Source organism: Streptomyces sp. NPDC102360 (genome assembly GCF_044766085.1).
In the GTDB taxonomy this organism is placed as follows: Bacteria; Actinomycetota; Actinomycetes; order Streptomycetales; family Streptomycetaceae; genus Streptomyces.
Window position 1 is genome coordinate 400,333 of the sequence record NZ_JBIWLG010000007.1, and the last position, 55,795, is coordinate 456,127.

53 protein-coding genes and 1 pseudogene (2 of these 54 running past the window's edge) are annotated in these 55,795 nt (G+C 70.3%); 28 read left to right on the forward strand and 26 right to left on the reverse strand.

What is annotated here, in order from left to right; genetic code table 11:
• From atpD to ACIRHA_RS27350, 3 genes are all read left to right on the forward strand, one after another.
• On the forward strand, window positions 1–601 hold the final stretch of the coding sequence (atpD, locus tag ACIRHA_RS27340; protein ID WP_403850988.1) for a F0F1 ATP synthase subunit beta. 836 nt of this gene lie to the left of the window's left edge; 601 of the gene's 1,437 nt are visible here — the last part of the coding sequence; its start codon lies off the left edge, out of view; the stop codon is at window positions 599–601.
• Between the two features lie 121 nt (window positions 602–722).
• Window positions 723–1,097: a F0F1 ATP synthase subunit epsilon gene (locus ACIRHA_RS27345; RefSeq protein ID WP_351344571.1), complete on the forward strand. Its 375-nt coding sequence runs from the start codon at window positions 723–725 to the stop codon at window positions 1,095–1,097.
• Window positions 1,098–1,230: 133 nt separating this feature from the next.
• Complete coding sequence (locus ACIRHA_RS27350) at window positions 1,231–1,686, forward strand: DUF2550 domain-containing protein (protein WP_403850990.1); 456 nt, start codon at window positions 1,231–1,233, stop codon at window positions 1,684–1,686.
• 201 nt (window positions 1,687–1,887) lie between these two features.
• Here ACIRHA_RS27350 and ACIRHA_RS27355 read toward each other — a convergent pair whose 3' ends face one another.
• The 3 genes from ACIRHA_RS27355 to ACIRHA_RS27365 form a co-directional block, all read right to left on the reverse strand.
• A complete protein-coding gene (locus tag ACIRHA_RS27355; protein ID WP_403850993.1) occupies window positions 1,888–3,747 on the reverse strand; it encodes a glycosyl hydrolase family 18 protein in 1,860 nt (619 codons plus the stop codon).
• 136 nt (window positions 3,748–3,883) lie between these two features.
• A complete protein-coding gene (locus tag ACIRHA_RS27360; protein WP_403851170.1) occupies window positions 3,884–4,531 on the reverse strand; it encodes a response regulator in 648 nt (215 codons plus the stop codon).
• Between the two features lie 14 nt (window positions 4,532–4,545).
• Entirely contained in the window at window positions 4,546–5,742 is a 1,197-nt protein-coding gene (locus ACIRHA_RS27365; protein WP_403850996.1) for a sensor histidine kinase, read from the reverse strand.
• 170 nt (window positions 5,743–5,912) lie between these two features.
• Here ACIRHA_RS27365 and ACIRHA_RS27370 point away from each other — a divergent pair, with 170 nt between their 5' ends.
• Window positions 5,913–6,464, forward strand: coding sequence for a hypothetical protein (locus ACIRHA_RS27370; RefSeq protein ID WP_403850999.1), 552 nt, complete (start codon window positions 5,913–5,915; stop codon window positions 6,462–6,464).
• Here ACIRHA_RS27370 and ACIRHA_RS27375 read toward each other — a convergent pair.
• From ACIRHA_RS27375 to ACIRHA_RS27385, 3 genes are read right to left on the reverse strand one after another with little or no spacing between them, the layout of a single operon-like run.
• Entirely contained in the window at window positions 6,461–7,033 is a 573-nt protein-coding gene (locus ACIRHA_RS27375; protein ID WP_403851002.1) for a cob(I)yrinic acid a,c-diamide adenosyltransferase, read from the reverse strand. The genes ACIRHA_RS27370 and ACIRHA_RS27375 overlap by 4 nt on opposite strands.
• Window positions 7,034–7,046: 13 nt before the next feature.
• Window positions 7,047–7,802: an ABC transporter permease gene (locus ACIRHA_RS27380; RefSeq protein ID WP_403851172.1), complete on the reverse strand. Its 756-nt coding sequence runs from the start codon at window positions 7,800–7,802 to the stop codon at window positions 7,047–7,049.
• Between the two features lie 5 nt (window positions 7,803–7,807).
• Entirely contained in the window at window positions 7,808–8,590 is a 783-nt protein-coding gene (locus tag ACIRHA_RS27385; RefSeq protein ID WP_403851005.1) for an ABC transporter ATP-binding protein, read from the reverse strand.
• Between the two features lie 82 nt (window positions 8,591–8,672).
• Between ACIRHA_RS27385 and ACIRHA_RS27390 the strand changes: the two genes are divergently transcribed.
• The 4 genes from ACIRHA_RS27390 to ACIRHA_RS27405 all read left to right on the forward strand — a co-directional run bounded on the left by ACIRHA_RS27390 (window position 8,673) and on the right by ACIRHA_RS27405 (window position 13,557).
• A complete protein-coding gene (locus ACIRHA_RS27390) occupies window positions 8,673–9,311 on the forward strand; it encodes a TetR/AcrR family transcriptional regulator (protein ID WP_403851008.1) in 639 nt (212 codons plus the stop codon).
• A 168-nt stretch (window positions 9,312–9,479) separates the two neighbouring features.
• A complete protein-coding gene (locus ACIRHA_RS27395) occupies window positions 9,480–10,331 on the forward strand; it encodes a 3-hydroxyacyl-CoA dehydrogenase family protein (protein ID WP_403851010.1) in 852 nt (283 codons plus the stop codon).
• Window positions 10,332–10,534: 203 nt separating this feature from the next.
• Window positions 10,535–10,858: an STAS domain-containing protein gene (locus ACIRHA_RS27400; protein ID WP_266714147.1), complete on the forward strand. Its 324-nt coding sequence runs from the start codon at window positions 10,535–10,537 to the stop codon at window positions 10,856–10,858.
• A 230-nt stretch (window positions 10,859–11,088) separates the two neighbouring features.
• Complete coding sequence (locus ACIRHA_RS27405) at window positions 11,089–13,557, forward strand: ATP-binding protein (protein WP_403851014.1); 2,469 nt, start codon at window positions 11,089–11,091, stop codon at window positions 13,555–13,557.
• A 125-nt stretch (window positions 13,558–13,682) separates the two neighbouring features.
• Here the strand turns inward: ACIRHA_RS27405 and nucS are convergent, their stop codons facing one another.
• Window positions 13,683–14,354 carry an endonuclease NucS gene (nucS, locus tag ACIRHA_RS27410; protein WP_403851017.1) on the reverse strand — a complete coding sequence of 224 codons (672 nt, stop codon included), beginning with the start codon at window positions 14,352–14,354 and terminating at the stop codon, window positions 13,683–13,685.
• Window positions 14,355–14,661: 307 nt separating this feature from the next.
• Between nucS and ACIRHA_RS27415 the strand changes: the two genes are divergently transcribed.
• The gene (locus ACIRHA_RS27415; protein WP_403851019.1) at window positions 14,662–15,054 is read left to right on the forward strand and encodes an SCO5389 family protein; all 393 of its coding nucleotides are present in this window, start codon (window positions 14,662–14,664) and stop codon (window positions 15,052–15,054) included.
• A gap of 93 nt (window positions 15,055–15,147) precedes the next feature.
• Here ACIRHA_RS27415 and ACIRHA_RS27420 read toward each other — a convergent pair whose 3' ends face one another.
• Window positions 15,148–16,182 (reverse strand): LLM class flavin-dependent oxidoreductase, encoded by a 1,035-nt coding sequence (locus ACIRHA_RS27420; protein WP_403851022.1) that lies wholly within the window; start codon window positions 16,180–16,182, stop codon window positions 15,148–15,150.
• A 211-nt stretch (window positions 16,183–16,393) separates the two neighbouring features.
• Between ACIRHA_RS27420 and ACIRHA_RS27425 the strand changes: the two genes are divergently transcribed.
• Window positions 16,394–16,735 carry an ATP/GTP-binding protein gene (locus tag ACIRHA_RS27425; protein ID WP_403851025.1) on the forward strand — a complete coding sequence of 114 codons (342 nt, stop codon included), beginning with the start codon at window positions 16,394–16,396 and terminating at the stop codon, window positions 16,733–16,735.
• A gap of 22 nt (window positions 16,736–16,757) precedes the next feature.
• On the opposite strand, the gene ACIRHA_RS27430 is transcribed toward ACIRHA_RS27425, so the two are convergent.
• The 8 genes from ACIRHA_RS27430 to mce all read right to left on the reverse strand — a co-directional run bounded on the left by ACIRHA_RS27430 (window position 16,758) and on the right by mce (window position 27,522).
• On the reverse strand, window positions 16,758–17,609 hold the full coding sequence (locus tag ACIRHA_RS27430) for an ABC transporter permease subunit (RefSeq protein WP_403851027.1): 852 nt from the start codon (window positions 17,607–17,609) through the stop codon (window positions 16,758–16,760).
• Window positions 17,606–18,769: an ATP-binding cassette domain-containing protein gene (locus tag ACIRHA_RS27435; RefSeq protein WP_403851030.1), complete on the reverse strand. Its 1,164-nt coding sequence runs from the start codon at window positions 18,767–18,769 to the stop codon at window positions 17,606–17,608. The genes ACIRHA_RS27430 and ACIRHA_RS27435 overlap by 4 nt, the downstream gene beginning before the upstream one ends.
• A 114-nt stretch (window positions 18,770–18,883) precedes the next feature.
• Window positions 18,884–19,597, reverse strand: coding sequence for a hypothetical protein (locus ACIRHA_RS27440; RefSeq protein ID WP_403851033.1), 714 nt, complete (start codon window positions 19,595–19,597; stop codon window positions 18,884–18,886).
• Between the two features lie 30 nt (window positions 19,598–19,627).
• Window positions 19,628–20,398 carry an ABC transporter permease subunit gene (locus ACIRHA_RS27445; RefSeq protein ID WP_403851036.1) on the reverse strand — a complete coding sequence of 257 codons (771 nt, stop codon included), beginning with the start codon at window positions 20,396–20,398 and terminating at the stop codon, window positions 19,628–19,630.
• A gap of 1 nt (window position 20,399) precedes the next feature.
• Entirely contained in the window at window positions 20,400–21,443 is a 1,044-nt protein-coding gene (locus ACIRHA_RS27450) for an ABC transporter ATP-binding protein (protein ID WP_403851038.1), read from the reverse strand.
• A gap of 281 nt (window positions 21,444–21,724) precedes the next feature.
• A complete protein-coding gene (locus tag ACIRHA_RS27455; RefSeq protein ID WP_403851040.1) occupies window positions 21,725–22,660 on the reverse strand; it encodes a cellulose-binding protein in 936 nt (311 codons plus the stop codon).
• A gap of 192 nt (window positions 22,661–22,852) precedes the next feature.
• Entirely contained in the window at window positions 22,853–26,839 is a 3,987-nt protein-coding gene (gene scy, locus ACIRHA_RS27460; RefSeq protein ID WP_403851043.1) for a polarized growth protein Scy, read from the reverse strand.
• Window positions 26,840–27,081: 242 nt separating this feature from the next.
• Window positions 27,082–27,522: a methylmalonyl-CoA epimerase gene (mce, locus tag ACIRHA_RS27465; protein ID WP_266714173.1), complete on the reverse strand. Its 441-nt coding sequence runs from the start codon at window positions 27,520–27,522 to the stop codon at window positions 27,082–27,084.
• Between the two features lie 137 nt (window positions 27,523–27,659).
• On the opposite strand from mce, the gene ACIRHA_RS27470 reads away from it, so the two are divergent.
• Both ACIRHA_RS27470 and meaB read left to right on the forward strand, forming a co-directional pair.
• The gene (locus ACIRHA_RS27470) at window positions 27,660–28,862 is read left to right on the forward strand and encodes an acetyl-CoA C-acetyltransferase (RefSeq protein WP_403851045.1); all 1,203 of its coding nucleotides are present in this window, start codon (window positions 27,660–27,662) and stop codon (window positions 28,860–28,862) included.
• 48 nt (window positions 28,863–28,910) lie between these two features.
• Window positions 28,911–29,867 (forward strand): methylmalonyl Co-A mutase-associated GTPase MeaB, encoded by a 957-nt coding sequence (meaB, locus tag ACIRHA_RS27475; protein WP_403851047.1) that lies wholly within the window; start codon window positions 28,911–28,913, stop codon window positions 29,865–29,867.
• A gap of 349 nt (window positions 29,868–30,216) precedes the next feature.
• Here meaB and ACIRHA_RS27480 read toward each other — a convergent pair whose 3' ends face one another.
• Entirely contained in the window at window positions 30,217–30,855 is a 639-nt protein-coding gene (locus tag ACIRHA_RS27480) for a PepSY domain-containing protein (RefSeq protein ID WP_403851049.1), read from the reverse strand.
• Window positions 30,856–30,991: 136 nt separating this feature from the next.
• Here ACIRHA_RS27480 and ACIRHA_RS27485 point away from each other — a divergent pair, with 136 nt between their 5' ends.
• Together ACIRHA_RS27485 and ACIRHA_RS27490 are read left to right on the forward strand one after the other, a co-directional pair.
• On the forward strand, window positions 30,992–31,660 hold the full coding sequence (locus ACIRHA_RS27485; RefSeq protein ID WP_403851051.1) for a response regulator transcription factor: 669 nt from the start codon (window positions 30,992–30,994) through the stop codon (window positions 31,658–31,660).
• Window positions 31,657–33,090, forward strand: a complete 1,434-nt coding sequence (locus tag ACIRHA_RS27490; protein WP_403851055.1) for a sensor histidine kinase — start codon at window positions 31,657–31,659, stop codon at window positions 33,088–33,090. Before ACIRHA_RS27485 ends, ACIRHA_RS27490 begins: the two co-directional genes overlap by 4 nt.
• Window positions 33,091–33,103: 13 nt before the next feature.
• Here the strand turns inward: ACIRHA_RS27490 and ACIRHA_RS27495 are convergent, their stop codons facing one another.
• From ACIRHA_RS27495 to ACIRHA_RS27510, 4 genes are all read right to left on the reverse strand, one after another.
• Window positions 33,104–33,580, reverse strand: a complete 477-nt coding sequence (locus ACIRHA_RS27495) for a MarR family winged helix-turn-helix transcriptional regulator (RefSeq protein WP_403851058.1) — start codon at window positions 33,578–33,580, stop codon at window positions 33,104–33,106.
• 133 nt (window positions 33,581–33,713) lie between these two features.
• Window positions 33,714–34,460: an AIM24 family protein gene (locus ACIRHA_RS27500; protein WP_403851175.1), complete on the reverse strand. Its 747-nt coding sequence runs from the start codon at window positions 34,458–34,460 to the stop codon at window positions 33,714–33,716.
• A 38-nt stretch (window positions 34,461–34,498) separates the two neighbouring features.
• The gene (locus ACIRHA_RS27505; RefSeq protein WP_403851178.1) at window positions 34,499–35,152 is read right to left on the reverse strand and encodes an AIM24 family protein; all 654 of its coding nucleotides are present in this window, start codon (window positions 35,150–35,152) and stop codon (window positions 34,499–34,501) included.
• A 5-nt stretch (window positions 35,153–35,157) separates the two neighbouring features.
• Entirely contained in the window at window positions 35,158–35,796 is a 639-nt protein-coding gene (locus ACIRHA_RS27510) for an AIM24 family protein (protein WP_403851061.1), read from the reverse strand.
• Between the two features lie 131 nt (window positions 35,797–35,927).
• On the opposite strand from ACIRHA_RS27510, the gene ACIRHA_RS27515 reads away from it, so the two are divergent.
• From ACIRHA_RS27515 to ACIRHA_RS27530, 4 genes are all read left to right on the forward strand, one after another.
• Window positions 35,928–36,272, forward strand: coding sequence for a DUF3817 domain-containing protein (locus ACIRHA_RS27515; protein ID WP_403851064.1), 345 nt, complete (start codon window positions 35,928–35,930; stop codon window positions 36,270–36,272).
• Window positions 36,269–36,565 (forward strand): MTH1187 family thiamine-binding protein, encoded by a 297-nt coding sequence (locus tag ACIRHA_RS27520; RefSeq protein ID WP_267069210.1) that lies wholly within the window; start codon window positions 36,269–36,271, stop codon window positions 36,563–36,565. The genes ACIRHA_RS27515 and ACIRHA_RS27520 overlap by 4 nt, the downstream gene beginning before the upstream one ends.
• Before the next feature lie 141 nt (window positions 36,566–36,706).
• Complete coding sequence (locus ACIRHA_RS27525) at window positions 36,707–38,479, forward strand: glycosyltransferase family 2 protein (protein ID WP_403851067.1); 1,773 nt, start codon at window positions 36,707–36,709, stop codon at window positions 38,477–38,479.
• A gap of 3 nt (window positions 38,480–38,482) precedes the next feature.
• Window positions 38,483–40,438: a galactose oxidase-like domain-containing protein gene (locus ACIRHA_RS27530; RefSeq protein WP_403851069.1), complete on the forward strand. Its 1,956-nt coding sequence runs from the start codon at window positions 38,483–38,485 to the stop codon at window positions 40,436–40,438.
• Between the two features lie 128 nt (window positions 40,439–40,566).
• Here the strand turns inward: ACIRHA_RS27530 and ACIRHA_RS27535 are convergent, their stop codons facing one another.
• Window positions 40,567–41,628 (reverse strand): glycoside hydrolase family 6 protein, encoded by a 1,062-nt coding sequence (locus ACIRHA_RS27535; protein WP_403851072.1) that lies wholly within the window; start codon window positions 41,626–41,628, stop codon window positions 40,567–40,569.
• A gap of 177 nt (window positions 41,629–41,805) precedes the next feature.
• Between ACIRHA_RS27535 and ACIRHA_RS27540 the strand changes: the two genes are divergently transcribed.
• The 6 genes and pseudogenes from ACIRHA_RS27540 to ACIRHA_RS27565 all read left to right on the forward strand — a co-directional run bounded on the left by ACIRHA_RS27540 (window position 41,806) and on the right by ACIRHA_RS27565 (window position 47,480).
• Entirely contained in the window at window positions 41,806–42,315 is a 510-nt protein-coding gene (locus ACIRHA_RS27540; RefSeq protein WP_403851075.1) for a MarR family winged helix-turn-helix transcriptional regulator, read from the forward strand.
• A gap of 72 nt (window positions 42,316–42,387) precedes the next feature.
• On the forward strand, window positions 42,388–42,726 hold the full coding sequence (locus ACIRHA_RS27545) for a DUF3817 domain-containing protein (protein WP_403851078.1): 339 nt from the start codon (window positions 42,388–42,390) through the stop codon (window positions 42,724–42,726).
• 201 nt (window positions 42,727–42,927) lie between these two features.
• A pseudogene (locus tag ACIRHA_RS27550) lies at window positions 42,928–43,299 on the forward strand (TetR/AcrR family transcriptional regulator); the annotation flags it as partial.
• A 51-nt stretch (window positions 43,300–43,350) separates the two neighbouring features.
• Window positions 43,351–44,421 (forward strand): acyl-CoA dehydrogenase family protein, encoded by a 1,071-nt coding sequence (locus ACIRHA_RS27555; protein WP_403851081.1) that lies wholly within the window; start codon window positions 43,351–43,353, stop codon window positions 44,419–44,421.
• Window positions 44,422–44,495: 74 nt separating this feature from the next.
• Entirely contained in the window at window positions 44,496–46,196 is a 1,701-nt protein-coding gene (locus ACIRHA_RS27560) for a methylmalonyl-CoA mutase (RefSeq protein ID WP_403851083.1), read from the forward strand.
• Between the two features lie 195 nt (window positions 46,197–46,391).
• Window positions 46,392–47,480 (forward strand): alpha/beta fold hydrolase, encoded by a 1,089-nt coding sequence (locus ACIRHA_RS27565; RefSeq protein WP_403851086.1) that lies wholly within the window; start codon window positions 46,392–46,394, stop codon window positions 47,478–47,480.
• A 17-nt stretch (window positions 47,481–47,497) separates the two neighbouring features.
• Here the strand turns inward: ACIRHA_RS27565 and ACIRHA_RS27570 are convergent, their stop codons facing one another.
• Window positions 47,498–48,136 (reverse strand): TetR/AcrR family transcriptional regulator, encoded by a 639-nt coding sequence (locus ACIRHA_RS27570; RefSeq protein ID WP_403851089.1) that lies wholly within the window; start codon window positions 48,134–48,136, stop codon window positions 47,498–47,500.
• 410 nt (window positions 48,137–48,546) lie between these two features.
• Here ACIRHA_RS27570 and ACIRHA_RS27575 point away from each other — a divergent pair, with 410 nt between their 5' ends.
• The 4 genes from ACIRHA_RS27575 to ACIRHA_RS27590 all read left to right on the forward strand — a co-directional run bounded on the left by ACIRHA_RS27575 (window position 48,547) and on the right by ACIRHA_RS27590 (window position 52,779).
• Window positions 48,547–49,521 (forward strand): tetratricopeptide repeat protein, encoded by a 975-nt coding sequence (locus ACIRHA_RS27575; protein ID WP_403851092.1) that lies wholly within the window; start codon window positions 48,547–48,549, stop codon window positions 49,519–49,521.
• A gap of 652 nt (window positions 49,522–50,173) precedes the next feature.
• A complete protein-coding gene (locus tag ACIRHA_RS27580) occupies window positions 50,174–50,791 on the forward strand; it encodes a DUF6230 family protein (protein WP_403851095.1) in 618 nt (205 codons plus the stop codon).
• A 157-nt stretch (window positions 50,792–50,948) separates the two neighbouring features.
• On the forward strand, window positions 50,949–51,512 hold the full coding sequence (locus ACIRHA_RS27585) for a DUF6114 domain-containing protein (protein WP_403851097.1): 564 nt from the start codon (window positions 50,949–50,951) through the stop codon (window positions 51,510–51,512).
• A gap of 106 nt (window positions 51,513–51,618) precedes the next feature.
• Entirely contained in the window at window positions 51,619–52,779 is a 1,161-nt protein-coding gene (locus ACIRHA_RS27590) for a hypothetical protein (RefSeq protein ID WP_403851100.1), read from the forward strand.
• A 109-nt stretch (window positions 52,780–52,888) separates the two neighbouring features.
• Here the strand turns inward: ACIRHA_RS27590 and pyk are convergent, their stop codons facing one another.
• The 3 genes from pyk to pta form a co-directional block, all read right to left on the reverse strand.
• Window positions 52,889–54,319: a pyruvate kinase gene (gene pyk, locus ACIRHA_RS27595; RefSeq protein WP_403851103.1), complete on the reverse strand. Its 1,431-nt coding sequence runs from the start codon at window positions 54,317–54,319 to the stop codon at window positions 52,889–52,891.
• 74 nt (window positions 54,320–54,393) lie between these two features.
• Window positions 54,394–55,608 (reverse strand): acetate kinase, encoded by a 1,215-nt coding sequence (locus ACIRHA_RS27600; protein ID WP_403851106.1) that lies wholly within the window; start codon window positions 55,606–55,608, stop codon window positions 54,394–54,396.
• A gap of 32 nt (window positions 55,609–55,640) precedes the next feature.
• Window positions 55,641–55,795 carry the 3' portion of a phosphate acetyltransferase gene (pta, locus tag ACIRHA_RS27605; RefSeq protein ID WP_403851108.1) on the reverse strand. The gene runs 1,921 nt beyond the window's last position, so 155 of the gene's 2,076 nt are visible here — the last part of the coding sequence; its start codon lies beyond the right edge, outside the window; its stop codon occupies window positions 55,641–55,643.

The following is a 55,795-nucleotide window of genomic DNA, read 5'->3' on the forward strand; positions in this document are numbered from 1 at the left end:
GGCCGTGGGTTACCAGCCGAACCTGGCCGACGAGATGGGTCTCCTCCAGGAGCGCATCACGTCGACCCGCGGTCACTCGATCACGTCCATGCAGGCCATTTACGTGCCCGCGGACGACCTGACCGACCCGGCCCCGGCGACGACCTTCGCCCACCTCGACGCGACGACGGTGCTTTCCCGTCCGATCTCCGAGAAGGGCATCTACCCGGCCGTGGACCCGCTGGACTCGACGTCCCGCATCCTGGACCCCCGCTACATCGCGGCGGACCACTACAACACGGCCATGCGTGTCAAGACGGTCCTCCAGAAGTACAAGGACCTTCAGGACATCATCGCGATCCTCGGTATCGACGAGCTCGGCGAGGAGGACAAGCTCACTGTCCACCGCGCCCGTCGCGTGGAGCGCTTCCTGTCGCAGAACACCCACGTCGCCAAGCAGTTCACCGGCGTCGACGGGTCGGACGTGCCGCTGGACGAGACGATCGTGGCGTTCAACGCGATCATCGACGGCGATTACGACCACTTCCCGGAGCAGGCGTTCTTCCTGTGCGGTGGCATTGAGGACCTCAAGGCCAACGCCAAGGAGCTCGGCGTCTCCTGAGCTTCGTAGCTCTGGGGGAGGGAGGGCCGGGGGTATGTCCCGGCCCTCCCTCCCCGCCCACTAGACTTTGAACCGACACCCGGCAGCGGATGCCGCCGGGTGGTGACCCGAGGAGCCCACCTTGGCTGCTGAGCTGCACGTCGAGCTCGTCGCCGCGGACCGTAGTGTCTGGTCCGGCGAGGCCACCCTGGTCGTCGCGCGTACCACGTCCGGCGACATCGGCGTCATGCCCGGTCACCAGCCGCTGCTCGGTGTGCTGGAGTCGGGCCCTGTGACGATCCGTACGACGGACGGGGGAACGATCGTGGCGGCTGTCCACGGCGGTTTCGTCTCGTTCGCCGACAACAAGCTGTCCCTGCTGGCCGAGATCGCCGAGCTCTCGGACGAGATCGACGCCCAGCGGGCGGAGCGGGCGCTGGAGCGCGCGAAGTCGGACGCCGACGCGTCCGCCGAGCGGCGCGCCGACGTTCGACTCCGTACGGTGGCGGCGCGCTGAATCCAGCGAGCCACATGATGTACCTCAGCCGCGGCCCGGGCCGGAGATAATCTCCGGACCAGGTCGCGGCTGAGGCGATCTACAACTGTTTTGCTGTTTCGTTATCGGTCGAGAAGCGAGGAGGTCGGTGCAGATGGTCCTCGTTCTCGTGCTGTGCGTAGTCGCGATCGTCGTACTCGTGGTGGTGGGGCTTGTCGCCTTCGGAGTGCGGCGGCGGCTCATCCAGCGCTCCGGCGGTACGTTCGACTGCTCGCTGCGGTGGGATGCGCCGGGGCCCGATGAGGCGGATGCCTCCGGCAAAGGGTGGGGCTACGGGATCGCGCGCTACAACGGTGACCGGATCGAGTGGTTCCGAGTCTTCTCGTACGCGCCTCGTCCCAAGCGCATCCTGGAGCGGGCGGCCATCGAGGTCACCGGTCGCAGGGCCCCCGAGGGTGAGGAGGAGCTCGCGCTCCTCTCCGATGCGATCGTCCTCGCGTGTACGCACCGTGGGACCCGCCTGGAACTCGCCATGAGCGAGGACGCGCTCACCGGTTTCCTGGCGTGGCTGGAGGCGGCCCCTCCCGGCCAGCGCGTCAACGTGGCGTAGCTTTTCCCCCACCCCACCCCTTCCCGAAAGCCCTCAATCGCCGGGCGGGCTCCATTTGGAGCCCGCCCGGCGATTGAGGGCATCATTGAAGCCCCTCCGGCGATTGAGGAGTTTCGGGAAGGGGTGGGGTGGGGGAGTGCATGGAGAAGCCGGGCCGACGGGGGGCGTTCCCGTGGGCCCGGCTTCCGTATGAGGGGGCGGCTACTTCAGGCCGGAGTCGATGGCCGTGACCAGTTCACCGTTGGACGTGTCCCCTGAGAACTCCCAGAAGAACGCCCCGCCAAGACCCTGGGACTTGGCCCAGCTCATCTTCGACCCGATCGTCGCGGGCGTGTCATAGGACCACCAGTCCGAGCCGCAGTGCGCGTACGCGGTCCCGGCCACCGTGCCGTTCGACGGGCACTTGGTCTTGAGGACCTTGTAGTCCTCGATGCCCTGCTCGTACGTGCCGGCCGCGGGCCCCGTGGCCGTACCACCGGGCTCCTTCTGCGTGACGCCGGTCCACCCGCGCCCGTAGAAGCCGATCCCCAGCAGCAACTTGCTCGCGGGAACACCCTGCGCCTTCAGCTTGGCGATGGCGTCCGCGGAGTTGAATCCCTGCTGCGGGATGCCGGAGTACGAGGTGAGCGGGGAGTGCGGGGCCGTCGGACCCTTGGCCTCCCACGCGCCGAAGAAGTCGTACGTCATGACGTTGTACCAGTCGAGGGACTGCGCCGCGCCCGCGTAGTCGTTCTTCTCGATCTTGCCGCCTGCGGAGGCGTCGGCCGTGATCGCGGCCGTCACCAGGTTGTTGCCGCTGAACTTCGAACGCAGCGCGGTCGACAGCTTCTTGAGCGCGTCCTGTCCTGACGTGTCACAGCTCAGGCCGCACGCGTTCGGGTACTCCCAGTCGATGTCGATGCCGTCGAAGACATCGGCCCAGCGCGGGTCCTCGACCAGCTTGTAGCAGGAGTCGGCGAACGCGGCCGGGTTCTTCGCGGCCTCACCGAAGCCACCGGACCAGGTCCAGCCGCCGAAGGACCAGAGGATCTTCAGGTTCGGGTGCTTGGCCTTCAGCTGGCGCAGCTGGTTGAAGGCGCCGCGCAGTGGCTGGTCCCAGGTGTCGGCCTGCCCGGAGACGGAGTTGGCGGCCGTGTACGCCATGTCGGTGTCGGCGTAGGAGTCGCCCATGGTGCACTTGCCGCCCTGGACGTTGCCGAAGGCGTAGTTGATGTGCGTGACCTTGGCGGCAGAGCCGGAGGTCTCCAGGTTCTTCGGGTAGTACTGGCGGCCGTAGACGCCCCAGTCGGTGAAGTAGCCGAGCTTCACCTTGCCGCCGGTGCCCGGGCCGGGGTCCGTGCCGCCGCCCGTCGTGTGCACCTTCACGGAGCCGGAGACCGGTCCCGTCTGGTCGGCGGTGTCGCGGGCCTGCACCGTGTACGAGTAGTCGGTGCCCGCCTTGAGCCCGGTGTCGGTGTAGGAAGTGCCGGTCACCGTCGCGACCTTGGAGCCGTCGCGCAGCACGTCGTAGTTCTTGACGCCCTTGTCGTCGGTGGCGGCCGACCAGGACAGTTTCGCCGAGGTGTCGGTGACGCCGGAGGCGGTCGGGGTGCCGGGCGCGGAGGGTGCCTTGTCGTCCGGTACGTCGCCGCCGTCGCAGGAGGCACCGTTGAGCTTGCAGCCCGTGGGGGCGCCGGAGCCGGAGCCGTTGAACCCGAAGGAGACCGAGGCGCCGGGCGCGAGGGAGCCGTTCCAGGAGAGGTTCTTGGCGGTCCAGTGGTCGGCCGAGTTGGTGACGGTCGCGTCCCAGGCGGACGTGACCTTCGTACCGGAGGGGAAGTCCCACTCGACGGCCCATGAACTCACGCTCGTGGTACCGGAGTTCTTGATCGTCCACTTGCCCTCGAAGCCGCTGCCCCAGTCCTGGGTCTTGGCGTACGTGGCGGTGACGGCGGTGGCCTCGACGGCGGCGTGGGACGGGGTGGCGAGGCCGACGAGTGCGGCGGCGGGGAGGACGAGGGTGGCGAGGGCGGCGGTGGATCTGTGGCGAAGTCGCTGTCTGGGGGCAGGGGTTGAGCGCATCGGTGCTCCTCGGGTGGTCCGGGGTTCGTAAGGGGGTGGAACCCTGCGACGCCCATGAGCACCGGAGTGGGGGGTGTGCTCACCGCAGTGCCGCGAGAATAGAAAGGTCTGGACCAGCGGTCAAGGTCTAAACCAATCACGGCTTTCGGCCAACTTCCTGGGCCAGCACGGCCGCCTGCACCCTGCTGCGGAGGTTCAACTTGCCGAGCAGGCGGCTCACATGGGTCTTCACCGTGGCCTCTGCCATGTCGAGGTGGCCTGCGATCTCCGCGTTGGACAGGCCCTGGCCCAGGCAGTCGAGCACCTCGCGCTCGCGGCGCGTCAGGGTTTCGAGCCCGGGCGGGGCCGCGGCCCGTTCATCGCCGGAGGAGTGCGCGAACTCGGCGATGAGCCGGCGCGTGACGGCCGCCGCGATCATCCCCTCGCCGCGCGCCACCGTCCGTACGCCCTCGATCAGGTCCTTCGCGTCCGTGTTCTTGAGCAGGAACCCGGACGCGCCCGCGCGCAGCGCTCCGAAGACGTACGCGTCGAGGTCGAAGGTGGTGAGCACGAGTACGTCTGCGAGCCCCTCGGCGACCACCGCGCGCGTGGCCGAAACCCCGTCGAGCCGCGGCATCTGGACGTCCATCAGGACCAGGTCGGGCCGCAGCTCGCGGGCCAGTTCCACCGCCCGCTCGCCGTCCTCGGCCTCGCCGACGACCTCGATGTCGGGCGCGCTGTTCAGGATGAGCACGAGCCCGGCCCGTACGGCGGACTGGTCCTCGGCGACGAGTACGCGGATCACGCGGGTTACGGGGGTCACGTGGGGTCTCCTCCTTCGGTGTGCAGCGGCAGGGCGGCGTGCACCCGCCACGAACCCGCGTTGCCATCGGGGCCCGCGTCGTCACTGGGGCCCGCGTCGAACGTGCCGCCGAGCAGCGCCGCCCGCTCCCGCATCCCGACGAGGCCGGCCCCGGAGCCCGGTGCGCGCGGACCGTCCCGGTCCCCGTACGGGCTGTCGACCCGCACCTCGACGCGCTCGTCGGAGCGGTCGACGGCCACCGAGACCGGGCCCGGCGCCGCGTGCTTGAGCGCGTTCGTGAGGGACTCCTGGACGATGCGGTAGGTGGCGAGCTCGACCGGCGCGGGCAGTCCTGTGGCGGCGCCGGACACGGTCAGCCGGACGTCGAGACCGTTCGCACGGGACTGCTCGACGAGGGCGCCGAGGCCCGCCAGGGTGGGCGCGGCGACCGGCTCCGTGTCCTCGCCCGCGTCCCGCAGGATGCCGATGAGGCGGCGCATCTCGGCGAGGCCGTCGACGCTGTTCTCGCGGATCGTCTTCAGCGCCGTACGCGTGGTGTCCTCGTCGTCGAGGGAGAGTGCGGCCGTGGAGTGGATCGCGATCGCCGAGAGGTGGTTCGCCACCATGTCGTGCAGCTCACGGGCCATCCGGGCGCGCTCCGCGGTCACCGCCTGCGTCCGGTCGAGCTCGGCGAGCAGCGCGGTCTGCTCGGCGCGCAGCCGCTCCGTCTGCGCCGCCTCGCGGTGGCCGCGCACCAGCATGCCGGTGGCCGCCGGCGCGAACGACACGAGCCCGGTCAGGACGCCGACCAGGACCGCCTCGGGTTTCCGCCACCACGCGACGAAGCCGAGCGTGACCGCGACCGTGAGCAGGCCGGTGACCACGGGGAGGCGGCGCGCGGCGGCCGGTGTGCCGTACAGCGCGCCCGCGTACATCAGGTCCGTGAACATCAGCACCGTGGCCAGATTGCCGTCGGTGAACTGGTCGGCGATCACGGCGACCGTGCCGATGATCACCGCGAGACGGGGCCGGGTGCGGCGCAGCAGTTCCAGGGCCGCCATGACGACGAGGGGGACGAGCGCCCACGTCCCGCCGAGGGGCCGGCCCCCGTTCACCGGCAGCCCGATGCCCCACAGCGCGAGCCCGCCGAGCAGTCCGCCGACGGCGATGCGCACGTCGTCGCGGTGCGGGCGGAGCGGAGCGGCGGCTTGCATGCCTCCATCCAACACGGCCGGAGCGGTCCTGCCATGGTGCGGCGGGACGAGCGGGGGAGCGGCGCCACTACATCGAAGGATGCAGTCCCACTTCGTCATGTACGACGACGATCACGCGCCGCCCGGCAGGGAGGCTTGAAGCGGGGAAGGGGAAACGAGAGGAGCCCACCGTGATCGTCACGCTGATCGTCATCTGCGAGGCCGCCTTCTGGGTGCTCCTCGCCGCCGGCCTCGCCCTGCGCTACTGGGCGAAGATGCCGCGCGCGAGCGTCGCGGTGCTGCTGTGCGAGCCGCTCCTGGAGGTCGTGCTGCTCGTCGTCACGGCCATCGACCTCAAGAACGGCGCCGAACCGGACTGGAAGCACGGCCTCGCCGCGGTCTACATCGGCTACTCCGTCGCGCTCGGCCACTACACGATCCAGTGGGCCGACGTCCGCGTCGCCCACCGCTTCGCGGGCGGCCCGCCCCCGTCGACGCCCAAGTACGGGGCGCCGCGCGCGATCCACGAGTGGAAGCTGGCCGCCCGCTGGATCCTCGCCGCGCTCATCGCGATGGGGCTGTTGCAGGGCGCGATCTGGTACGTGGGCGAGGGCGGGTCGACCGACTCCCTGGCCGCGTGGCAGCAGAAGATGCTCTTCCTGATCGCGATCAACGTGATCATCGCGCTGAGCTACACGGTGTTCCCGAAGAAGGCCCCGGCCATGACGACGAACAAGGGCTAGCGCTCGCCGCCGGGCACCCACAGCACGTCCCCGACCTCCTTGTTCGCGATCCGCGCCAGAATGAACAGGAGGTCGGAGAGGCGGTTGAGGTAGGTCGCCGTGAGCGGGTTCATCGTCTCGCCGTGGACCTCCAGCGCGGCCCACGTCGACCGCTCCGCGCGCCGCACCACGGTGCAGGCCTGGTGCAGCAGGGCCGCGCCCGCGGTGCCGCCCGGCAGGATGAAGGAGCGGAGCTTCTCCAGCTGCTCGTTGAAGTGGTCGCAGTCCGCCTCCAGCTTGTCGATGTAGAACTGCTCGACGCGCAGCGGCGGGAACTCGGGCTCGGCGACGACCGGAGTGGAGAGATCGGCTCCGACGTCGAAGAGGTCGTTCTGGACGCGGATCAGGACCTTCACGACCTCCTCCTCCAGTCCGCCGAGGGCGACCGCAGAGCCGATCACGGCATTCGCCTCGTTGGCGTCCGCGTACGCCGAGATCCGCAGATCGGTCTTGGCGGTGCGGCTCATGTCGCCGAGGGCGGTGCTGCCCTTGTCTCCGGTACGGGTGTAGATGCGCGTCAGATTGACCATGCGACCAGCCTAATTAGGACGCGGCCCGGCGGAAGCCGCGTGTGCCGATGGTCACGGCGAGCGCGGCGAAGGCGAGCGACACCAGCACTCCGTAGAGCATGTTCGCCGTCGCGTACCGGCCGACGTACGCGTCCCGCATCGCGTCCACGAGATAGCGCAGCGGCATGACGTGCGAGAGCGCGTCCAGCCAGCCGGGCGCGAGCGCCATCGGCAGCATCAGGCCCGAGAGCAGCATCGACGGCATGGTGACCGCGTTGATGACGGGTCCGAACTCCTGCGGCGTACGGGCCTTGAAGGCGAGCGCGTACGACAGGGAGGCCAGGGAGACCGTCAGGAGCGCCACGAAGGCGAAGCCGATCAGGATGCCCGCGAGCGGCGCGCGAAGCCCCATGGCCAGCGCGGCGAGCACGAGCAGCACCGCCTGGAAGAGGAACAGCGCGGTGTCCCGCAGGACGCGCCCGAGCAGCAGCGCGACCCGGCTGACGGGCGTCACGCGCATCCGCTCGACCACCCCGTAGTTCTTCTCGACGATGATGCCGAAACCGCAGAACGCGGCGCCGAACAAGCCGAGTTGGAGCAGTAGACCCGGCACCAGGATCTGCCACGAGCTGCCGCTGGTACCGATCGGCAGTTCCGTGAGCAGCGGCCCGAAGAACACCAGGTACAGCAGCGGCATGAGGATGCCGAAGAGCATCTGGAACCGGGAGGAGAGGGTCTGGCGGGCGTACCGCCCGAAGATCAGGGCGGTGTCGGACAGCAGGGTCTTCATCGCGCTCACACCGCCACCGGGGTCGTGTCCACGGGCGCGGGACCGCGTCCGGTGATGGCCAGGAAGGTGTCCTGGAGAGAGGCGTCGATCGAGCCGCCGTGCGCCAGCTTGAGCGCGCTCGGTGTGCCCTCGGCGGCTACGACTCCCTTGTCCACCACGACGATCCGGTCCGCGAGCGCGTCCGCCTCGTCGAGGTAGTGCGTGGTCAGGAACACCGTCGTGCCGTACGTGTCGCGCAGCCGTCGCACCAGGTCCCACAGGTCGGCGCGGCTGCCGGGGTCGAGCCCGGTCGTCGGCTCGTCGAGGAAGAGCACCTGCGGCCGGTGCGTGAGCCCCATCGCGATGTCGAGGCGGCGCCGCTGCCCGCCGGAGAGCGCGGCGGTCTTGCGCTCCATGAGGTCCGCGAGACCGAGGTCACTCGCCAACTCCTCGGCGCGTGCGCTCGCTTGAGGCTTCGTCAGGCGATACAGGCGCCCCTGCGTGACCAGCTCCTCCCGTACGGAGACGTTCGGGTCGACGCCCCCGGACTGGGCCACGTACCCGACCGCGCGCCGCACCCCCGCCGGGTCGCCCGCCAGGTCGTGCCCCGCGACGGTGGCCGCGCCACCGGTGGGCGCGAGCAGCGTGGTGAGCATCCGCAGGGTGGTGGTCTTGCCCGCGCCGTTCGGGCCGAGGAAGCCGAGGATCTCGCCGGAGTCGACGCGCAGGTCGATGCCGCGGACCGCCTCGACGGGGCCGTGTTTGGTGGTGAAGGTCCGGGCGAGCCCGGACGTGCTGATGACTGGCATGCGGCCCAGAAAAACAGAGTCGCTGAAATTTTGCAACGCCCCCAAAATTTCAGCGAGGCCAGGAATCCCGTAGGATCGGCCCATGGCAGAAGGGCTCAGGGAGCGGAAGAAGCGGCAGACCAGGCAGTACATCTCGGACGTGGCGACCGGCCTGTTCCTGGAGCGCGGCTTCGACGCGGTGACCGTCGCGGAGGTCGCGGACGCCGCGAACGTCTCCGTGAACACCGTCTACAACTACTTCCCGGCGAAGGAGGACTTGTTCCTCGATCGCTCCGCCGGAGTCGTCGACCGGATGTCGCGGTGGGTGCGTGGTCGCGGGGCGGGGGAGTCCGCGGCCGGCGCCGTGCTGCGGGAGTTGCGCGAGGAGGTCGAGTCGGTCTCGCCGCGGGTCGGGCTCATGGACGGGTGCAGCGACTTCATGCGCGTCGTGCACGCGGCGCCCGCCCTGCGCTCCCGGCTGTGGGCCATCCAGCAGGAGGTCCACGACAACCTCGTGGAGACGCTGCGCGAGGAGACCGGCGCCGCAGGGGACGACGCGCTGCCGGATCTGATCGCGGGTCAGATCGGCTGGGTTCATCAGACCGTCATGGCGCGCATCGGACGCCGGATGGTCGAGGGCGGCACCCCCGCGGAGGTATCCCGCGAGACGCTCGACGTCCTCGACGAGATGGAGGAACTTCTGAGCGACAAGGTGCTCAACTACGCCGTCCGTGACGCCTGATGGGCACGGATGATCGATCACTGATCCGTGTCGGTGTGATGTCCGTCATTCGAGACGTGACGCGCATCTCTTAGCGGTCACACGGCCGCTCACGGGCGCTAGTGTCCGCCGGAGAGCAACGTAAACAGTGGTTAGCGGTCGCGCGGGACACGCGGTTAGGGGACGTACGTGGCAAGGAAGCTCGCCGTCATCGGAGCCGGCCTCATGGGGTCGGGCATCGCGCAGGTCTCCGCCCAGGCGGGCTGGGACGTCGTCCTGCGCGACGTCACCGACGAAGCGCTCACGCGCGGCACCGACGGCATCAAGGCCTCGTACGAGAAGTTCGTGGGCAAGGGCAAGCTCGACGCCGCCGACGCCGAGGCCGCGCTCGGCCGCATCACCGCGACCACCGACCTGGACGCGGCGGCCGACGCGGACGTCGTCGTCGAAGCCGTCTTCGAGAAGCTCGAGGTCAAGCACGAGATCTTCCGCGCGCTCGACAAGATCGTGCGGGACGACACGGTGCTCGCCTCGAACACCTCGGCCATCCCGATCACCAAGATCGCGGCGGCCACCGCACACCCGGAGCGCGTCGTCGGCGCGCACTTCTTCTCGCCGGTGCCGATGATGCAGCTCTGCGAGCTGGTGCGCGGCTACAAGACGAGCGACGAAACACTCGCCACCGCCCGGGAGTTCGCGGAGTCCGTCGGCAAGACCTGCATCGTGGTGAACCGGGACGTCGCCGGGTTCGTGACGACCCGTCTCATCTCCGCCCTCGTCGTCGAGGCCGCGAAGCTGTACGAGTCCGGGGTCGCCACCGCCGAGGACATCGACGTCGCCTGCAAGCTGGGCTTCGGCCACGCGATGGGGCCGCTCGCCACCGCCGACCTGACGGGCGTCGACATCCTGCTGCACGCGACCGAGAACATCTACACCGAGTCGCAGGACGAGAAGTTCGCGCCTCCGGAGCTGATGCGCCGGATGGTGGACGCCGGTGACATCGGCCGCAAGAGCGGGCAGGGCTTCTACAAGCACGCTTGACCGCACAGCTGATGCCATGTCACCCGTCGGGGTGAATTCGGTATCGGTTCGCTTACAGACGGCAACTTTCGGCCCCCGCGGCCCGTCAGTTGCAGTGACATACCCAGATCACCCGGATCACATGAACAGCTGAGTACCGGCTCAGAAGCAGTCGCGTACTCCGACCACGCCGAGCACTTCTGTATTTCCCACGGGGAGCGCATATGTACATCAGGGGCGACCACGTCGAGCTGGTCGTCGGGGGCCGCCTCGACGTCCGCAGCGCGGCGGACGCCCGTTCGGTCCTGCACACCGCCGTCGATGACGGAATCGGCGACCTGGTGCTCGACCTGTCCGAACTCGACTCCTGGGACGCGACGGGCCTCGGCGTCATCATGGGCGCCCACCGCCGCGCGGGCCGCTGTGGCCGCCGACTCGTGCTGCGCCGCGTGCCGCCCCAGATGCAGCGCCTGCTCGTCGCCACCAGACTGCACCGGATCCTGGCCATCGAAGGTGGCATCGGCGTCGAGTCCCTGCCGCGCGTCTGAGGCGGAAGGCCACGCGTGTGGCCGGGAGTTGCAGGGTTGAACCGGAGGGTATGACCCTGGAAGGGGTGAACCAGTCATTCCGGCCGGAATCGCCGACAATCCTCACGAGACTGTGACGTCTCGGGCGGCGCGGTACCTCCCGGCTTCGTAGATACTGAGCGGAGCGACAGCGCGGTGTGCACAGGCCGGGAGGGGCAAGCGGCACACCACGCTATTGGGGGGCTTTGACGATGGACCCGATGCACCGGGGACCGGAAGATTCCAGCCAGGAACGGCACGACGGGACGGGGGACGGCGGGGCGCGGCAACGCCCGCCGCGCGACCCCCTGACACCCGACTACGGCCAGGCGTCACCCGCGCTCGCCCGCACCGTGCAACTGGTCTCGGGCGACCACCTGCTGACCGTCAATCCCGTTGACGGCAGCGAGATCGAGTCCTGCCCGCCCGGCGAGCGCCCGGGCCAACCCACCAGGTACGACGCCAGTGAGCGTGCGGCACTCGCCCGCGCTGCCCGGCCACCGCTGCCGCCAGGACCCGCACAGCCGCAACTGCCGCTCCTGGAGCGGCAGGAGGAGCGGGAGCGCCTGGTGCGGCTCCTCGCCCGCGGCCGCTCCGTACGGCTCACAGGGCCCGCGGGAGCCGGACGCACGGCGCTGCTCGACCAGATCACCGAGGACTGCGCCGACATCGCGCCCGACGGCGTCGTCCGCCTCTGCGGCCACCGGCGGTCCGTCGAGGACCTGCTGTACGAGCTGTTCGGCGCGGTCCACAAGGCGCCGCAGCACCGCCCCGACCGCGCGCTGCTGCTCGAACTCGTCCACGTGATCGGCGCCGTCGTCGTCCTCGACGACCTGGAATTCGGCGGCGCCGCGCTCGACGAACTCCTCGAAGCGACCCCCGAGTGCGCCTTCCTGCTGTCCGCGACGCCCGACGTGCCGGCTCCGTCGGCCGACTCGCACGTCGAGGAGGTCTTCCTCGCGGGGCTCGGCCGCGGCGGCGGACAGGAACTCCTGGAGCGCGCCGTCGGCCGGGTGCTCACCGACGAAGAGGCGCAGTGGGCCGCCGACCTCTGGTTCGAGTCCGAGGGCCTGCCGCTCCGGTTCGTCCAGGCGGGTGCCCTGCTGAGGCAGCGCGACCAACGCCGCGCGGATCCCGGGGCCTTCGACGCGTTCGGATACTACGAGGGTCCCGACGCGGCCCCCGTCGACGCGCCCTTCGACGCCGCCGACGGGCACGACGTGCCGCTGCCCTCGCTCGCCGAGGCCGCCGCACCCGCCGCGCTGCTCGCGTCCCGGCTCGGCGCGTCCGCGCGCGCCACACTGGAGTTCGCGGTCGCGCTCGGCGGCGAGATCCCGCACCAGGCGCATCTGCCGGCGCTCGTCGGTGACACGCACGCCGACGCGGCCCTCGCCGAACTCGTCTCCTGCGCGCTCGTCACGCCCGTCGGCGGCCGCTACCGCCTCGCGGCAGGAGTGCGCCCGCAGCTGGAGGCGGCGGGCTACGGCGCCGACTTCGCCGGGCGCGGGCGCACAGCCGCCCAGCACTACGCCTGGTGGGCCGCGCACCCGTCGGTGGGGCCCGAGCGGGTGGCCGCGGAGTCCGACGCGGTACTGGCCGCCCTCGCGGCGACGGCGACCCTCGACGCGTCCGTGGAGCTGGCCCGCGCGGCCGCGCCCGCCTTCGCCGCCGGGCTCGTCTGGAGCGCGTGGGAGCGCGCCCTCAGGGCCGGCCTCGAAGCCGCGCGCTCCACAGGGCAGGTGGGCGAAGAGGCGTACTTCCACCACGAGTTGGGCATCCTCGCGATCCTCGGCGGGCAGCTCGACCGGGCCCGCGTCGAGCTGGAGGCCTCCATCGCGCTGCGCGGCGCCGTCGCCGACAAGCACGGCACGATCGCCGGCCGCCGCGCCCTCGCCCTGGTCGCCGACCGCTCGGGCGGCGCGCTGCCCGGCGGGCGTACGGCGGCGGGGGAGGAGGTCCCGGACGCGATGTACGAGGAGTCGGCCTCGCCGCCCGGGGGAGTCCCCGCGTACGCACAGTCCGAAGCGCCGGTCGAGCCCGACACCCTGGTGGCCAGGCCGCCCGGCGTGCCGCCCGCACCGCCCGCCCCGACCGTCGTCGGCGCCAAGGCGCCCTCGCGCAAATCGGTGGCCGGCGGAGCCCGCCGCAACATGGTGGCGGCGGGCGCGGGCGCACTGCTCGCGGCGGTGCTCGGCACGGTCGTCACGCTCGGCGCGACGTCGGGCAACGACGACCCGCCCTCGGACAAGGTCGACACGAAACCGTCGGCGACGGCGGGGGAGAACGGCGGGGACCTCGGCGCCGACGAGGCGGGTGGCGGCGGCAGTACGAGCGCGGCGCCAACCGACCCCGGCAAGGACGGCGTCCTCGGCACGGCGGACGACCCGACGCCGTCGGGCGGGCCGAGCGACGGGCCCTCCGGCTCGCCGAGCGGCTCCAAGACCCCGGACGACCCGACGAAGTCACCGACCAAGTCGCCCACGAAGTCCCCGAGCAAGCCGCCGACCAAGACCCCGACGAAGCCGCCCACGACGCCACCGACGACGAAGCCCCCGACATCGAGCCCGCCACCGGCGACGACGACCCCGCCGCCGACAACGGCCCCGGCGACAACCCCGGACACATCCGACACGGCGAGCGGCCCGATCACGTCGAACCCGGGTACGACACCGACCGCGTGAGCACCTCAAAGTCCTGCCGGACGGGCCTGCTCAATCGCCGCAGGGGCTATAAATAGCCCCTGCGGCGATTGAGCAGCGGGGTCCGGGGCAGAGCCCCGCGACGTCAACCCCGCCTCGCGCAACCCTCAGAAGAGCCGCAACTTGTCGTCCTCGATACCCCGCATCGCGTCATAGTCAAGGACGGCGCAACCGATCCCCCGGTCCGTCGCGAGCACTCGCGCCTGCGGCTTGATCTCCTGGGCCGCGAAGATGCCCTTGACCGGGGCGAGGTGCGGGTCGCGGTTCAACAGCTCGAGGTAGCGCGTGAGTTGCTCCACCCCGTCGATGTCGCCGCGCCGCTTGAGCTCGACGGCCACGGTCCCCCCTTCGGCGTCCCGGCACAGGATGTCGACCGGGCCGATCGCCGTCATGTACTCGCGGCGGATCAGCGTGTAGCCCTCGCCGAGCGTGTCGATGCGGTCGGCGAGCAGCTCCTGAAGGTGCGCTTCCACGCCGTCCTTGATGAGGCCGGGGTCCACGCCGAGCTCGTGCGAGGAGTCGTGGAGGATCTCCTCCATCGTGATGATGAGTTTTTCGCCCGCCTTGTTGACGACGGTCCACTTGCCCTCGTCGTCTCCGGTGCCCTCCTTCAGAGTGCACGGCGGCGACATCCAGTTGAGGGGCTTGTAGGCACGGTCGTCCGCGTGGATCGAGACGCTGCCGTCCGCCTTCACGAGGATGAGGCGGGGTGCCGACGGGAGGTGGGCGGTGAGCCGGCCCGCGTAATCCACGGAGCAACGGGCGATGACGAGACGCATGGTCGGCAACGCTACTCGAACCCGACGGCCCAACGCACTTCGCCCACCCGTCTCCCACCACCGCCCTACCCGAACCCCTGCGGGGCGCCCCTTTAATTCCAGTAAGCACGGTACGCACGCGTTCGCCATTGGCCGGTTGTGTACGAACGAATCCCCCTACGCCCTGTTGCCGTTCGGACACGTTGCCTACCGTAGAAGACAGGAGGTCGCGGCGCGTGCACGCTGCGTGTTCCACGGGGTGCTCGTGCCCGAGGACTTCTGCCCTGTCCGTCAGCCCCCGCTCCCCGGGGGTGCGAGAGGAGAACCCATGTCGCTCGACGTCTCACCGGCACTGTTGGATCAGGCCGAGCGAGGCGAGGTTGACGAGAAGGAATTCGTCGACTGCGTCCGGACCTCCCTGCCTTACGCATGGGAGATGATCAGCTCCCTGGTGGCTCAGCTGAAGGTCGACGGCGGAGCGTTCGCCGACAACCAGACGCCGCCCCCGGACGAGCAGGCGCGCGGACAGCTTCTGCGTGCGCTCGCGAGTGACGCGATACGCGGCGCGCTGCAGCGGCACTTCGGTGTCCGCCTCGCGTTCCAGAACTGCCACCGGGTCGCGGTGTTCCCGCAGGACCCGTCGGTGGACGAGACGCTCGCCCGTTTCACCTCGGCTCGCAACCAGCTGCTCAACCAGTCACCGGAACTGCGTGACTGCTGAGGGTTGAGGGCGTAACAGCCGTTGCCTGTCGGCCCGTACGCGGGAGGTGCATCTGTACGGGCCGGCGGGTGCCGAGGTGGCGTTCCCCCAGCGTCAGTCGAGTTGTGGCAGGACCTCGGCTCCCAGCCGCCGCACGTTCTCCTCCGTCGCCGTGAGATCCCCCGAGCCCTCGACGAGCAGCGCGAACCGGGCGATCCCCGTCCGCTCCGATGTGGCCGCGAGCCGGTCCGCGCACAACTGCGGGGTGCCGACCGGGTGCAGAGAGCACAGCAGCTCCGTGTACGCGTGCGGGTCGCGCATCGCCCGCGCCCTGCCGTCGACCGTCACATGGGCGTCGAGCCCCTGCTTCAGCCAGCCCGGCATCGCCTTCAGGAGTGTCTCCGCGGCCTCCGACTCGCTGTCACCGATCTGGGCGACACCGGCGGACACGTGCTCCGCCGCGTAGATCTCCTCGACCGAACGCCCGGCCTCGCGCGCGTGGCGCCGCCACAGGCCGACCATCTCGGCCTTCTCCTCGTCCCCGATGTGCATGCCGAGCAGCATCGGCAGACCCCGCTCGGCGGCGAGCCGCACGCTCTTCGGTGACGTACAGGCGACGATCACTTCCGGCCCTTCCTGGGCCGCCCCGCCGATCGCCTCGGTCGGGCGCGGCACGACCGGGACCTCGCGGAAGGCGAAGCGCTCCCCGGCGCTCCCGACGTGCTCGTCCCTCAGCCACTTGAGCAGCAGGTCGAGGGATTCCGGGAACCCCTTCTCGTACGCCTCGACGCCCGCCCCGAAGACCTCCAGGTCCACCCAGGGCCCGCCCCTGCCGACGCCGAGCGAGAACCGGCCGCCGGACGTGACGTGCAGCAACGCGGCCTGTTCGCCGAGGGCGACCGGGTGCGCGGTCGGCAGCACGCTGACCGCCGTACCGATCCGCAGTGTGTTCGTGCGGCCGAGCAGCAGCGCGGCGAGCGTGACGGCCGAGGGACAGGTCCCGTACGGCACGAAGTGGTGCTCCGCGAGCCACACCGAGTCGAGGCCCGCCTCTTCGGCGACCTCGGCGGACCGCACCGCGCGGTGCAGCGCCTCGCCCTGCCCCTGGCCCGGAAACTGGGCCGCCAGTACAAACGTCCCTACACGCATCGCACTCCTGCCTTCCTTGGCGCCGACGCGGGCACTCCCCCTACAGGCAATAACGGTTGGCAAGTGCCAAGGACACGGCCTCCCAAGAAGATTGGCAGATTTTCCGGCAAGTCTTGACGAGTCACCGGCGATACGGTCCGCGGGTACCCCCCGGCCTTCGGCGTAGGCTGGATACGCCCTCCAGCTCCGTTCAGACATCCCGAGGTGAGACGTGTCTCCGCGCCGCAACCGCCCGAAGGCAGGCGGATCGTCCAGCAGCAGCGAGTCCACCGGCAGTGGGGACGAAGGACGGCGCTACGGCGGATTCCAGTCCACGGAGAGCTGGCAGGGCGAGCAGTGGAGCGTGCGCCATGTGGCGGGCGCGAGCGCGGCCGGAAAGGCGTACCGCTGCCCCGGATGCGACCAGCAGATCGCCTCGGGGGTCGCCCATGTGGTCGCCTGGCCCGAGTTCGGGGGAGTGGACGACCGGCGGCACTGGCACAAGGCGTGCTGGAACGCGAAGGACCGCCGCACCACGAAGGTGCAGCGGTCCAGGAACGCGCCGCGGTACTGAAGCCCGTCGGGCCCCAGGAGCCCTATACGTCGCGGCTGTTGAGCGACAGGAACGCGCCGCCGAGCGCCACCGCGGTGACCGCCGCCATGATCCACAGCGGTTGCCAGCCGGTCGGTCCTGAGCCCGCGGTCACCGAGTTGTCGTAGAGCACGGCGAGCTGGCTGGGGATCGAGTACTCGAGCAGCGCCTGCTGCAGGTCCTTCAGCGCCTCCGAGAACATGAAGATCGCCATGACGAGCGGCAGCAGCACGATGCCGACCATGATGGTGATGGCGCCCGCCGAGTGCCGTACGAGCGTGCCGACGGCGAGCCCGAGCAGGCCGAGCAGCGCGACGAACAGGCCGACGCCGAAGGTCGACTTCGCCCACGTGCCGCCCTCGGGGGAGTCCACGCCCACGATCCCCACCTGGAGCGCGCCGACGAGTGCGGCGAACACCGTGGTCAGCACCGCGACGAGCAGGAAGAAGACGATCGCCTTGGCGGCGAGCACCCGGCTCCGGCTGGAACAGGCCGTCATCGTCGTGCGGATCATGCCGGTGCCGTACTCGGAGGCGATGGTCAGGACGCCGAGGGTCATCACGCAGATCGTGCCGAGCAGTGTGCCGAAGAAGCCGAGGCTGAGCACCTGGGCGCTGCTCGGCGAGGAGCCGTCGTCGGCGGCGACCACGGCGGCCGAGGCCAGACCGAGGCCGACCATCAGCACGATCATCACGCCCAGCGTCCACATCGTGGAGCGCACGGAACGGATCTTCGTCCACTCCGAGGCGAGCGCGTCGCCGAGGTGCGCCTTGCGGATCGGGATGGGCGAGGCGTACGAGGCGTACGAGGCGCCGGGTGCGGTGAGGGGCGGGTGCGGCGTACTCGGCGTAGTCACCGGGTCTCCTTGTCCAGCGGCGGGGCGGTCGGGGCACTCGGCGGCGGCATCGGCGCGCTCGGCGGGGGCATCGGCGCCGCGTACGGGTTCTGGTCGGCGACGGGCGGTTGGGCGGGCGGCTGGGCCGGGGCCTGGGGCGGCGGCGGGGCGTACCAGCCCGGCTGGCCCTGGCCGGGCACCGGCATCTGGCCGGGCGGCATCGCGCCGGGCGGCAGCGGCTCGTGCAGCCCCGCGCGCTGGTCGGCGGTCGAGCGGAAGTCGACGGCGCCCTGCGTCATCCGCATGTACGCCTCTTCCAGCGAGGCCTGATGCGGCGACAGCTCCCACAGCCGTACGTCCGCGCCGTGCGCCAGATCGGAGATCTGCGGCAGCGGAAGACCGGTCACCCGCAGCCCGCCGTCCTGCTCGGGCATCACCTGGCCGCCCGCCTCGGTCAGCGCCGCCGTCAGCTTCTCGCGCTGCTGCGGCTCGGTGTCCGGGGTGCGCACCCGCGCGAAGCCGGCCGAGTTGTGCGCGATGAAGTCCCGCACGCTCATGTCGGAGAGCAGCTGCCCGCGCCCGATCACGATCAGGTGCTCGGCGGTGAGCGCCATCTCGCTCATCAGGTGCGAGGAGACGAAGACCGTGCGCCCCTCGGAGGCGAGCTGCTTCATCAGGTTCCTGACCCAGAGGATGCCCTCGGGGTCGAGCCCGTTGACCGGCTCGTCGAAGAGCAGCACCTGCGGGTCGCCGAGGAGCGCGGCGGCGATGCCGAGCCGCTGCCCCATGCCGAGCGAGAACCCGTTGGAGCGCCGCTTCGCGACGTCCTGCAGCCCGACCACGCCGAGCACCTCGTCGACACGGCGGGCCGGGATGCCGGAGAGCTGGGCCAGGCTCAGCAGATGGCTGCGGGCGGTCCTGCCCCCGTGCACGGCCTTCGCGTCGAGCAGCGCGCCGACCTGGCGCGGCGCGTTCGGGAGTTTGTTGTACGGGTAGCCACCGATGGTCACACGGCCCGCGGTCGGCTGGTCGAGGCCGAGGATCATGCGCATCGTCGTGGACTTGCCCGAGCCGTTCGGCCCGAGGAACCCGGTCACGGTTCCCGGCCGCACCTGGAAGGAAAGGTTGTACACGGCTGTCTTCGCGCCGTAGCGCTTCGTCAGGCCGACTGCCTCGATCATTCTCCGCACCCATCGGAAGGTTCTGAGAGTTTCAGGACGTCGGGGCAGACGCCCCCCGTAAGGGTTAGGAGCCTATACGCGAGCTGACGGTTCCGGCCAAGAGTGAGCAAAGCGTCAGGCGGGGCCGGAGGGGACTGTTCCGCCCGCGCGCAGGAGCCGGGTGCCCTCCTCGCGTACGGCAGGGGACGCGGCCGCGCGCCGCACCCAGTCCCGCGGGGCAGGACCGAGCAGCGCGGCCAGCTCCGCGGAGCCCGCCATGAGCGCGCTCAGGAGGCCCGCCTGATCGCCGCCGCCGGTCCGCGGGGCACCGGTGCCCGGGTCGACGAGAACGCCGTGCTCACCCACGTACATCTGCAGACCGGGGACGGGGGCGTCCGGGACGTCGACCCGGCGGTAGTTCGGCAGCTCGGTGGCGTCGACCGCCTTCAGCTGGGCCGCGTCGAGCCAGGACACGACGAGGGTGCGCGCGGCCCGCGGATCCGGGTAGGGGGCGGCGGCCACATATCCGTTGCGCCCGATGTGCGCGGAGCAGCCGACGCCGATGCCGCGCGTGGGCAGCGGCACCATCGGCACGGCGACCGGAAGACCGAGCTTTCGCAGCTTGTACGCGACTTGGGCGGGGGCCGCGTTGGAGCCGACGGCGAGGACGGGGGTGCGGTCCGTGGTCCAGCGCGGCAGCTCGCGCTCCACGTCCAGCTCATGGAGTTCGTCACCGAGGAGCAGGCAGGGAGCGTCGACGGGGCGGCCGGGGTAGGCGAGCGGGGTGAGTGCGGGCACGGTGTCGTAGCCGAGAGCGGCGAGGGTGCGGGTGGGTTCGATGAGCGCCATGGATCCGCAGGCTAGAGGTTGCCCGTCGTTCTACGCGTCCCGCTTCTTCAGCAGGACGTACCCGACGATCAGCGCCACCGCCACCCACACCAGCAGGATCGCGAGCCCGCCTCCCGGCCCGTACGGTGCGTCGTCGCTGGGCGGGTCCACCACCTGCATGACCTTCAGGCCGGCCTGGTCGGGGAAGTACTGGGCGACCTTCTTCGTGGCCGAGACGCTGCCGAGGATCGGCGAGACCAGGAAGAAGAACGGCATCAGGATGCCGAGCGAGAGCATGGGGGAGCGGAGCATCGCCGCGACGCCCATGGAGAACATCGTCATCAGCGTCATGTAGACGGCGGCGCCGAACACCGCGCGCAGCACGTTCGGGGCGCCCAGGTCCGTGCCGTGGTCGCCGAGCATCAGCTGCCCGAGGAAGAACGACGCGAAGCTGATGACCAGCGCGACGACGAGCGCGAGCAGCGCGGCGACCAGGATCTTGGAGAAGAGGAACGTGCCGCGCTGCGGGACCGCCGCGAGCGAGGTGCGGATCATGCCCGTGCTGTACTCGCTCGCGACCACGAGGACCCCGAAGACCAGCATCGCGAGCTGGCCGAGGGTGAGGCCGGAGAACGAGATGAAGGTCGGGTCGAAGGTCACCTTGTCCACGGTCGACATCTTGTCGAACTCGTTGCCGGTGAACGCGCTGATCAGCATCCCGAGACCGACGGAGACGACGACCGCGAGGCCGAGCGTGAAGGCCGTCGAGTTCACCGATTTGATCTTGGTCCACTCGGAGCGGAGGACCTGGGCCGCGGCCATCTCAGACGCCCTTCTCTCGGTTCGCCTGGTTCCAGCTCGAACCCCAGCCCGACTGGTGCGGATTCTGCGGGTTCTGCGGGGCCTGCGGGTTCTGCGGGTTCTGTGGCGGCTGTGGGTCCTGCGGGTTCTGCTGCGCCGGAGCGTCCGTGTGCGCGTGGTATTCCACCGACTCCGCCGTCAGCTGCATGAACGCCTCTTCCAGGGATGCCTGCTGCGGGCTCAGTTCGTGCAGGACGAGCTGGTTGCGCGCCGCGAGCTCACCGAGCTCCTCGGCGGGGTGGCCGTCCACTTCCAGGGCGCCGCCGGACTCCACGACCGTGATGCCGGCCCCGTGCAGCACGTCGAGCAGCCGCTCGCGCTGCGGTGAGCGCAGCCGGACGTACGAGCGAGAGTTCTGCCGGATGAAGTCCGGCATCGACATGTCGGCAAGGAGGCGTCCCTGCCCGATGACCACCAGATGGTCGGCGGTGAGCGCCATTTCGCTCATCAGGTGGGAGGAGACGAAGACGGTACGGCCGGCGGTCGCGAGGGATTTCATCAGGTTGCGGATCCAGTGGATGCCCTCGGGGTCGAGCCCGTTGACCGGCTCGTCGAACATCAGGATCTGCGGGTCGCCGAGCAGGGCCCCGGCGATGCCGAGCCGCTGTCCCATGCCGAGCGAGAAGCCCTTCGCCTTCTTACGGGCCACGGCCGTGAGGCCGACCGTGTCGAGCACCTCGTACACGCGGCTCTTGGGGATGCCGTTGGACTGCGCCAGGCACAGGAGGTGGTTGTAGGCGTTGCGGCCGCCGTGCATCGCCTTCGCGTCCAGCAGGGCGCCGATATAGCGCAGCGGGTCCTTCAGCTGGGCGTAGTGCTTGCCGTCGATCCGGACGTCGCCCGCCGTCGGGTTGTCGAGGCCGAGCATCATCCGCATCGTGGTGGACTTGCCCGCGCCGTTGGGGCCGAGGAAGCCGGTGACGATTCCTGGCCGGACGGAGAAGGTGAGGTCGTCCACGGCCGTCTTCTCGCCGTAGCGCTTGGTCAGCCCCGAGAGCTCGATCATGTGGCCACGCTAAAACGTGACAAAGCCCCCGGCCACTTGTGTGTGACCGGGGGCTTCGAGTTCTCTTTCAAGCCCCGCCGGCGATTGAGGCGCGGGGTGCGGGGGGGGGGCCCCCGGGCCCCCCCCCCGCCGGGGGGGGGGGGGGCGGGGGGGGGCCCCCCCCCCCCCCGCGCCCGCCCCCCCCCCGGGGGGGCGGCCCCCCCCCCGCCCCCCCGGGGGGGGGCCCCCCGGGGCCCCCCCCCCGCACCCCGCTGCTCAATCGCCGCAGGGGCTTCAAATGCCTACCGGGACTGCTGGGCCGGGACTCCGCGGGAGACCGGCTCGTCCTCCGCAGGGGCGCCCGCCGCGGCGACGGCCGCGCCCGTGAGGGTGGCCAGCATCTCGCGGACGTTCGTCAGCTGCGCGTTGATCGAGTCGCGGCGGTTGGTGAGCGCCGCCAGCTCCCGCTCGGACTCGCTGCGGATCCGGTCCGCCTTGGCGTTCGCGTCCGCGACGATGTCCTCGGCCTGACGCTGAGCCGTCTCCACCGTCTGGCGGGCGCGCCGCTCGGCGTCGGTGCGGAGCTTCTCGGCCTCCAGGCGGAGCTGCTCCGCGCGGTGCTCGATCTCGGCGAGGCGCTTCTCGGCCTTGGCCTGGCGCGAGGCCAGGTCGCGCTCCGACTGCTCGCGGCGCTTGGCCAGGTTCGTCTCGAAGTCGGCGGCGGCCTGGGCGGCCTTGGCGCGCGTCTCCTCGAAGAGGGCGTCCGCCTCCTCGCGCTTGGACTGCGCGTCCTTCTGCGCCTCGGTGCGCAGCGTGGTGGCCTCGCCCTTGGCCTTCTCGACGATCCGAACGCCCTCGTCCTCAGCCTTGGACTTGCGCTCGGCGGCGAACGACTCCGCGTCGTTGCGCACCTGCTGGGCCGCGGACTCGGCGAGCTCCCGGTGCTGCTCGGCCGCCCTGCGGGCCTCTTCGCGCAGGTCCTTGGCCTCCTCCTCGGCGAGGCGGAGGATCTTCTCGACGCGGGCGCCGAGGCCGGCGTACGACGGCTCCGCGTCGTTCACCTGCGCCTGAGCGTTCTGCGTCTCGAGGTGGAGTTCCTCGATGCGCTTTTCCAGAGCAGTGATACGGGCAAGAGCGCTGTCACGGTCGGAGACGAGCTTGGAGATCCGTTCGTCCACCTGAGCGCGGTCGTACCCACGCCGCACAAGCTCGAAGCCGTAGGGGGAAGTGTCGCTCATGGGGTTCCTGTCGAATGAGACCGGTGAGGTGATAGGGGGAATCCTAGGGGGCGTAGCGGCGTGTCATCGGGCAGATGTCGTATTGATCAGCCTTCGACTCTAGAATGTCACCCCTTTTGAGTGGCGTAGGGACGGAGTGCTTGCCAGAACAGGGCCAAAGGTCCTCGGAGAGCACGGTAGTTGGCCGAAAGGCTAGCCCTCCGAGCCCTTGCCACCCGAACGTGTGGCCCCCGCCGTGGCCCCCGCCTTGACGCCACTGTCCTTGCTACCCCCGCCGGACGGAGCCTCAAAACTCTCCAACGCCTCCAACACGTCCTGGACACGGGAGATCTCGGCATTGATGTCCTCGCGGCGCCTGACCAGTACGTCGAGATCCCGCTGCCCCTTGTCGATCATGGCGGTGGCCTCCTGCTCCGCGTCCGCCTTGATCTTGTCCGCCTCGCGGGACAGCTCGGCCTTCTTCTGCTCGGCTTCCTTGAGAAGGCCTTCGGCCTTCTTCACGGCCGCGATCCGGACCTTGCCGGCCTCCGAATTCGCGTCGTTCAGAAGCTCCTTGGCCTTCGTCTGCGCCTCGGAGAGCTGTTCCTCCGCGGCCTTGACGAGGGCGTCGCAGCGTTCGCCCGCGTTCTTCATGGCCTCCGCCGACTCGCGGCGCGCGTGCTCGTGGAGCTCCTCGATCTCGGCCGTGATCCGGTCGCGCAGCTCCTCGGCGCGCTCCCTGATCTGCGTCGCGTCCCTGCGGGCGCCGACGAGCAGCTCGTCCGCGTCCGTACGGGCCTTCTCCACGATCGTGTTGCCCTCGACGGTCGACTCCGCGACCAGGCGCTCGGCCTCCGTGCGGGCCGCGCCGACCATCGTGTCGGCCTGCGACTCCGCGTCGGCGGTCGTCTTCTGCGCCGTCTCCTGCGCCTCGCGGGTCAGCTTGTCGGCCTCGGTCGCGGACTCCGTGATGAGCTTGTCGACCTGCTCCGCGGCCTCCGTGCGCCGCTTGTTGGCGTCCTTGCGGGCCTCGTCCAGCGTGCGCTCGGCCTCCTCGCGGGCGGCCGCCGTGATGCTCTCGGCCTCCGCCGCGGCGTCCGCCTTGACGCGCTCCGCCTCGGTGCGGATCCGCTCGGCGTGCTGCTGCGCGGAGGTGACCGTCTCCGCGGCCTCGGCGCGCAGCCGCTCCGCGTCGCCGGACGCGTCCGAGATCAGCTTCTCGGCCTGGGCGACGGACTCGGTCCTTACGCGCTCGGCCTCGGTCCGCGTCTCGTTCGTCAACTGCTCGGCGGCGGCCGTCGATTCGGCGCGCAGCCGCTCGGCCTCGGTGCTCGCGTCACCGACGAGCTTCTCGGCCTTCGCCGTGGACTCGGAGCGGACCCGCTCCGCCTCCGCGTTGGTCTCCGTCGTCAGCCGCTCGGCCTCGGTGGCCGCCTCGGTGATCAGTGTGTCGGCCTGCTCGGCCGCGTCGGAGCGGATCCGGTTGGCGTCCTCGCGGGCGTCCGCGCGGGTGCGCGAGGCGTCCTGGTCGGCGGCCGAGCGCAGATCGGAGGCCTCCGTACGGACCTGCTGGGCGTGCTCGGACGCGTCCGTGCGCAGCCGCTCGGCCTCGGTGAACGCCTCCGAAACCGTGCGCTCCGCCATGGCCTTGGCGGCCTCCGCCTCGGCGGTGGCCTCGGAACGGACCCGGTTCGCGTCCTCGGTGGCGCGCTCGCGCTCCGCGTAGGCGTCGGAGCGGACCCGGTCGGCCTCCTCCTGCGCCTCCGTCCTGGTGCGCTCCGCCGCGTGCTCGGCGGCGCTGCGCAGCCCGGTGATCTCTTCCTGGGCCTGCTCCTGGAGCCCGGCCACGGAGTCGCGCACCTGCTGCGCCGTCTGCTCGGCGGTGGAGACCATCTCGGTCGCCCGCTGGTCCGCCTCCTCGACCAGACGTACGGCCTCGGCCTGCGCCTCGTCCACGCGGGCGCGCGCCACGGCGAGCAGTTCCTCGCTCTGCTCGCGGGCCCGCTCGCGCTCCTGATCGGCTTCCTCGCGCGCGCTGCCGAGCGTCTCCTCGGCCTCGCGTCGGCGCCGCGCCGCCTCTTCCTGGGCGGCGGCCAGCGTCTCGGCGGCCTCGGTGGCGATCCGCTCGGCGGCGGTCTGCGCCTCGGCGCGGGTCCGGTCGGCGGACTCCTGCGCCTCCGTCTTGAGCCGCTCCGCCTCGTTGGACGCCTCGGACCGCAGTCGTACGGCGACGTTCTCGGCCTCGGAGCGGGTCGTCGAGGCGTCGGACGCGGCCTCCGTACGAAGGCGCTCGGCCTCCGTCTCGGCCTGCGCCTGCACCGTACGGGCGCGCTCGGCGGCGTCCGCGCGCAGCCGCTCGACCTCCTCTGCGGCCTCGCGGCGCAGCGTCTCGCCCTGCTCCCGCGCCTCGTTCAGCGCCGTCTCCGACGCGGTCAGGCGCTCCTCGGCCTCCGTGTGCAGGCGGGTCAGCTCGCGGGCCGCCTCCTCCTGCTTGGCCCGCATCGCCTGCTCGGCCTCGTCCTTGAGCTCCTGCGCCGCGCGCTCCGCCTCGGACCTGGTGGCCTCGGCCTGCTCCTCGGCCTCGGTGCGGTACCGCTCGGCCTCCGCGCGCGTGCGCTCGAGGGTCTCCTCGGCCTGCTTGCGCAGCGACGTGGCCCGCTCGATGGCCTCCGTGCGGACGCGCTCGCTCTCCGTCGTCGCGGCGGTCCGCAGCTCGTCCGCGTCCGCCTTCGCCTTGGAGAGCAGCTGCTCGGCGGTGCTGGCCGACTCCTCGATCTGCTGGACGGCCTCGCGGCGGGCCTCGGCCCGGATCCGCTCGCCCTCCTCGACGGCCTCGGCCCGCAGCTGCTCGGCCTCGCCGCGCAGCCTGCGCGCCTCCTCCTGGAGCTCGACGGTCTTGGCGCGGTACTCCTTGGTGTCGTCCTTGGCCGCGCCCTTGAGCTCCGTCGCCAGGTCGTGCGCCTCGGCGCGCAGCCGGTCGGCCTCGGCCTCGGCATCGGCACGGAGCCGCTCGGCCTCGTCGGCCGCCGCCTTCGTCGTCGCCTTGGCTTCCTCGGACGCCTTGTTGAGCACGTCCTCCGCGGTGCGCGCGGCCTTCGCGAGCTCGCCGGCGGTCTCCTCGGCGGTGACCGTACGGGCCTTCTCCTTGGCCGCGGCGATCAGCTGCTCGGCCTCGGCGCGCGCGTCGGCGACGACCTGCTCGGCCTCCGACTTCGTGGTCTCCGCGTCCTTGGTGGCCTCCTGGACCAGGCGGGCCACCTGCTCCTTGGCGGTGCGGGTGCGCTGCTCGTTGGTCGACTCGGCGGTCGCGAGCTGCTTGGCCGCGGCGTCCTTCGCCTCCGCGAGCACCTTGTCGGCCTCGGCGCGGGCCTCGCGCAGCGCGCTGTCCGCCTCGGCGATCTTCTGCTCGGCGGCGCGGCTCAGCTCGCCGGACCGGCGGCGGGCCTGCTCGGACTCCTCGCTCGTCGACGTCCGCAGCTGCTCGGCGTGGTCGGTGGCCTCCTGCGCCTGCGTCGACGCGGCGTTCAGCAGGCGCTCGGCGTCCTGCCGGGCGCGGGCCAGGATCGACTGCGCCTCGGCGCGCGCCTCCTCGGCCTCGGAGGTGAGGCGCTGGCGGGCCTGGTCGGCGACGCGCTCGGCCTCGGTGCGGGCGGCGGCGAGCGCCTGGTCGGCCTCGGCGCGCGACTCGTCGAGGAGGCGGCGGGCCTGCTGCTCGGTGCGGGCGCGCAGCTGCTCGGCCCACTGCACGTTCTCGTTGACGTGTGTCTCGACCGTGCGGCGGCGCTCGGAGAGTTCCTGGTCGAGCTGCTGGCGCCGGTTGACGGCCTCCGTGTGCAGCTCGGACTGGAGCCGGGACTGCTGCTCGGCGTGCTCCTGGAGGATCCGCTGGGTCTGCGCACGGGCCTCGCGCAGCTCGCGCTCGGCGTCGGCGCGCAGCTGGTCGGCCTGGATCTGCGCATTACGGAGGAGCTGCTCGGCCTGGTAGCCGATGTCCGACCCGTCGTAGGCAGGCCGGGACGCGAGGCTGCGGCGCGCCTCGTGCAGCTTGGCGCGCAACACCTCCACCTGGTAGCCGAGGTCCTCGGCGTGCTGGACGGCCTTCTCCCGATCGGTCTTCAGCCGGTCCATCTCGGCTTCGAACCGCGAGAGATGGTCGGTCTCAGCCGGCCGTCGGCCGTCCTGGCTCTCATAGCCCCGCACTGCGCGGTCCCATCCGTCCCCTGGTCGCAAGTTCTTCTTACGAGCCCCGCCGATCCCGCGAACGGAGCCCCCGGGGAATGGTGTCAGATCGAATGGCACGGCGCCGTCGGACCGGTCCGGCTGCTGCCGTATGCCGCCCGACTTGCCCCGACCCTCGTCCCCCGATACCCGGACCCCGGCCCACGACTGGCCGTTGGAGACGGCAGCCGCCCCACAACCCTACCGGCCCGGCTATGTGGAGGTCAGTGCTCCACCGAGTCCTTGGGTGCGGCGGTGACGAGTTCGGTCAGTACGCCGTGACAGTCCTTGGGGTGCAGGAACGTGATGCGCGAGTCCATCGAGCCGCGTCGGGGCTCTTCGTAGAGGACGCGTACGCCCTTGTTCTTGATGTCGTTCGCGTCCGTGTCGACGTCGGCCGTGCCGAAGGCGATGTGGTGCACACCCTCGCCGTTCTTGGCCAGCCACTTGCCGACGGCGGAGTCCTCGCGGGTGGGTTCGAGCAGCTGGAGGTAGGTGGCGCCCCCGTCGCTCGTCTCGTTGACCTTGAGCATGGCCTCGCGCACGCCCTGCTCCTCGTTGACCTCGGAGTGGTACACCTCGAAGCCGTACGTGGCCCGGTAGAACTCGACGGTCTTGTCGAGGTCGAAGCAGGCGATCCCGATGTGGTCGATTCGCGTCAGCATGCTGTAAGTGCAGCGCGGTTCGAGGTGGTTACGCAACGTGCGCGCGATCACACCCCGGTGACGGTGACGGGCGGGATACCGGTCAGTACATTCGAGTAAACCCTCGTTCACTCCTCACCTCCAAGGGGCCGTGCCTCATGTCAGGAACGACCGGTACCACGTCAGTGATCGTCGCGGGCGCGCGGACGCCCATGGGCCGTCTGCTCGGCTCGCTCAAGTCCTTCTCCGGAGCCGACCTCGGCGGCTTCGCGATCAAGGCCGCCCTCGACCGTGCGGGAATCGGTGGCGACCAGGTGCAGTACGTGATCATGGGCCAGGTGCTGCAGGCCGGGGCAGGGCAGATCCCGGCGCGCCAGGCCGCGGTCAAGGCGGGCATTCCGATGAACGTCCCGGCGCTCACGATCAACAAGGTGTGTCTGTCCGGGCTCGACGCCATCGCGCTGGCCGACCAGCTCGTTCGCGCCGGCGAATTCGACGTGGTCGTGGCAGGTGGCCAGGAGTCCATGACGAACGCACCGCACCTGCTGCCGAAGTCCCGCGAGGGCTACAAGTACGGCGCGGTCGAGATGCTCGACGCGATGGCGCACGACGGCCTCACCGACGCCTTCGAGAACATCCCCATGGGCGCCTCGACGGAGAAGCACAACACCCGCCTCGGCATCGCCCGTCCCGCACAGGACGAGGTGGCCGCCCTGTCGCACCAGCGGGCCGCCGCCGCGCAGAAGAACGGCATCTTCGAGGCGGAGATCACGCCCGTCGAGATCCCGCAGCGCAAGGGCGAGCCGGTCGTCTTCAGCAAGGACGAGGGCATCCGCGCGGAGACCACGGCGGAGTCGCTCGGCAAGCTGCGCCCGGCCTTCGACAAGGAGGGCACGATCACCGCGGGCACCTCATCGCAGATCTCGGACGGCGCCGCGGCGGTCGTCGTCATGAGCAAGGCGAAGGCGCAGGAGCTGGGCCTGGAGTGGATCGCCGAGATCGGCGCGCACGGCAACGTCGCGGGACCGGACAACTCGTTGCAGTCGCAGCCCTCGAACGCGATCCAGCACGCCCTCAAGAAGGAGGGCATCGGCACCGAGGACCTCGACCTCATCGAGATCAACGAGGCCTTCGCGGCGGTGGCCGTGCAGTCCATGAAGGACCTCGGAGTGTCCTCGGAAAAGGTGAACGTCAACGGCGGCGCCATCGCCCTGGGTCACCCGATCGGGATGTCCGGCGCGCGCATCGTCCTGCACCTCGCCCTGGAGCTGAAGCGGCGCGGCGGCGGTGTCGGTGCGGCGGCCCTGTGCGGTGGTGGCGGTCAGGGTGACGCGCTGGTCGTGCGGGTACCCAAGGCGTAACGCCTTTACGTGTTCGGCGGTGTACGGGAACTGGTGAACGGAGCTGTGATGCAGGACGTCCCCACGTTGGTCGCGCAGGCGAGGGAGGGCAGGCCGCGTGCCGTGGCCCGGCTGATCTCGCTGGTGGAGGGGGCGTCCCCGCAGCTGCGCGAGGTCATGGCCGCACTGGCCCCGCTGACCGGGAACGCGTACGTGGTCGGGCTCACCGGCTCGCCCGGTGTCGGCAAGTCGACCTCCACGTCGGCGCTCGTGAGCGCGTACCGGCGGGCCGGGAAGCGGGTCGGCGTGCTCGCCGTCGACCCGTCGTCGCCGTTCAGCGGCGGCGCGCTCCTCGGCGACCGGGTCCGGATGTCGGAGCACGCGTCCGACCCCGGGGTCTACATCCGCTCCATGGCGACGCGCGGACACCTGGGCGGTCTGGCCTGGGCCGCACCCCAGGCGATCCGTGTCCTGGACGCCGCCGGCTGCGACGTGATCCTGGTCGAGACGGTCGGCGTGGGCCAGTCCGAGGTCGAGATCGCCTCGCAGGCGGATACTTCGGTAGTACTCCTCGCCCCCGGCATGGGCGACGGGATCCAGGCGGCCAAGGCCGGAATCCTGGAGATCGGCGACGTGTACGTGGTCAACAAGGCCGACCGGGACGGGGCCGACTCCACGGCCCGCGAGCTGAACCACATGCTGGGCCTCGGCGAATCCCGCGCCCCCGGCGACTGGCGCCCCCCGATCGTGAAGACGGTCGCCGCACGCGGCGAGGGTGTCGACGAGGTCGTCGAGGCCCTGGAGAAGCACCGGGCGTGGATGGAGGAGCACGACGTGCTCTCCGAGCGGCGTGCGGCGCGCGCGGCCCGCGAGGTGGAAACGATCGCGGTGACGGCCCTGCGCGAACGCATCGGCGACCTCTCCGGAGACCGCCGCCTGGGCGCCCTGGCCGAACGCATCGTCTCCGGCGACCTCGACCCCTACCGGGCGGCGGACGAGCTGGTGGCGGGGTTGACGGGTCAGTGAGACCGGTGCCGGTTGCCGGGGCCTGAGGTGGGTGCGGCCTGTGCCGGGGCGATTACCGGTGCCGGGGTCGGCGCCTTCGTGATGTGCGGCCTGCACCGGGGTGCCGCCTTGCCCACCCTGCCGCCCAAGGCGGCAGATTGCCCAAGGCGGGTGCGGGTGGGTGGGTGCTTCTGTCGGCGGCGAGGAGGAAAAATCAAGCCCCTGCGGCGATTGAGCAGCGGGGGCCGGGGCAGAGCCCCGTGGCGTGGGCGTGGCTGGACCGAACCGTATTGGGAGCAGGGGGCGATCAAGCCCCGTCCACGCGGACCGGGGCGGAGCCTCGTGGCCCCGCCCCGGTTCCCGGTGGACGTCAGTCGTCGTCGCCGTCGTCGTCCGACGCGTGGTCCACGGACACCGCACCCGACTGGAGGTCCACGTGCCAGTCGTGCTCCGTACCGTTCGCGGACGTCGTCTCGACCTCCCAGACCTTGACCGAACCGTCGTCATCCGCGTCCACCGACGTGACCGTGCCCTTCGCGGCCGCCGCCTTGGCCGCGTCCTCGGCCGACGTCGACGCGTCCTTCAGGGTCGCCGCGACACGAGCCGCACTGTCGTCGCCGTCGTCGTCGCGCTCGGTGTGGGAGCCGAGCACCTTGCCCGTGCCGGGGTCGATCTCGACATGCTGCCACTTGTCGCCGGAGCCGATCACGTCGACGTCCCAGACGAGCCGGCCGTCGTCGGAGTCGAGGTCGGCGCCGACGGCCGTGCCGGGCTTGTGCTTCAGGGCGGCGGCGATGGCGTCCTGGGCCGAGACCTTGGCGCCCTTCGCCTCGTTCGCCTCTTCCTGGTTGTCGCTCACGCCGTCGTCGTCCTTGACCTGCACGGACGACTTCGACGCCGCCGACTTCGACGAACCGTCGTCGTTGCCGACCGCGACCGCGGTGGCCGTGCCCCCGCCGAGCAGCGCGACGACGGCGATGGCGGAGATGACAGTGGTACGGCGCTTCATGAGCTTCTCCCGTGTCTGGTGGGCGACTTCGGGCCGCCCTGTCCGTCCTTCGAGAAACACACTGCCCGGACGACCCTGAAGCCCCGCTGAAGAACCCTGAAGGGTTCTTCAGGTTCGACCTGCCACCCTTGCTCACATGCGCTTGTTGATCGTCGAGGACGAAAAGCGGCTCGCCCTGTCGCTCGCCAAGGGACTCACCGCCGAGGGCTACGCCGTCGACGTGGTCCACGACGGCCTTGAGGGCCTGCACCAGGCGAGCGAGGCGGCGTACGACCTGGTCGTGCTCGACATCATGCTGCCGGGCATGAACGGCTACCGGGTCTGCGCCGCCCTGCGCGCCGCCGGCAACGACGTGCCGATCCTGATGCTGACCGCGAAGGACGGCGAGTACGACGAGGCCGAGGGGCTCGACACCGGCGCGGACGACTACCTGACGAAGCCCTTCTCGTACGTGGTGCTGGTCGCGCGCGTGAAGGCGCTGCTGCGGCGCCGGGGGAGCGCCGGCGCCAACCCCGTGCACACCGTCGGGCCCTACGCCGTCGACACCGCCGCGCGCCGCGTCACGCACGCCGAGGACGGTGAAGTCGCGCTCACCACAAAGGAGTTCGCGGTCCTGGAGCAGCTTGTGACGCGGGCCGGCGAGGTCGTGTCGAAGGCCGACATCCTCGAGCACGTATGGGACTTCGCGTACGAGGGCGACCCGAACATCGTCGAGGTCTACATCAGTGCGCTGCGCCGCAAGCTCGGCTCCTCCCTCATCCGTACGGTGCGGGGCGCCGGATACCGGCTCGAGGTGCCCCGATGAGCAGGTTCAGGAGGCCCTTCAGCTCCGTACGGGCCCGCGCCGCCCTCGCCGCCACCCTCGTCGTCGCGGTCGCCCTGGTCGCGGCCGGCGCCACCGTGCTGCTCTCGCTGCGCGGCAACCTCACAGATCAGGCGGGCGGCGACGCCGACTCCACCGCCCGCCGCGTCGCCACCACCCTGGCCACCGGCACCGCGCCCGACGCGCTCGACCTGGACGACGAGGACCCGGTCCAGGTCGTCGACGAGGACGGCAGGGTGCTGGCCACGTCCGAGGACCTGGAGAAGATCTCCGGCACCGGCGTGAGCGACGTGAAAACCACCACGGCGCGCCCCGATGACGACGACGGGGGAGACGACGGAGGGGACGACAGCAAACAGAACGGCAGCGTCTCCGACCACACCGACTACACCGACGGCAGCGCCACCATCGACGGCGACAGCGCCGGCTTCCGGTTCGCCGCGGTCGAGGTCGAGGACACCGAGTACGGGGATCTGACCGTGCACGCGGGTGCCTCCCTCGAAGCCGAACAGAGCGCGGTCAACACGGCGTTGACCTCCATGCTGATCGGTTTCCCGGTGCTGCTCGTCATCGTGGGCGGGGTGACGTACCTGGTGACGCGGCGCGCACTGCGACCCGTGGAGGGCATCCGCGCCGAGATGGCCGCGATCACGGCGTCGCAGGACCTGGCAAGGCGGGTGCCGGAACCGGACACCCACGACGAAGTGGCCAGGCTCGCCGGCACCACGAACGAGACGCTCGCCGCGCTCGAGGCCTCCGTGGACCGTCAGCGCCGCTTCGTGGCCGACGCCTCGCACGAGCTGCGCAGCCCGATCGCCTCGCTGCGCACCCAGCTCGAAGTAGGCGCGGCACACCCGGAGTTGCTCGATGTGGACGGCGCCGTCGAGGACACGGTGCGGTTGCAGGAACTGGCCGCCGACCTGCTGCTGCTCGCCCGGCTCGACGCGGGGGAGAAGCCCGGCGGCGCCGAGGTGGACCTCGCCGCCCTGGTGCGCGAGGAGCTGTCCCAGCGCGTCGGCGACCGGCTGCCCGTCTCGATGGACGTACAGGTGGACGCGGAGGAAGAGGCCCAGGTCACCGGCTCCCGCGGCCAGTTGGCACGCGTGCTCGGCAATCTGGTGGACAACGCGGAGAGGCACGCCCGTACCGGTGTGCACGTCACACTGCGCACGGGGAACGGCCGCGTGACCCTCGGCGTCGCCGACGACGGTCAGGGCGTGCCGGAGGACGAGCGGGAGCGGATCTTCGAGCGGTTCGTACGGCTCGACGACGCCCGCACCCGGGACGGCGGCGGGGCCGGTCTCGGCCTCGCCATCGCCCGGGACGTGGCGGAGCGGCACGGCGGCTCGCTCACGGTGCGTTCCGCGCCGGAGGGCGGCGCGCTCTTCGAACTCGCGTTGCCCTCCGACTGACGGATGACGCGGATTACGGTTTGCCGCGTTGCGAACGCAGGTGTTCCGCGATGGGCGAGAGGGCCTGGCGCAGGCTGCCCAGCTCCTGTACGGAGACAAGGTCCACAAAGTGCCTGCGGACGGATGCCACGTGGTGCGGGGCGACCTTCCGCATGGTCTCCATGCCGTAGTCGGTGAGTACGGTGTAGAGGCCCCGGCGGTCCGACTCGCAGTTCTCACGGCGGACCAGGCCCGCGTTCTCCATGCGGGTGATCTGATGCGAGAGCCGGCTCTTGGACTGCAGGGTCGCGGCCGCGAGGTCGCTCATCCGCATCCGGAGATCCTCGGCCTCGGAGAGGTTCACGAGGATCTCGTAGTCGTTCATCGTCAGGCCAAAGGGCTGGAGATCCTTCTCCAGCTGGTAATTGAGCAGTCTGTTGACCTCCAGGTGGGTGCGCCAGGCGCACTGCTCCTCGTCGGTCAGCCACGGCGTGGCCGTCTCGGTCTCCATGGAATCGATTCTACCTAAGAAGTTGAAAGGTGAACGAATGTGGGGGGTGACACTGCGCACCCCGCGCACCCGAGGGTGCGGACCAGGAAATTATGGGGTCACGCGTTCGACGTCACACTCCGCAGACTACCGCTCACAGCCCGAAGCGACGCTGGAGGTCGCCGAGCTGTCCGGGAAGACGCGGTGCCCCCTGCTGGCCCGCGGACGCCCCTGGTCCGCCGGGAACTCCTGCCTGGTGAGGTACGTCACCCACCTGCTGTTCCGGCATCAACGACTCGCTGGATTGCAGCAGCACCGTCCCCGCGCCCACGAACTCGAATTGATGCTCCTCGCCCGAGACCCCGCCGACGCCCGTCATCGCACGTAGACCGCCGATCACGCCCGTCAGATATCCGTGGTCGTAGTGGTGGCACGGTGAGGGGCAGTCGGCCCAGCCGACGAGCGCCTGCGGGTCGACCCGGATCGGCGGCTCCATGAACACAACCGGACCGTTTGATGCCGCAACGAATTTGCCGGTGCCAATGAGTGTGAGGAAGCCGGGAACGATCGATTGCTTCAGCGCGAGAGTTGGCTGAAAAGCGAGCAGGTTTCCCGCGCGGATGGTCAGGTTTCCGTCCTCGAGGTCGTACGAGTTCACATCGAAGGCCCGGTCCGCGAGCAGCATCTTGCCGCTGCCCTCCGCGACCACCCAGTCGCTCGCGTGCAGCGGCGAGTGGAACGAGGTGCGCACGAGCCGGTCGAGCCTGCCGTGCCCGATGCCGTTGAAGTCGATCCGCCCGTAGTGGGCGATCATCTTCCCCTTCTGCAGGAACCACTGGCTGCCCCGCAGCTCCACGCAGAAGGTGTACGCGTTGACGTTGTCGTCGACCGGCAGGGTCATCGGGTCGAAGATCGCCGGGCTCCCGGCCGTATGAGCGTTCACAGTTTGTCCTCCGACGCCTGTACGTACACCGCACCGCTCCCGCTCAGCTCCAGCTGGAACGCCTCGCCGCTGCCACGCCCCACCATGTCCCGCCAGCCGAGCGCCGTGGACAGCTTGTTGCGTACGTCGCCGTGGTGCGCCACGTACGCCTGCGGGTCGACGTGCACGGACCTTCCCGGGGTGATCGGGACCTCGATGACCCCGCCGTGCGCCATCACCGCGACCGGGCCGTGGCCCTGCAACGTCGTCGTGAACAGGCCCTGCCCGGTCACCTGGCCGCGCACCATGCCCATCACGCCGCCCTGCGCGCCCATGAACATCGTCCCCTGCCGCAGCGCCCCGTCGAAGGCGAGCAGCCGGTCCGCCTCGACATAAAGGGTGTCGCCGGAGAGCGTGATCACCTGCACGTGGTGGCCGCCGTGCCCGAACAGCACGGTGCCACTGCCCTCGACCGTCATCAGCGGTGTCGCCTCGTTCGCGACCCGCCGCCCGATCATGGACATCACCCCGCCCTGTCCGCCCTGGACGTTGGGGGTGAAGGAGACGTCCCCCTGGTACGCGAGCATGGCGCCGCGCTGGCTGTAGAGCCGCTGCCCCGGCACGACGGTCGCCTCGACCATCTTCGAGTTGATCTCACGGAAGGCCGCCATGGTGCTCACACATCCCCCGCGATCGTGTTGCGCTCGCTCGGCTGTACATAGACGAGCCCGTCGCCCTCGAAGAGGATCTGGAAGGCCTCGCCGCCGCCTTCCCCCAGGAACGTACGGAAGGTCACCCCCGACTGGAACGACTGCCGCAGGTTGCCCTGGTGCGCGATGTAGGCGCCGGGGTCGACGGTCAGCGGGTAGTCGTGGCCGACGCGCAGGACGACGGCCGGGCCCTCGCTCATGATCGCCGCCTGCCCGTGGCCCTCGACGGTCGTCGTGAACAGGCCGTTGCCCTGGGAGGCGCCGCGTACGCCGGTGAACGAGGTGCCGGTGCGCAGACCGGCGTCCGTGCAGAGCAGATTGCTGGACTCGACGTAGAGCTTGTCGCCCCGCAGTCCTACGAGGTTGATCTCGCTCGCCCGGTCGGCGAACCAGCAGGTGCCGTCCCCTTTGACCTCCATCATGGTCATCTGCTCACCGGTGATGCGGCGGGTCACCATGCCCCGGACCCCCTCGCCACCCCCGCTCAGCTTTTTGAACGCCATCCGGCCGTCGTAGGCGACCATCGAGCCGTTCTTCGCCTTCACGCTGTCGCCTGTCATGTCGACGGCCAGCACCTTGCTGCCCTGCAGTCGGAACGTAGCCACGAGGTCGAAGGTAGCCGCCAAGGAGAGCCCGCCGACAGGCCCCCACCGGCGCGATGCCACAATGGGAAATCGCTTGTGCGTACATTCACAAGATCATCGACCACCCGCCCCGCTCAGCCGAAGGTGCACCTGTGGACCTCAAGACCGCCTCCGCCCTCCGACGCCTCCGCCTGGTCTCCGCCCCGGAGGCCGTCTCCTTCCTCCTGCTGCTGATCTGCTCGGTCCTGAAGCGGACGACGGACTTCAACGGGGTGCCCGTGATGGGCATGGTCCACGGCGTCCTCTTCGTCCTGTACGTGATCTTCTGGCTCGACGCCTGGAACAAGGCGAAGTGGAGCTTCGGCACCGCCGCCCTCTACTTCGTCCTCTCCGTCCTGCCCACCGGCGGCTTCTTCGCCGAGCGCAAGCTCAAGCGCGAGGGCGAGGCCGCGGTGATCGCCGGCCGCGCCCGCCAGGAGGGCGTGGTCAGCGCATGATCGTCGCCTTCTCCGTGACCCCGCTCGGGGTCGGCGAGGACGTGGGGGAGTACGTCGCCGAAGCGGTCCGCGTGGTCCGCGAATCCGGCCTCCCGAACCGCACGGACGCGATGTTCACCTCCGTGGAAGGCGAGTGGGACGAGGTGATGGCGGTGGTCAAGCGCGCCGTCGCGGTGGTCGAGGCGCGCGCGCCCCGCGTGTCGGTCGTCATGAAGGCGGACATCCGCCCGGGCGTGACGGACGGCCTGACCTCGAAGGTCGAAACCGTGGAGCGGCAACTCTCCGACGGCTGACTGGCGCAGGGCCTGTCGTTCGGGTCAGGCCCTGGCCCTCCCTCTACCTCACTCTTACGCCCCCCTCTGGTCGACACGCCCGGGAAAGTCCCCTTTTGTTGGGGTACCGAGACGGTCGAACACCAGATGCTGGAGGGCGCTGTGCGGCCTGACGAGGGCTACGACTACGACACCTACAGCAGGCTCGCCGGGCCGCTCACCGAGCCGCCCGACGCGGGCGGCTACCGGGTGCGGTACACCTCGCTGCTGGCGAACGAGCCGCACCGAATACGAGCCGTCCTGCTGATGACACTCGCGCCCCTGCTCACCGGGGCGCTCCTCGTGTACCTGGTGTGGCCCACCCACTGGGTGGAACGCGAGGGCGGCGAGCGCTGGTTGGTCTCGCTCGACATCGTGATGCTCGTCGCGATCGGGCTCATCGAGCTGTTCATGCTCGTCAACGTCATATCCATCGCCCACGCCACGATGGTCGCCAGGGACCCGATCCCGGTCCGCGCCGAGCCCGGCACCCGCGTCGCGTTCCTCACGACGTACGTCCCCGGCAAGGAACCCCTCGCGATGGTGCGGGCCACCCTCGAGGGCGCCGTGCGCATCACGCACGAAGGGCCGCTGGACGTCTGGCTCCTGGACGAGGGTGACGACCCCGACGTCAGGGCGCTCTGCGCCGGGCTCGGCGTCCACCACTTCACCCGCAAGGGCATCCCGGAGTGGAACCAGAAGAAGGGTCCCCACAAGACCCGTACCAAGCACGGCAATTACAACGCCTGGCTCGCCGCGCACGGCGCGGACTACGACTTCTTCGCCTCCGTCGACACCGACCACGTGCCGCACCCCGAGTTCCTGGAGCGGATGCTCGGCTACTTCCGCGACCCGGACGTCGCGTTCGTCGTCGGCCCGCAGGTCTACGGCAATTACGACTCCCCGGTCACCAAGGCCGCCGAGTCCCAGCAGTTCCTCTTCCACGCGCTCATCCAGCGCGCCGGGAACCGCTACCGCGCCCCCATGTTCGTCGGCACCAACAACGTCGTACGGATCTCCGCCGTGAAGCAGGTCGGCGGCCTCGTCGACTCGATCACCGAGGACATGGCGACTGGCTTCGAGATCCACCGCCACCGCAACCCGGACACCCGCGAGCGCTGGCGCTCCGTCTACACGCCCGACGTGCTCGCGGTCGGCGAGGGCCCCGCCTCCTGGACGGACTTCTTCACCCAGCAGACCCGCTGGTCGCGCGGCACGTACGAGACGCTGTTCCGGCAGTACTGGAAGGCCCCGGCCTCGATGCCGCCCGGCCGCCTCTTCTCGTACTCGATGATGCTCGTCTACTACCCGATGACGGCCGTCAACTGGCTGCTCGGCGTGCTGAGTTGCGTGCTGTTCCTGTGGACGGGTGCCTCCGGTACGCAGGTGACCGCGTCCGTGTGGCTCATGCTCTACAGCGACGCGGCCGCCCTCCAGATCGGCCTCTACCTCTGGAACCGGCGGCACAACGTATCGCCGCACGAACCCGAGGGGTCGGGCGGCCTCGCCGGCATGGCGATGTCGGCGATCTCCGCGCCCGTCTACCTCAAGTCGCTCGGCGCGGCCCTCCTCGGCCGCCCCAGCCGCTTCGTCGTCACCCCCAAGGGCGGCGACGCCAGCGCCGACCGGCCGCTGACCTTCCGCGTCCATCTGTGCTGGGCGGGCGTGCTCGCCACGTCGCTCGTGGCGTCCGTCGTCCTCGACCACACCCACGTGGCCATGCGCACCTGGGCGGTCCTCGCCCTGTGCATCGCGCTCGCGCCGCCCGTCGTGTGGTTCGTCTCGCAGCGCCGCGAGGCCGCGGCCGCGACCGCGACCGCCAGGAGGGTGGAGGCCGAACCGGTCCGCGCCGTGCAGCCGGCGGCCCCCCGTACATCGACCACAGGAGGGAACTGACGCATGGCCTACAGACCTTCACGCCGGATGAAGAAGACCGTCTTCGGAGCGGGCGGCATCGCCCTCCTCGCCGGCCTGAACGCCCCGGCCGCCTGGACCTTCGCCTCCGAGCGGTACGAGGACTGGAAGATCGCCCAACCCGGCTACAAGGCCAAGTACGGCTCCTGGTCGCGGATCGACATCCCGCAGGAGTACCGCACCAACGCCATTCACGCCGCGCTCCTGCACACCGGCAAGGTGCTCATCGTCGCGGGCTCGGGCAACGAGCAGAAGAGCTTCGACGCGGGCACCTTCGACACCGTCCTGTGGGACCCGAAGGCGAACACCTTCAAGAAGATCCCCACCCCCGCCGACTTCTTCTGTGGCGGCCACGCCCAACTCCCCGGAGGCCGGCTCCTGGTGGCGGGCGGCACCGCCCGCTACGAACGGCTCGACGGCGAGGTCGAGAAGGCCGGCGGCGGCATGCGCGTCAAGAACGAGAGCCCCGACAAGGCGGTGCACCTGAAGAAGGGCACCAGGTTCCGCTCTCCCGCCGGCACCGAGTACGTCTCGAAGTTCGACGTCACCGTGCCCAAGGCGAAGCGCGCCTACGACAAGAAGCGCAACGCCGCCGGCGTCATGCAGCCGTGGAAGACCAGGATCAAGGCGAGTGAGACGCGCGTCTTCGTCGAGGCCGCCCAGAAGGGCAAGCGGTTCGTCGCCGACGACAACGCCCAGTACGAGATCGAGGGCCTGCGGGGCAAGGACGCCGACAACACGTACGGCCTCTCCGAGAAGATCACCATGGAGAAGCAGGACTTCCAGGGGATCAAGGAGGCGTACGAGTTCGACCCCGTCGCCGAGCGGTACGTGCCGGTCGACCCGATGGAGAAGGCCCGCTGGTACCCCACGCTGGTCGGCCTGGAGGACGGCAAGGTGCTCGCGGTCTCCGGCCTCGACGACGTCGGCATGATCGACCCCGGTGACAACGAGATCTACGACCCGAAGACCAAGAAGTGGTCGATGGGCCCGAAGCGCTACTTCCCGACGTACCCGGCCCTCTTCCTCACCAAGGGCGGCAAGCTCTTCTACCCGGCCTCGAACGCCGGTTACGGCCCCGCCACCAAGGGGCGCGTCCCCGGTCTGTGGGACCTGAAGACCAACAAGTTCGAGAAGGTCCCCGGCCTCACCGACACGGACCAGACGGAGACCTCGTCCTCACTGCTGCTGCCGCCCGCGCAGGACCAGCGGTTCATGATCCTCGGCGGCGGCGGTGTCGGCGAGTCCAAGAAGGCGACGTCCCGCACGGCGGTCGTGGACCTGAAGGAGGAGAGCCCGGCCTTCAAGACGGGTCCCCAACTCCCGCAGGGCACCCGGTACTTGAACTCCGTCATCATGCCGGACGACTCCGTCTTCACGACGAACGGCTCCAAGGACTACCGCGGCCGCAGCGCCAGCAACATCTTCAAGGCGCAGTTCTACGACCCCGAGCAGAACGCCTTCCAGGAGGCCGCCGCCCCCAAGGTCGGCCGCAACTACCACTCCGAGGCGCTGCTGCTGCCCGACGGCCGGGTCGCCAGCTTCGGCTCCGACCCGCTCTACGACAACCAGCAGAACACCAAGCTCGGCCACTTCGAACAGCGCATGGAGATCTACACGCCGCCCGCCCTGCACCGCGGCGGCGACCAGCGGCCCGTCCTCGGTTCGGGTCCCGAGACGCTCCCGGCGAGCGGTGAGGCCACGTTCCGCACGAAGGACGCGGACGGGATCGTCAAGGCCCGCCTCATGCGGCCGTCCGCGGTGACCCACACGACGGATGTGGAGCAGCGCTCGATCGCCCTCGACGTCAAGAAGTCCAAGGGTTCGGTGACGGTGGGGGTCCCCCGGGACCGCACCCTGGTCCCTCCGGGGTGGTACATGGTGTTCGTGTCCGACGCGGACGGGGTCTCGTCCGAGGCGAAGTGGATCCAGGTGACGTAGCGATCACGGAGCCGTGGTTGCGGTCGCGGGGCTCTGCCCCGGACCCCGCGCCTCAATCGCCGGCGGGGCTTGAATATCAAGCCCCTGCGGCGATTGAGCAGCGGGGCCCGGGGCAGAGCCCCGCGAGCTCAGCCACGGGCGAGGCCGAGGGCGTAATCCGCCCACCACGTCCCCGCGGCGGGGCCGCCGCGGCACGTGCCGTCGGACTCGCCGGGGCGCTTCACCCACAGGTTCGCGTCGATCAGCGCGTCGCCCGTGCGCGTGGTCGGGGCGGAGCCCAGCGCGCGGCCCGGCGGATTGCACCACGCGTCGCCCTGACCGTCCCCGTAGGGCCCCGCGCCATTGCGGCTCGTGTCGACGACGAAGTGCGCGCCGCCGAGCAGCCCGGAGAGCCGGCGACCGTATGCCGCACTGTCCTTGTCCGTCTGGAAGTTGGACACGTTCAGGGAGAAGCCGTCCGCCTTCCCGATCCCGGCCCGCCGCAGCGGCTCCACCAGTTTCTTCGCGTCGGGGATCCAGGCGGGGTTCCCGGCGTCGACGTACACCTTGGTGTTCGGCTGCCGCTTGAGGCGGTCGATCGCCGACGACATCAGCGCGTACCGCTCGTCCTCGTACTGCTTCGGAGAGCAGCCGCTGACGATGTGCGCGATCGCGTCCGGTTCGAGGACGACGACGGCCTTCGCCTTTCCGATGCCGGAGGCGAACGCGTCGATCCACTGGTGGTAGAAGTCCGCACTGTGCGCCCCGCCGGCCGAGTGCTGGCCGCAGTCGCGGTGCGGAATGTTGTACGCGACCAGGACCAGCGTCTTGCCCGCCTTCCTGGCCTGCGCGGCGGCCTCGGAGACCGGCGGGCGCGGATAGTCGCCCGGCGCCCACATCGCCTGTGGATGCGCGGCGATGCGCTCGATCAGCGCGGCGTCGGAGCCACGGCCCTCCCGCTTCCACTTCGCGACCTGGTCGGAGGCGTCGGAGTCCGGGTCGACCCAGAACGGCGAGGAGCCGATGGCGGAGCCGGAAGGGGCGGTCCGCTGCGCGGCCTCCGCGGCGGCGTCGCGGCCACCGCCACCGCTGCCCGCGCCGCCACCGCCACCGCCGCCGTCGGAGCAGCCGATGGCGGCGGTGGACAGGAGGATCGCGGCGCCGGTGAGAGCGAAGGTGCGGGCGGGCGTGTGTGCGGGTCGGACGGGCATCCTGCCCCCTGGTTCGGAGCGCGTACAGGGCGTACGAAGGCGTACGAAAGCGTAAATACCGGGCAATCGTTACACAGGGTTGTCGTTTCGCTGCGCATTAAGTGCCGTGCCAGGCGCCGGGGCCCAAAGGTCGAGACGGAGCTGACCGCCATATGACCGCCCGGTAAGGTCGGGGGCGTGCCGAAGCCCCTCTCTCTCCCCTTCGATCCGATCGCCCGCGCCGACGAACTCTGGAAGCAGCGTTGGGGGTCCGTGCCGTCCATGGGTGCGATCACCTCGATCATGCGCGCGCACCAGATCCTGCTCGCCGAGGTCGACGCGGTCGTCAAGCCGTACGGGCTCACGTTCGCGCGCTACGAGGCGCTGGTCCTGCTCACCTTCTCCAAGGCGGGCGAGCTGCCCATGTCGAAGATCGGCGAGCGGCTCATGGTGCACCCCACGTCCGTGACGAACACGGTCGACCGGCTCGTGAAGTCGGGCCTCGTCGACAAGCGGCCCAACCCCAACGACGGGCGCGGCACGCTCGCCACCATCACGGAGAAGGGCCGCGAGGCCGTCGACGCGGCCACCCGCGACCTCATGGCGATGGACTTCGGCCTCGGCGTGTACGACGCGGAGGAGTGCGGCGAGATCTTCGCGATGCTGAGGCCGCTGCGGGTCGCCGCGCACGACTTCGCGGACGAGTGAGAACCGGCGGGTGAGACCGGGGCCACCCGGCCCGCCCGAAGATCGCGCAAAACGGGTGGTTACCCTCGACGCATGAAGAAATCCGTGCTGACCCGCTACCGCACGATGGCCTACGTGACCGGTGTGCTCCTGGTCCTCCTGTGCCTCGGCATGATCGCCAAGTACGCGTTCGGCATGGACGGCGCCGCGGACTTCACGCGCGTCATCGCCATCGCGCACGGCTGGCTGTACGTCGTCTACCTGGTGTTCGCCTTCGACCTGGGCTCCAAGGCCAAGTGGCCGGTCGGCAAGCAGCTGTGGGTGCTGATCGCGGGCACGATCCCGACCGCCGCGTTCTTCGTGGAGCGCAAGATCTCCGCAGAGCTCGGGGGCAAGGTCGCCGGCGCCGACGCGAAGCTCGCCAAGGCGTAACCGCAGCTCAGCGCGCGCGTCCCTCCGCGGAGCGGACGCGCGCGTTTTCTGCGACCAGCGGTGTACGTGCGTACGCTCCTCCGGGTACATTCGTCCGCTTGCCCACGGACCACTTCGCCGACGACCCGACGACCCCGGCAAGGCGGGCGAGGTCGTGATCGGCGCGGGCGCGGTGGTCACCAAGGACGTCCCGGCGAACGCGTCGCAGGGGTCTCGCACCGGGAGATCGCCGCGCGCGCCGGCAGCCCGGACGAGGCGCGGGAGGCCGTCACCGAACTGATCCACGTGCTCTCCGAAGGCCCCCGGCGCGACCTGGTCCTCACGCAGGAGCTGTACGCCCTCGCCGCCCGCCGCCCGGAATACCGGGAGCTGGCGCGGGCATGGATGGCGCGCAGCAGGCAGTCGCTTGAGCGGCACTTCGACCCGGCCACGACCCGTCAGCTGGACGCGCTCATCGAGGGCCTCGCCCTGCACCGGGCCCTGGGCGCGGCCGGCCCCTGCCCCCGCGAACTGACCGGCGAGGCGGTGCGACGCCTTACGGCCAAGCAGACCGCCTGTGGGGTACGGACCTGACACCGTGCCTCACAGGCACGCACCGCACCGAGGAGCACCAGGAGCACCCGCATGACCGGCACAGCACCCCGCCTCGACGATCACCCGATGGTGGCGGCCGCGCGGCGGCTCGCCGACGACGTCCTCGCGCCCGCCGCCGAGGCCCACGACCGCACCGGGGTCACGCCGGAGGCGATCACCGCCGTCAAGGCCTCGGGCGTGCTCGGTGTCAACGCGCCCACGGGGTACGGGGGTTCGGACGTGCCTCCGGCCGTCGGGCGGGAGGTCGCGGAGATCCTGGCGGGCGCCTGCTGCTCGACCTTCTTCGTGCAGGTCCAGCACCACACGCCGGTACGCACCCTCGTCACGGGCAACGCGGCGGCCCGCGAGCGGTGGCTGCGCCCGCTGGCCGAGGGCACCGCGCTCGCGGGCATCGCCTTCTCGCACCTGCGGGCCTTCCCGAAGCTGCCGGTGCGGGCGACGCCGCTCGCGGGCGGCGGGGTGCGCTTCGACGGGCGGGTGCCCTGGTACACGGGCTGGGGCCTGAACGACGTGTTCCTGCTCGGCGGCGCGACCGCGGACGGCGAGGTCGTCTTCGCCGTCACCCGGCCGCGCGAGCAGCCGGGCCTCACCCCCACCGAACCGCTCCAACTGGCCGCGCTCACCGGCACCCGCACCGTCGGCCTCGTGCTGGACGGGCTCACGGTGCCCGAGGAGGACATCGTCGTACGGCAGCCGTACGAGGAGTGGGTGCGCGTCGACCGGCCGAAGAACACCAACACCAATCCGGCCGTGTTCGGTGTCGCGCGCGCCGCCCTCGACCTGCTCGACGCGGCGGGCGACGGCGAGGCCAAGGAGACGGCGGGCGTGCTGCGCGAGCGCCTCGACGGCGTGCGCAGGGACGCGTACGCACTGGTGGACGAGGTTCCGGCGGGGGAGCGGCTCGGGGACAGGCTCGCGGTGAAGACGCGCGCGTACGACCTGATGCGGGCGGCGACGACAGCCGCGATCGTCGCCGGGGGCGGGCGCGCCTTCGCCCTGTCGGCGCCGGCCCAGCGGCTCGCGCGGGAGGGCCTGTTCCTGGTGGTGCAGGGGCAGACGGCGGAGGTGCGGTCGGCGCATCTGGCGGCGCTGCGGGGCTGAACGCGTCGCGGTTCGTGGCGATCGGCCGCCGTGGGCCATCGACATTTAGTAGGACGTCCAAGTAAATTTGAAGCATGGACGCTGACGCGATCGAGGAAGGCCGCCGACGCTGGCAGGCCCGTTACGACAAGGCCCGCAAGCGTGACGCGGACTTCACCACGCTCTCCGGGGACCCGGTCGACCCCGTCTACGGGCCCCGGCCCGGGGACGCGTACGAGGGCTTCGAGCGAATCGGGTGGCCGGGCGAGTACCCGTACACCCGCGGCCTGTACCCGACGGGGTACCGGGGGCGGACGTGGACGATCCGCCAGTTCGCCGGGTTCGGCAACGCCGAGCAGACCAACGAGCGCTACAAGATGATCCTCCGCAACGGCGGCGGCGGTCTGTCCGTGGCCTTCGACATGCCCACCCTGATGGGGCGCGACTCCGACGACCCGCGCGCCCTCGGCGAGGTCGGGCACTGCGGTGTCGCGATCGACTCGGCGGCCGACATGGAGGTCCTTTTCAAGGACATCCCGCTCGGCGACGTCACGACCTCGATGACCATCAGCGGCCCGGCGGTCCCGGTGTTCTGCATGTACCTGGTCGCGGCCGAACGCCAAGGGGTGGACCCCGCCGTCCTCAACGGCACGCTCCAGACCGACATCTTCAAGGAGTACATCGCGCAGAAGGAGTGGCTCTTCCAGCCCGAGCCGCATCTGCGCCTGATCGGCGACCTGATGGAGCACTGCGCGCGGTCCATCCCCGCGTACAAGCCGCTCTCGGTCTCCGGCTATCACATCCGCGAGGCGGGCTCGACGGCAGCGCAGGAGCTGGCGTACACCCTCGCCGACGGCTTCGGCTACGTGGAACTGGGGCTGAGCCGCGGCCTCGACGTGGACGTCTTCGCCCCCGGCCTCTCCTTCTTCTTCGACGCGCACGTGGATTTCTTCGAGGAGATCGCCAAGTTCCGCGCGGCGCGCAGGATCTGGGCCCGCTGGATGCGGGACGTGTACGGCGCGGAGAGCGAGAAGGCACAGTGGCTGCGCTTCCACACGCAGACCGCGGGCGTCTCGCTGACGGCGCAGCAGCCGTACAACAACGTCGTCCGTACGGCGGTGGAGGCGCTGGCCGCGGTCCTCGGCGGCACCAACTCCCTGCACACGAACGCCCTCGACGAGACCCTCGCGCTGCCGAGCGAGCAGGCCGCCGAGATCGCGCTGCGCACGCAGCAGGTGCTGATGGAGGAGACCGGCGTCGGCAACGTCGCGGATCCGCTGGGCGGTTCCTGGTACGTGGAGCAGCTCACGGACCGGATCGAGGCCGACGCCGAGAAGATCTTCGAGCAGATCAAGGAGCGTGGGCTCCGGGCGCACCCGGACGGGCAGCACCCGATCGGGCCGATCACGTCCGGGATCCTGCGCGGGATCGAGGACGGCTGGTTCACGGGCGAGATCGCCGAGTCCGCCTTCCGGTACCAGCAGTCCCTGGAGAAGGGCGACAAGAGGGTCGTCGGCGTGAACGTGGCGGAGGGTTCCGTCACCGGCGACCTGGAGATCCTGCGGGTCAGCCATGAGGTCGAGCGGGAGCAGGTACGGGCGCTCGGCGGCCGCAAGGCGGGCCGGGACGACACGGCGGTGCGGGTCGCGCTGGACGTGCTGATCGGTGCCGCGCGCTCGGGCTCGAACATGATCGCCCCCATGCTCGACGCGGTACGCGCGGAGGCGACCCTCGGCGAAATCTGCGGGGTGCTCCGCGAGGAATGGGGCGTGTACACGGAGCCGCCGGGGTTCTGAGCGGCGCCGGGCATTTCAAGCCCCTGCGGCGATTGAGCAGCTCATTGAAGCCCCGCCGGCGATTGAGGCGCGGGGTCCGGGGCGGAGCCCCGTGGCGTCAACGCCGGTGCGCCCCCCCCCTGCTGACAGGTGTCACCAGGTCGTCCCGGGGTAGGTGCCGACGCGTCAAGTGCCCGTGCATACTCAGGAGTCACCGTGCCACTGTCCGCGCTCAACCGCACCACAACCACCGTCGGCCTCGCCACCCTCACCCTCCTCGGCGGGATCGCCATCGGCGCGGGCGCGGTGAGCGCGAGCCCACCCGCCGAGCCGAAGGTGCAGAACTCCTTCGACTCCCTCGGCGCGGACGTCCGCGCCGCCGACCTGTCCTCGGGCCGCACCGCGCACTACACGGACTCGGGCCCGGCCGACGGCACCCCCGTGCTCTACATCGGCGGCACCGGCACCAGCGCCCGCGCCGTCCACATGACCGACTTCATGCGCACCACCAGAGAGAACCTGGGCCTCCGCATGATCACGGTCGAGCGCAACGGCTTCGGCGACACCGATTACGACCCGAAGCTCGGCAAGGCCGACTACGCCAAGGACGCCCTTGAGGTCCTCGACAAGCTCGGCGTGAAGAAGTTCAAGGTGATCGCGATATCCGGCGGCGGCCCGTACGCCGCCGAGATCGCCGCGAAGGCCCCCGGGCGGATCAGCGCGCTGCACCTCGGCGCCGCCCTGCCGCCGTACGGCGAGAAGCCCGCTTCCTGCGACCTGACGGACGACCAGATGGCCGCCGCCGTCAAGGACGAGATCAAGGACCCGCGCAAGTGGTGGGCCTTCCCCGACGACAGCCCGGTCAAGTCCATCCCCGGCTTCGCCGACACCGCGTACGAGGAGGGCGCCCGGACCTACAACCAGCGCGGCCAGCAGGCCGATCCGGCGCCGCAGGTGCACGAGCAGCGGCTGTACTGCGACCGCCCGGGCCCGGACCTGTCGAAGCTGAAGGCACCGGTGTTCCTCTACCACGGCGACAAGGACACGACCGTGCCCGCCAGCACGCTCAAGGCCTGGCGCGACAACCTCCCCGACACGGCTCCCGTGAAGACCCGTACGTACGCCGACACCGGCCACGACGTCCAGTACCGCCACTGGGACCAGATCCTGGTCGACCTGGCCGGCCGCTCCGACCGCACGGTGGTCTGCCACGACAAGCGGACGCGCGCGCTGCCGGCGGGCGAGGCTGACGCCCTGGTGTCCAAGAAGCGCGCCACGCTGGGCAGCTGCGCCTGGAACGACTGACCCCGCCCCATGACCCGCTAGTCGGCCGCGGCGGCCGCGAGTCCTCCCAGCAGGAGGGCCGTGAACCGCCGCACCCACTCCGCGTCGGCCGGCTCCGCGCTCACCAGGGTGCGGTGCACGACCGCCCCCGCCGCCACGTCGAAGATGAGATCCGCCGTGGCCGCGGCGGCGGCCGGGTCGGGAGCCGGCGGGAGTTCGCCGCGGCGCTCGGCCCGCGCCCGCCCCTCCAGTACGAGCCGCTTCTGGCGGTCGACGATCGACGTACGGATCCGGTCCCGCAGCGGGGCGTCGCGGGTGGACTCGGCGACCACCGCCATCAGCGCCGTCTTCGCCTCGGGCCGGCCCAGGATCGCCGCGAACTGCCGCACCACGCCCTCCACATCGGCGGCGAGCGAGCCCCGGTCGGGCAGTTCGAGCTCGTCGAAGAGGACCGCGACCGCGTCCACGACGAGCTCGCTCTTGCCCGGCCAGCGGCGGTACAACGTCGTCTTCGCGACACCCGCGCGCGTGGCCACGTCGCCGAGCGTCAGCTTCGACCAGCCGAGCTCCACGAGCGCTGCCCGGGTCGCCTCGAGAATCGCCTCGTCCGCCGCGGCGGAACGCGGACGCCCTGTCCGAACGTTGGGGGGAGTGGGGGACGGCGTGCGGCTCTGCATGGTCGTCGACCATACCGGCGGGTAGGGCCCCTCTGACGGATCGGGCTGGATCCGGGGGCTGGTCATGTTCGGCCCCGCGACTCCAGCAAGATCCGTCAGAGGGGCCCTGAGGGCGAAAGATCGCGTGAGGCAGATCACCGGGTGTTCACCGGGCCCCTGTTTCCGCGCTCCGGCCATGACAGTTACGCTACGACTCGTAGCGAAAGCTCGATCTCGTACGAGTGCCTCGGATCTGCACCCCGGGGCGGCCCGGACGAGCGGCAACCACAAGGCGCCGGGTGGGGACCCGGTGCCGAAAGCACACCAGGCCGAGTCCGCTCCGTGCCTCCAGATGCGTCTCGCATTCCGGCGGGAAGTGCACGGAGCGGGACCCGGCCCACAACTGTCCGCGGAAGGGGGAGACTGTACGCATGCAGCCACGGAACATGTCCATGAGCGGAGTCGTCGACCTCGCCGCGGTGAAGGCGGCCCAGGAGGCCAAGTCGAAGGCGGAGCAGGCGCGTGCCGAGCAGGCCCGCACCGGTGGGGGCGGCGCCGTGCCGCCTTCGAGCCTGGTCATCGACGTCGGTGAGGCCGACTTCGAGAGCGCCGTACTGCAGCGCTCCGCCGAGGTGCCCGTCGTCATCGACTTCTGGGCCGAGTGGTGCGAGCCCTGCAAGCAGCTCAGCCCGCTGCTCGAGCGGCTCGCCGCCGAGTACAGCGGCCGCTTCGTCCTCGCCAAGATCGACGTCGATGCCAACCAGATGCTGATGCAGCAGTTCGGGGTCCAGGGGATCCCGGCTGTCTTCGCGGTCGTTGCCGGTCAGGCCCTGCCGCTGTTCCAGGGGGCCGCCCCCGAGGAGCAGATCCGCGGCACCCTCGACCAGCTGATCCAGGTCGCCGAGGAGCGCTTCGGCCTCACCGGCATCGCGGTCGACCCGGAAGCGGAGGGCCAGGCCCCGGTCGAGGAGGACGAGGCCCCGGCGGGTCCCTACGACGCCCTCCTCGAGGCGGCCGTGCAGGCCCTGGACGCCGGCGACCTCGACGGCGCCGTGCAGGCCTACAAGAACGTGCTGTCCGACGACCCGGGCAACACGGAGGCCAAGCTCGGCCTCGGCCAGGCGCAGCTCCTCCAGCGCGTGCAGGGGCTCGACCCGCAGCAGGTCCGCAAGGACGCCGCGGAGAAGCCCGCCGATGTGCCGGCGCAGATCGCGGCGGCCGACCTGGACCTGGTCGGGGGTCACGTCGAGGACGCCTTCGGGCGGCTCGTCGAGACGGTGGGGCGCACGGCCGGCGAGGACCGGGACGCGGCACGCGTGCGACTGCTCGAACTGTTCGAGGTCGTGGGCGCCGACGATCCGCGTGTGACGACCGCGCGTACGGCTCTGGCCCGAGTTCTCTTCTGAGTCGTCAGTGACCAGTTGTTAAACGCTGCGGCTTGTGATGCCGGAGTGAAAATTCTGTCTTCAGAGGCGCACAGCGGCCGCGTTTTACCAAAACTTGGTAATCGCGGCCGCTGTTACTTGGAGTAAGTCGCACTCGATCTTCTGTCCGGTTCCGTCCCGGATTCAACCTGTATAACAACCGGTTCAACGGCACCCTCAGTTGTTGTTCGGTACCCCAGTGTCGGTGTTCGGTTATCCGTCCGTTACCCGTGAGTAACGAACCCCCTTGTGTCAGCGCCGCGAATGCACCACGATCGGGCACGCTCGGTCCTCTCCCCACCGTCCGACAGCCAATCGCGCGGCGGGGTTTTTGGGTCCCCACCGGGCGGTCGACGGCGAACCAGCGGGAGCGCCGGCGGTCACGGACAGGGGGGTCTCAGCCGTCCGGCTGGGCCTGTCCGGCAGGTTGCGCGTGATGGCTCAGGTGCGACCAGTGGTTGTCGCTCGGGGGTGATCGCCGGTGATCAGGGTGCGGATGAATACACAGACCAAGCACTCCCGATGCGGGCGCTCTCCTTCCCGAGGACGTAGCACTTCTCCCATCCCTGCCCGGTAGAGCCGCTGCACGTGGCAGCCAGGGCCGGAGATGTACGTCCGAGAAGGAGGAACAGTCATGAATTCCATGATTCGTGGCGGAACCAGATGGAAGCGGTTCGCCGTAGTCATGGTGCCGAGCGTGGCGGCGACCGCCGCGATAGGCGTGGCCCTGTCCCAGGGTGCGCTTGCGGCATCGTTCAGTGTGTCGGGTCAGTCGTTCAAGGTGGCGGCGGACTCTCTCGACGGCAAGGGTTTCGTCCAGTACGGAGCCGTCGACTCCGGCAAGACGGGTAACCACCCGGTCGCCGTGGTCGGCATGAAGTCCGCGACGATCAACAACCTCTGCCAGTCGGTGGTTGTCCCCGTCCCGGTCTTCGGCGATGTGTCGATGAAGCTGTCGGCCGGTGCGGACAAGAGCGCCCCGGTCGAGGCCAAGACCCTCTACATCGACGCCGATGACATGAAGGCCGATGCGACCTTCAAGAACATCGACATCGGTGTGGCGGCGGGTGACGCCAAGAAGGGCCCCGGTATTCACCAGGGCGACAAGGCCGACCCCAACGCGTTCGCCCAGCAGGCCGACTCGGTGCACTTCGAGAACGTCCAGCAGCGTGCGTGGGCCACCACGGCCGGCACCTTCAAGCTCTCCGGCCTCAAGATGAAGGTCCAGAAGGGCAAGCACGAGTGCTACTAGGCCCACAGGGCCCGTGTACGGGCCGGGGTCTTGGCACTTGATGTGCTGAACGGCCGGGCGCGGGGGCACTCGCAGTGACGTGGAGTCGTCCCCGTGCCCGTTTCCCGGACAGCCACCATCACCACAGATCAACGCCTTTCCCGAGGAGCTGTACGACATGAGCGCCGAAGCGCAAGGACTGGGCCCCAAGCTTGGTCAGATGCGCCAATCGTTCCGAGGGTGGCGCGGTCAGCGCCCGTTCTGGGGCGGTCTGCTGTCAATCCTCGGCGGCCTCCCGATCATGTACTTCCCGTACGCGAACCTCGCGATCGGCAATATGACGATCAAGATGGCGACCACGGCCGGTGCCGGTTCGCTCATCATCGGCATCTTGCTGGTCGTGCTCGGCCTGACGATGTGGTTCCAGCCGCACTCCCGTGTGTTCGCGGGTGTCGCGGCGATTCTTCTCGCCCTGGTCTCCCTCGTGGTTTCGAACTTCGGCGGCTTCGTCATCGGTTTCCTGCTCTCCCTCGTCGGTGGTGGCCTCGGCATCGCCTGGGCGCCGGCCGAGCGGCAGGACGACTCGGCAGGGAAGGGCGGTGACCACGCCACGTCCTCCCCGGACGCGGCGCCGGTCGTGCCGCCCGTTGCGGGAGCCACCTATCAGGTCGCGGGCGTGAACGACGACGTGTCAGGGACGAGCCCGAACAATGGGACGAACGGGAGGCACCGTGCCGGCTGATGAGGTGCACCACGAGGGCTCCGCGGAGCCCCGTGCGAGAACCGGGCCGCGGCATGCGGCGCGGCGGCATGCGGCACCAAAGAAGCATCTCTTCACCAAGATGCACATGCCCGCGGGCAAGGCGGTGGCGATCGCGGCCATGCCCACGGCCGTGCTCATGGGACTTGGTCTGACGCCGACGCTCGCGTCGGCCAAGGACAACCCGACGAAGTTCTCGGTCGACGACTACAAGGCGTGCGCCGACGCCATCGACTCGAACAAGGACGACGACGGGTCCGACGAGGCCAAGGACAAGGCCAAGGAGTCGGCGAAGCCGACCCCGACGCCGTCCGCCTCGGCCTCCAAGGACGGCTCCGAGGAGAAGAAGGAGAAGGCGACCCCGACTCCTTCGCCGTCCGCCTCCGAGTCCAAGGGCTCCGACGCCTCCGACGACAAGGACGCGGCCACGCCGTCGCCCTCGGCGTCGGAGACGAAGAACCCGCTGGACCCGCTGGGCGTCGGCGACGCCCTGAAGAAGGCGTTCACGCCCGACGACAAGGAGTCGGAGAGCGCGACTCCTTCGCCGTCGGCGTCGGAATCCTCGGGCGGCCTGCTCGGTGGCACCACCGACAAGGCCGGCGACACGGTCAAGGACGCCACCGGGTCGGTCAAGGACACCACCGACAAGCTCGGCGACACGGTCAAGGACACCACCGACAAGGTCAAGGACACGACCGACAAGGTGGGGGACGCGGCCAAGGACGCGACCAAGAACGTGGGCGACCCGAAGGGCTCCGGCGATGTGCCGGACAACTGCCCGGCGGCCACGGACGCGTCCGGCGCCAACGAGGACACCCCGGCCCAGCTTCCGGACAAGACGTGGAAGCTGCAGGCCAGTTCGCTCCTGCTCAAGGGGGCGGACTACAAGGGTCTGGTGGACGTCCGGATGGCCGACGGGTCGACCAAGCGCGTCATGAAGTACGTCATCTCCAAGGGCACGGACATCGGTGATCTGCACCAGATCGCCCCGGGCCCGAACGGGAAGTTCTTCCACATCCGGTCGGACAAGGGCTCCACGTCCACCATCCGCGATGGGCAGACGACGATGTACACGGAGGAGCTCTCGGGCAATCTGTTCGGGCTCGTTCCGCTGACGTTCAACGCCAAGAACCCGCCGCCGCTCAACCTGCCGACCCTGTTCTTCACGAACGTCAAGGTGACGCAGGCCTCGCAGTTCGGCGGGACCCTGCACGTGCCCGGTCTGCGCACCACGGTCGAGGACAGCTGACCGTAGCCTCAAGGCCCGTTCGGGAGCCGCATACGACAAAGGGCGCCCCCCTCAAGGGGGCGCCCTTTGTCATGCGCTCAAGGCCGTGCGCGCGGGCGAGGGCGGCGCGTCAGTCGCGCTCGCCGCCGCCCAGGTGGTGCACCCGGACCATGTTGGTGGTGCCGGGGACGCCGGGAGGCGAACCGGCGGTGATGACCACGGTGTCGCCGTCGTCGAAGCGGGCCAGCTTGACGAGCTCCGCGTCGACCAGGTCGACCATGCCGTCGGTGTTGTCCACGTGCGGCACGACGTGCGACTCGACGCCCCAGCTCAGCGCGAGCTGGTTGCGGGTCTCCTCGTCCGTGGTGAACGCCAGGATCGGCTGGGCCGCGCGGTAACGGGACAGGCGGCGGGCCGTGTCACCGGACTTGGTGAAGGCGACCAGCGCCTTGCCGTCCAGGAAGTCCGCGATCTCGCACGCGGCGCGAGCCACCGAACCACCCTGCGTACGCGGCTTCTTGCCGGGCACGAGCGGCTGCAGCCCCTTGGAGAGCAGCTCCTCCTCGGCCGCCGTGACGATCTTCGACATCGTCTTGACGGTCTCGATCGGGTAGGCGCCGACCGAGGACTCGGCCGACAGCATGACCGCGTCGGCACCGTCCAGGATCGCGTTCGCGACATCGGAGGCCTCGGCGCGCGTCGGGCGCGAGTTGGTGATCATCGACTCCATCATCTGGGTCGCGACGATCACCGGCTTGGCGTTGCGGCGGCACATCTCCACGAGGCGCTTCTGCACCATCGGGACCTTCTCGAGCGGGTACTCGACGGCCAGGTCACCACGCGCGACCATGATCCAGTCGAAGGCCGCGACGACGCCCTCCATGTTGGCGACGGCCTGCGGCTTCTCGACCTTGGCGCCGACGGGGACGCGGCGCCCCTCCTCGTCCATGATCTTGTGGACGTCCTTGACGTCGTTGGCGTCGCGCACGAAGGAAAGGGCGACCATGTCGCAGCCCATCTTCAGGGCGAAGCGCAGGTCCTCGATGTCCTTCTCGGACAGGGCCGGGACGTTCACCGCCGCGCCGGGCAGGTTGATGCCCTTGTGGTCGGAGATGACACCGCCCTCGATGACGACCGTCTTCACGCGCGGGCCGTCGACCTCGACGACGCGCAGCTCGACGTTGCCGTCGTTGATCAGGACCTGGTCGCCCTTGGAGACGTCGCCGGGCAGACCCTTGTAGGTCGTGCCGCAGATCGACTTGTCACCGGGAACGTCCTCGGTGGTGATGGTGAACTCGTCACCGCGCACCAGCTCGACGGGGCCTTCGGCGAAGGTCTCCAGGCGGATCTTCGGGCCCTGGAGGTCGGCGAGCACGCCCACGGCGCGGCCCGTCTTCTTGGCGGCGGCGCGAACACGGTCGTAGCGACCCTGGTGCTCGGCGTGGGTGCCGTGGCTGAAGTTGAATCGGGCCACGTTCATGCCGGCCTCGATCAGCGAGACGAGCTGCTCTTCGGAGTCGACGGCGGGGCCCAGCGTGCAGACGATTTTGGAACGGCGCATGGGGGCGATCCTATCGGTTTGTTTCGCTACGGAATATTCCGTCTGGTGGAATCTACAAATGGGCGGACGTGCGCTCAGTCGTTGCGGCTCCGGACCAACGCGTAGGTCTGCTGCGCGATCTCCAGCTCCTCGTCGGTCGGCACCACGGCCACGGCCACGCGGGCGTATTCGGGGGAGATGAGCCGCGGTTCGTCGGAACGTACGGAATTGAGCTCTCCGTCGACCGCGAGGCCCAGCTCCTCCAGGCCCGCGACCGCAGCCTCGCGCACCGGCGCCGCGTTCTCGCCGACCCCGGCCGTGAACGCGACCGCGTCCACCCGGCCGAGCACCGCGTAGTAGGAGCCGATGTACTTCTTCAGGCGGTGCACGTAGATGTCGAAGGCGAGCCGCGCCTCCTGGTCGCCCTCGTCGATGCGGCGACGGATCTCCCGCATGTCGTTGTCCCCGCACAGCCCGATCAGGCCGGACTTCTTGTTGAGCAGGTCGTCGATCTCGTCCGCCGACATCTTGGCAACGCGCATCAGATGGAAGATGACGGCCGGGTCGACATCTCCCGAACGTGTACCCATCACGAGCCCCTCAAGCGGCGTGAGTCCCATCGAGGTCTCGACGCACTGCCCGCCGCGGACCGCGGAGGCGGAGGCGCCGTTGCCCAGGTGCAGCACGATGACGTTGACGTCCTCCGGCTGCTTGCCGAGCAGTTCGGCCGTCTTCCGGGAGACGTACGCGTGCGAGGTGCCGTGGAAGCCGTAGCGGCGCACGCGGTGCTCGTCGGCCGTCTTCACGTCGATCGCGTAGCGCGCGGCCGACTCCGGCATCGTCGTGTGGAACGCCGTGTCGAAGACGGCGACCTGCGGAAGGTCCGGGCGGAGCGTCTGGGCGGTGCGGATGCCGGTCAGGTTCGCCGGGTTGTGCAGCGGCGCCACCGGGATGAGCCGCTCCACCTCCTTGAGCACCGCGTCGTCGATCACGGTCGGCTGCGTGAACAGCTTGCCGCCGTGCACCACGCGGTGGCCGATCGCGGCCAGTTCGGGGGAGTCGAGGCCGAGCCCGTCCTGCGCCAGCTCCTCGGCGACCAGTTCGAGCGCGACCTTGTGGTCGGCGATCGGCCGGTTCTGCTCACGGGCCGCGCCGCCCGTGGCGAGCGGCGTGTGCTTCAGCCGGGAGGTCTCCTCACCGATCCGCTCGACCAGGCCCACGGCGAGCCGCGCGTGATCCTTCATGTCGAGGAGCTGGTACTTCACCGACGAGGAGCCGGAGTTGAGGACGAGGATGCGAGTCGCGGTCACGGGTACAGCCTTCGGTGGGGGTTCTTCGGTGGTCAGTTGGCCGGCGTCTGGGCCTGGATCGCCGTGATGACGACCGTGTTGACGATGTCCTGCACGAGCGCGCCGCGCGACAGGTCGTTGACCGGCTTGCGCAGGCCCTGAAGGACCGGACCGACGGCGATCGCGCCGGCCGAGCGCTGCACGGCCT

Bases quoted from the DNA above. Each gene is read 5' to 3' on its own strand.
- ACIRHA_RS27350 (WP_403850990.1), top strand. From the start codon at position 1,231: ATGGTCCTCGTTCTCGTGCTGTGCGTAGTCGCGATCGTCGTACTCGTG.
- ACIRHA_RS27355 (WP_403850993.1), bottom strand. From the start codon at position 3,747: ATGCGCTCAACCCCTGCCCCCAGACAGCGACTTCGCCACAGATCCACC.
- ACIRHA_RS27365 (WP_403850996.1), bottom strand. From the start codon at position 5,742: ATGCAAGCCGCCGCTCCGCTCCGCCCGCACCGCGACGACGTGCGCATC.
- ACIRHA_RS27375 (WP_403851002.1), bottom strand. From the start codon at position 7,033: ATGGTCAATCTGACGCGCATCTACACCCGTACCGGAGACAAGGGCAGC.
- ACIRHA_RS27380 (WP_403851172.1), bottom strand. From the start codon at position 7,802: ATGAAGACCCTGCTGTCCGACACCGCCCTGATCTTCGGGCGGTACGCC.
- ACIRHA_RS27385 (WP_403851005.1), bottom strand. From the start codon at position 8,590: ATGCCAGTCATCAGCACGTCCGGGCTCGCCCGGACCTTCACCACCAAA.
- ACIRHA_RS27390 (WP_403851008.1), top strand. From the start codon at position 8,673: ATGGCAGAAGGGCTCAGGGAGCGGAAGAAGCGGCAGACCAGGCAGTAC.
- ACIRHA_RS27400 (WP_266714147.1), top strand. From the start codon at position 10,535: ATGTACATCAGGGGCGACCACGTCGAGCTGGTCGTCGGGGGCCGCCTC.
- ACIRHA_RS27405 (WP_403851014.1), top strand. From the start codon at position 11,089: ATGGACCCGATGCACCGGGGACCGGAAGATTCCAGCCAGGAACGGCAC.
- nucS (WP_403851017.1), bottom strand. From the start codon at position 14,354: ATGCGTCTCGTCATCGCCCGTTGCTCCGTGGATTACGCGGGCCGGCTC.
- ACIRHA_RS27415 (WP_403851019.1), top strand. From the start codon at position 14,662: ATGTCGCTCGACGTCTCACCGGCACTGTTGGATCAGGCCGAGCGAGGC.
- ACIRHA_RS27420 (WP_403851022.1), bottom strand. From the start codon at position 16,182: ATGCGTGTAGGGACGTTTGTACTGGCGGCCCAGTTTCCGGGCCAGGGG.
- ACIRHA_RS27435 (WP_403851030.1), bottom strand. From the start codon at position 18,769: ATGATCGAGGCAGTCGGCCTGACGAAGCGCTACGGCGCGAAGACAGCC.
- ACIRHA_RS27440 (WP_403851033.1), bottom strand. From the start codon at position 19,597: ATGGCGCTCATCGAACCCACCCGCACCCTCGCCGCTCTCGGCTACGAC.
- ACIRHA_RS27445 (WP_403851036.1), bottom strand. From the start codon at position 20,398: ATGGCCGCGGCCCAGGTCCTCCGCTCCGAGTGGACCAAGATCAAATCG.
- ACIRHA_RS27450 (WP_403851038.1), bottom strand. From the start codon at position 21,443: ATGATCGAGCTCTCGGGGCTGACCAAGCGCTACGGCGAGAAGACGGCC.
- ACIRHA_RS27455 (WP_403851040.1), bottom strand. From the start codon at position 22,660: ATGAGCGACACTTCCCCCTACGGCTTCGAGCTTGTGCGGCGTGGGTAC.
- mce (WP_266714173.1), bottom strand. From the start codon at position 27,522: ATGCTGACGCGAATCGACCACATCGGGATCGCCTGCTTCGACCTCGAC.
- ACIRHA_RS27470 (WP_403851045.1), top strand. From the start codon at position 27,660: ATGTCAGGAACGACCGGTACCACGTCAGTGATCGTCGCGGGCGCGCGG.
- meaB (WP_403851047.1), top strand. From the start codon at position 28,911: ATGCAGGACGTCCCCACGTTGGTCGCGCAGGCGAGGGAGGGCAGGCCG.
- ACIRHA_RS27480 (WP_403851049.1), bottom strand. From the start codon at position 30,855: ATGAAGCGCCGTACCACTGTCATCTCCGCCATCGCCGTCGTCGCGCTG.
- ACIRHA_RS27485 (WP_403851051.1), top strand. From the start codon at position 30,992: ATGCGCTTGTTGATCGTCGAGGACGAAAAGCGGCTCGCCCTGTCGCTC.
- ACIRHA_RS27490 (WP_403851055.1), top strand. From the start codon at position 31,657: ATGAGCAGGTTCAGGAGGCCCTTCAGCTCCGTACGGGCCCGCGCCGCC.
- ACIRHA_RS27495 (WP_403851058.1), bottom strand. From the start codon at position 33,580: ATGGAGACCGAGACGGCCACGCCGTGGCTGACCGACGAGGAGCAGTGC.
- ACIRHA_RS27500 (WP_403851175.1), bottom strand. From the start codon at position 34,460: ATGACCCTGCCGGTCGACGACAACGTCAACGCGTACACCTTCTGCGTG.
- ACIRHA_RS27505 (WP_403851178.1), bottom strand. From the start codon at position 35,152: ATGGCGGCCTTCCGTGAGATCAACTCGAAGATGGTCGAGGCGACCGTC.
- ACIRHA_RS27520 (WP_267069210.1), top strand. From the start codon at position 36,269: ATGATCGTCGCCTTCTCCGTGACCCCGCTCGGGGTCGGCGAGGACGTG.
- ACIRHA_RS27530 (WP_403851069.1), top strand. From the start codon at position 38,483: ATGGCCTACAGACCTTCACGCCGGATGAAGAAGACCGTCTTCGGAGCG.
- ACIRHA_RS27535 (WP_403851072.1), bottom strand. From the start codon at position 41,628: ATGCCCGTCCGACCCGCACACACGCCCGCCCGCACCTTCGCTCTCACC.
- ACIRHA_RS27545 (WP_403851078.1), top strand. From the start codon at position 42,388: ATGAAGAAATCCGTGCTGACCCGCTACCGCACGATGGCCTACGTGACC.
- ACIRHA_RS27555 (WP_403851081.1), top strand. From the start codon at position 43,351: ATGACCGGCACAGCACCCCGCCTCGACGATCACCCGATGGTGGCGGCC.
- ACIRHA_RS27560 (WP_403851083.1), top strand. From the start codon at position 44,496: ATGGACGCTGACGCGATCGAGGAAGGCCGCCGACGCTGGCAGGCCCGT.
- ACIRHA_RS27570 (WP_403851089.1), bottom strand. From the start codon at position 48,136: ATGCAGAGCCGCACGCCGTCCCCCACTCCCCCCAACGTTCGGACAGGG.
- ACIRHA_RS27575 (WP_403851092.1), top strand. From the start codon at position 48,547: ATGCAGCCACGGAACATGTCCATGAGCGGAGTCGTCGACCTCGCCGCG.
- ACIRHA_RS27580 (WP_403851095.1), top strand. From the start codon at position 50,174: ATGAATTCCATGATTCGTGGCGGAACCAGATGGAAGCGGTTCGCCGTA.
- ACIRHA_RS27585 (WP_403851097.1), top strand. From the start codon at position 50,949: ATGAGCGCCGAAGCGCAAGGACTGGGCCCCAAGCTTGGTCAGATGCGC.
- ACIRHA_RS27590 (WP_403851100.1), top strand. From the start codon at position 51,619: ATGCCCGCGGGCAAGGCGGTGGCGATCGCGGCCATGCCCACGGCCGTG.
- pyk (WP_403851103.1), bottom strand. From the start codon at position 54,319: ATGCGCCGTTCCAAAATCGTCTGCACGCTGGGCCCCGCCGTCGACTCC.